This window comes from Nibribacter ruber (assembly GCF_009913235.1).
GTDB lineage: Bacteria > Bacteroidota > Bacteroidia > Cytophagales > Hymenobacteraceae > Nibribacter > Nibribacter ruber.
Map to the genome: position 1 here is coordinate 1441389 of NZ_CP047897.1, position 57671 is coordinate 1499059.

The 57671-nt window shown below is 50.5% G+C and carries 45 protein-coding genes (2 of these 45 cut by a window edge); 19 read left to right on the forward strand and 26 right to left on the reverse strand.

The features are described from left to right. Nucleotides 1-40 carry the 5' end (the start) of an HNH endonuclease gene (locus GU926_RS06115; protein WP_160690016.1) on the reverse strand. It extends 278 nt beyond the left edge of the window, so the window shows 40 of its 318 coding nt (coding positions 1-40); the start codon lies at nucleotides 38-40; its stop codon lies off the left edge, out of view. A gap of 175 nt (nucleotides 41-215) precedes the next feature. Here GU926_RS06115 and GU926_RS06120 point away from each other — a divergent pair, with 175 nt between their 5' ends. Both GU926_RS06120 and trxA read left to right on the forward strand, forming a co-directional pair. Next, nucleotides 216-1436 (forward strand): MFS transporter, encoded by a 1221-nt coding sequence (locus GU926_RS06120; RefSeq protein WP_160690018.1) that lies wholly within the window; start codon nucleotides 216-218, stop codon nucleotides 1434-1436. 118 nt (nucleotides 1437-1554) lie between these two features. Continuing rightward, a complete protein-coding gene (trxA, locus tag GU926_RS06125) occupies nucleotides 1555-1863 on the forward strand; it encodes a thioredoxin (RefSeq protein WP_160690020.1) in 309 nt (102 codons plus the stop codon). Between the two features lie 290 nt (nucleotides 1864-2153). Here the strand turns inward: trxA and GU926_RS06130 are convergent, their stop codons facing one another. Next, the gene (locus GU926_RS06130) at nucleotides 2154-3542 is read right to left on the reverse strand and encodes a sensor histidine kinase (RefSeq protein ID WP_160690022.1); all 1389 of its coding nucleotides are present in this window, start codon (nucleotides 3540-3542) and stop codon (nucleotides 2154-2156) included. Then, complete coding sequence (locus tag GU926_RS06135) at nucleotides 3532-4911, reverse strand: sigma-54-dependent transcriptional regulator (RefSeq protein WP_160690024.1); 1380 nt, start codon at nucleotides 4909-4911, stop codon at nucleotides 3532-3534. Before GU926_RS06135 ends, GU926_RS06130 begins: the two co-directional genes overlap by 11 nt. Before the next feature lie 252 nt (nucleotides 4912-5163). Here GU926_RS06135 and GU926_RS06140 point away from each other — a divergent pair, with 252 nt between their 5' ends. From GU926_RS06140 to GU926_RS06165, 6 genes are all read left to right on the forward strand, one after another. Then, nucleotides 5164-5391 carry a hypothetical protein gene (locus GU926_RS06140; RefSeq protein WP_160690026.1) on the forward strand — a complete coding sequence of 76 codons (228 nt, stop codon included), beginning with the start codon at nucleotides 5164-5166 and terminating at the stop codon, nucleotides 5389-5391. A 163-nt stretch (nucleotides 5392-5554) separates the two neighbouring features. Further along, nucleotides 5555-7978, forward strand: coding sequence for an ABC transporter permease (locus GU926_RS06145; RefSeq protein WP_160690028.1), 2424 nt, complete (start codon nucleotides 5555-5557; stop codon nucleotides 7976-7978). A gap of 140 nt (nucleotides 7979-8118) precedes the next feature. Beyond that, a complete protein-coding gene (locus tag GU926_RS06150) occupies nucleotides 8119-9984 on the forward strand; it encodes a M61 family metallopeptidase (protein WP_160690030.1) in 1866 nt (621 codons plus the stop codon). An 89-nt stretch (nucleotides 9985-10073) separates the two neighbouring features. After that, a complete protein-coding gene (locus tag GU926_RS06155; RefSeq protein WP_160690032.1) occupies nucleotides 10074-10388 on the forward strand; it encodes a hypothetical protein in 315 nt (104 codons plus the stop codon). Between the two features lie 62 nt (nucleotides 10389-10450). After that, on the forward strand, nucleotides 10451-12763 hold the full coding sequence (locus GU926_RS06160) for a TonB-dependent receptor (RefSeq protein ID WP_160690034.1): 2313 nt from the start codon (nucleotides 10451-10453) through the stop codon (nucleotides 12761-12763). Nucleotides 12764-12765: 2 nt separating this feature from the next. Continuing rightward, nucleotides 12766-13599, forward strand: coding sequence for a DUF4249 domain-containing protein (locus GU926_RS06165; RefSeq protein WP_160690036.1), 834 nt, complete (start codon nucleotides 12766-12768; stop codon nucleotides 13597-13599). A gap of 92 nt (nucleotides 13600-13691) precedes the next feature. Here GU926_RS06165 and GU926_RS06170 read toward each other — a convergent pair whose 3' ends face one another. Then, nucleotides 13692-14513, reverse strand: coding sequence for a purine-nucleoside phosphorylase (locus GU926_RS06170; protein WP_160690038.1), 822 nt, complete (start codon nucleotides 14511-14513; stop codon nucleotides 13692-13694). A 178-nt stretch (nucleotides 14514-14691) separates the two neighbouring features. Beyond that, on the reverse strand, nucleotides 14692-16458 hold the full coding sequence (gene sppA / locus GU926_RS06175; protein WP_160690040.1) for a signal peptide peptidase SppA: 1767 nt from the start codon (nucleotides 16456-16458) through the stop codon (nucleotides 14692-14694). Nucleotides 16459-16694: 236 nt separating this feature from the next. Between sppA and GU926_RS06180 the strand changes: the two genes are divergently transcribed. Continuing rightward, nucleotides 16695-17282: a hypothetical protein gene (locus tag GU926_RS06180; RefSeq protein ID WP_160690042.1), complete on the forward strand. Its 588-nt coding sequence runs from the start codon at nucleotides 16695-16697 to the stop codon at nucleotides 17280-17282. A 146-nt stretch (nucleotides 17283-17428) separates the two neighbouring features. Here GU926_RS06180 and GU926_RS06185 read toward each other — a convergent pair whose 3' ends face one another. The 4 genes from GU926_RS06185 to GU926_RS06200 all read right to left on the reverse strand — a co-directional run bounded on the left by GU926_RS06185 (nucleotide 17429) and on the right by GU926_RS06200 (nucleotide 21677). Next, complete coding sequence (locus GU926_RS06185) at nucleotides 17429-18709, reverse strand: replication-associated recombination protein A (RefSeq protein ID WP_160690044.1); 1281 nt, start codon at nucleotides 18707-18709, stop codon at nucleotides 17429-17431. A 186-nt stretch (nucleotides 18710-18895) separates the two neighbouring features. Continuing rightward, on the reverse strand, nucleotides 18896-19588 hold the full coding sequence (locus tag GU926_RS06190) for a hypothetical protein (protein ID WP_160690046.1): 693 nt from the start codon (nucleotides 19586-19588) through the stop codon (nucleotides 18896-18898). Nucleotides 19589-19942: 354 nt separating this feature from the next. Beyond that, nucleotides 19943-20569: a NuoI/complex I 23 kDa subunit family protein gene (locus tag GU926_RS06195; protein ID WP_160690048.1), complete on the reverse strand. Its 627-nt coding sequence runs from the start codon at nucleotides 20567-20569 to the stop codon at nucleotides 19943-19945. Nucleotides 20570-20573: 4 nt separating this feature from the next. Next, complete coding sequence (locus GU926_RS06200; protein WP_160690050.1) at nucleotides 20574-21677, reverse strand: complex I subunit 1/NuoH family protein; 1104 nt, start codon at nucleotides 21675-21677, stop codon at nucleotides 20574-20576. A gap of 213 nt (nucleotides 21678-21890) precedes the next feature. On the opposite strand from GU926_RS06200, the gene GU926_RS06205 reads away from it, so the two are divergent. Beyond that, nucleotides 21891-22628 carry an outer membrane lipoprotein-sorting protein gene (locus GU926_RS06205; RefSeq protein WP_160690052.1) on the forward strand — a complete coding sequence of 246 codons (738 nt, stop codon included), beginning with the start codon at nucleotides 21891-21893 and terminating at the stop codon, nucleotides 22626-22628. Between the two features lie 88 nt (nucleotides 22629-22716). Then, entirely contained in the window at nucleotides 22717-23322 is a 606-nt protein-coding gene (locus GU926_RS18455; RefSeq protein WP_160690054.1) for a DUF1801 domain-containing protein, read from the forward strand. 1 nt (nucleotide 23323) lies between these two features. Here the strand turns inward: GU926_RS18455 and GU926_RS06215 are convergent, their stop codons facing one another. The 5 genes from GU926_RS06215 to murI form a co-directional block, all read right to left on the reverse strand. Continuing rightward, on the reverse strand, nucleotides 23324-23845 hold the full coding sequence (locus GU926_RS06215) for a flavodoxin family protein (protein ID WP_160690056.1): 522 nt from the start codon (nucleotides 23843-23845) through the stop codon (nucleotides 23324-23326). Beyond that, nucleotides 23846-24307 (reverse strand): YcxB family protein, encoded by a 462-nt coding sequence (locus tag GU926_RS06220; protein ID WP_160690058.1) that lies wholly within the window; start codon nucleotides 24305-24307, stop codon nucleotides 23846-23848. Further along, nucleotides 24307-25482 carry a glutathionylspermidine synthase family protein gene (locus tag GU926_RS06225; RefSeq protein WP_160690061.1) on the reverse strand — a complete coding sequence of 392 codons (1176 nt, stop codon included), beginning with the start codon at nucleotides 25480-25482 and terminating at the stop codon, nucleotides 24307-24309. The genes GU926_RS06220 and GU926_RS06225 overlap by 1 nt, the downstream gene beginning before the upstream one ends. 164 nt (nucleotides 25483-25646) lie before the next feature. Then, on the reverse strand, nucleotides 25647-26294 hold the full coding sequence (locus tag GU926_RS06230; RefSeq protein ID WP_160690063.1) for a hypothetical protein: 648 nt from the start codon (nucleotides 26292-26294) through the stop codon (nucleotides 25647-25649). Nucleotides 26295-26370: 76 nt separating this feature from the next. Beyond that, nucleotides 26371-27186: a glutamate racemase gene (gene murI, locus GU926_RS06235; RefSeq protein ID WP_160690065.1), complete on the reverse strand. Its 816-nt coding sequence runs from the start codon at nucleotides 27184-27186 to the stop codon at nucleotides 26371-26373. Between the two features lie 147 nt (nucleotides 27187-27333). Here murI and GU926_RS06240 point away from each other — a divergent pair, with 147 nt between their 5' ends. Both GU926_RS06240 and GU926_RS06245 read left to right on the forward strand, forming a co-directional pair. After that, complete coding sequence (locus tag GU926_RS06240) at nucleotides 27334-27738, forward strand: SPW repeat domain-containing protein (RefSeq protein WP_160690067.1); 405 nt, start codon at nucleotides 27334-27336, stop codon at nucleotides 27736-27738. 129 nt (nucleotides 27739-27867) lie between these two features. After that, nucleotides 27868-29763 (forward strand): ABC-F family ATP-binding cassette domain-containing protein, encoded by a 1896-nt coding sequence (locus tag GU926_RS06245; RefSeq protein ID WP_160690069.1) that lies wholly within the window; start codon nucleotides 27868-27870, stop codon nucleotides 29761-29763. Nucleotides 29764-29871: 108 nt separating this feature from the next. Here the strand turns inward: GU926_RS06245 and GU926_RS06250 are convergent, their stop codons facing one another. The 6 genes from GU926_RS06250 to GU926_RS06275 all read right to left on the reverse strand — a co-directional run bounded on the left by GU926_RS06250 (nucleotide 29872) and on the right by GU926_RS06275 (nucleotide 43452). Further along, entirely contained in the window at nucleotides 29872-30555 is a 684-nt protein-coding gene (locus GU926_RS06250) for a hypothetical protein (protein WP_160690071.1), read from the reverse strand. Nucleotides 30556-30659: 104 nt separating this feature from the next. Further along, nucleotides 30660-31856: a CaiB/BaiF CoA transferase family protein gene (locus GU926_RS06255; protein WP_160690073.1), complete on the reverse strand. Its 1197-nt coding sequence runs from the start codon at nucleotides 31854-31856 to the stop codon at nucleotides 30660-30662. Between the two features lie 129 nt (nucleotides 31857-31985). After that, nucleotides 31986-32675 (reverse strand): T9SS type A sorting domain-containing protein, encoded by a 690-nt coding sequence (locus tag GU926_RS06260; protein WP_160690075.1) that lies wholly within the window; start codon nucleotides 32673-32675, stop codon nucleotides 31986-31988. 1307 nt (nucleotides 32676-33982) lie between these two features. Next, entirely contained in the window at nucleotides 33983-35287 is a 1305-nt protein-coding gene (locus tag GU926_RS06265) for a T9SS type A sorting domain-containing protein (RefSeq protein ID WP_160690077.1), read from the reverse strand. Nucleotides 35288-35926: 639 nt separating this feature from the next. Further along, complete coding sequence (locus GU926_RS06270) at nucleotides 35927-37243, reverse strand: T9SS type A sorting domain-containing protein (RefSeq protein WP_160690079.1); 1317 nt, start codon at nucleotides 37241-37243, stop codon at nucleotides 35927-35929. A gap of 848 nt (nucleotides 37244-38091) precedes the next feature. After that, a complete protein-coding gene (locus GU926_RS06275) occupies nucleotides 38092-43452 on the reverse strand; it encodes a YDG domain-containing protein (RefSeq protein WP_317165642.1) in 5361 nt (1786 codons plus the stop codon). 688 nt (nucleotides 43453-44140) lie between these two features. Between GU926_RS06275 and GU926_RS06280 the strand changes: the two genes are divergently transcribed. Beyond that, nucleotides 44141-45601 (forward strand): DEAD/DEAH box helicase, encoded by a 1461-nt coding sequence (locus GU926_RS06280; RefSeq protein ID WP_232058450.1) that lies wholly within the window; start codon nucleotides 44141-44143, stop codon nucleotides 45599-45601. Nucleotides 45602-46038: 437 nt separating this feature from the next. Here the strand turns inward: GU926_RS06280 and GU926_RS06285 are convergent, their stop codons facing one another. The 4 genes from GU926_RS06285 to GU926_RS06300 form a co-directional block, all read right to left on the reverse strand. Next, nucleotides 46039-46977 (reverse strand): 1,4-dihydroxy-2-naphthoate polyprenyltransferase, encoded by a 939-nt coding sequence (locus GU926_RS06285; protein WP_160690083.1) that lies wholly within the window; start codon nucleotides 46975-46977, stop codon nucleotides 46039-46041. 13 nt (nucleotides 46978-46990) lie between these two features. After that, nucleotides 46991-47581: a glutathione peroxidase gene (locus GU926_RS06290; RefSeq protein ID WP_160690085.1), complete on the reverse strand. Its 591-nt coding sequence runs from the start codon at nucleotides 47579-47581 to the stop codon at nucleotides 46991-46993. A 73-nt stretch (nucleotides 47582-47654) separates the two neighbouring features. After that, nucleotides 47655-49451 (reverse strand): arginine--tRNA ligase, encoded by a 1797-nt coding sequence (gene argS / locus GU926_RS06295; RefSeq protein ID WP_160690087.1) that lies wholly within the window; start codon nucleotides 49449-49451, stop codon nucleotides 47655-47657. Between the two features lie 24 nt (nucleotides 49452-49475). Then, nucleotides 49476-50438, reverse strand: coding sequence for an arginase (locus tag GU926_RS06300; RefSeq protein ID WP_160690089.1), 963 nt, complete (start codon nucleotides 50436-50438; stop codon nucleotides 49476-49478). Between the two features lie 86 nt (nucleotides 50439-50524). Between GU926_RS06300 and GU926_RS06305 the strand changes: the two genes are divergently transcribed. Together GU926_RS06305 and GU926_RS06310 are read left to right on the forward strand one after the other, a co-directional pair. Continuing rightward, nucleotides 50525-51925 carry a type III PLP-dependent enzyme domain-containing protein gene (locus GU926_RS06305; protein ID WP_160690091.1) on the forward strand — a complete coding sequence of 467 codons (1401 nt, stop codon included), beginning with the start codon at nucleotides 50525-50527 and terminating at the stop codon, nucleotides 51923-51925. An 89-nt stretch (nucleotides 51926-52014) separates the two neighbouring features. Then, nucleotides 52015-52176: a hypothetical protein gene (locus GU926_RS06310; protein ID WP_160690093.1), complete on the forward strand. Its 162-nt coding sequence runs from the start codon at nucleotides 52015-52017 to the stop codon at nucleotides 52174-52176. Between the two features lie 51 nt (nucleotides 52177-52227). Here the strand turns inward: GU926_RS06310 and GU926_RS06315 are convergent, their stop codons facing one another. Continuing rightward, nucleotides 52228-52746 carry a D-glycero-alpha-D-manno-heptose-1,7-bisphosphate 7-phosphatase gene (locus tag GU926_RS06315; protein ID WP_160690095.1) on the reverse strand — a complete coding sequence of 173 codons (519 nt, stop codon included), beginning with the start codon at nucleotides 52744-52746 and terminating at the stop codon, nucleotides 52228-52230. Nucleotides 52747-52899: 153 nt separating this feature from the next. On the opposite strand from GU926_RS06315, the gene hemG reads away from it, so the two are divergent. From hemG to GU926_RS06330, 3 genes are all read left to right on the forward strand, one after another. After that, the gene (hemG, locus tag GU926_RS06320) at nucleotides 52900-54237 is read left to right on the forward strand and encodes a protoporphyrinogen oxidase (RefSeq protein ID WP_160690097.1); all 1338 of its coding nucleotides are present in this window, start codon (nucleotides 52900-52902) and stop codon (nucleotides 54235-54237) included. A gap of 27 nt (nucleotides 54238-54264) precedes the next feature. Next, a complete protein-coding gene (locus GU926_RS06325) occupies nucleotides 54265-54996 on the forward strand; it encodes a polyprenol monophosphomannose synthase (protein ID WP_160690099.1) in 732 nt (243 codons plus the stop codon). 183 nt (nucleotides 54997-55179) lie between these two features. After that, nucleotides 55180-56139, forward strand: coding sequence for a TerC family protein (locus GU926_RS06330; protein WP_160690101.1), 960 nt, complete (start codon nucleotides 55180-55182; stop codon nucleotides 56137-56139). Nucleotides 56140-56375: 236 nt separating this feature from the next. On the opposite strand, the gene GU926_RS06335 is transcribed toward GU926_RS06330, so the two are convergent. Further along, nucleotides 56376-57671, reverse strand: partial view of a biosynthetic peptidoglycan transglycosylase gene (locus GU926_RS06335; RefSeq protein WP_160690103.1) — the 3' portion only. It continues 585 nt past the right edge of the window; 1296 of the gene's 1881 nt are visible here — the last part of the coding sequence; its start codon lies beyond the right edge, outside the window — the gene reads right to left on this strand; the stop codon is at nucleotides 56376-56378.

The following is a 57671-nucleotide window of genomic DNA, read 5'->3' on the forward strand; positions in this document are numbered from 1 at the left end:
GGTCTGCACTCTCCTGGATTTGTTTTTTACGTTTCGCCACGCCTGAACTTGTCTCCTGCTTTTACAACAATTGCCTACTCCCAGATCTTTGTTACTCCACCACTGGCCTAATGGCTTTTCTTTTACCTTCGTGGCCGGGGTTTCAATCTCTAACCAGACGCCTCTGATTGCGTACAGTAGTGCGGTTACCGGTGGTAACCATTTTTTATTTACCCATGTTACTGAATTCTTCTCCTTCTTCTGCTCCCGCGCTGCGTGAAAGCTGGCTGCTGTTCATTCTGGCGGCCATCCAGTTTACGCACATCATGGACTTTGTGATTATGATGCCGCTGGGGCCGCAACTCATGCGGGTCTTCCAGATAAGTCCGCGGGAGTTTGGTTTTCTGGTGTCTGCCTATACGTTCAGTGCCGCTCTTTCTGGGTTCCTGAGCGCCTTTTTCATTGACCGCTTTGACCGCAAGTACGCGCTTTTGGGACTCTACCTGGGGTTCACCCTGGGAACGCTGGCCTGCGCACTGGCGCCCAACTTTAGCTTTCTCCTGATTGCGCGGGTGCTGGCCGGCGCGTTTGGAGGGGTGCTGGGGGCGTTGGTACTGGCCATCATTGGTGACTCAGTGCCAGAGGAACGCCGCGGGGCTGCAACTGGTAAGGTCATGGCGGCTTTTTCCATCGCCTCCATTGGCGGAATTCCTATTGGTTTGTACCTGGCCAGCCACGCCAGCTGGCACGCGCCCTTTTACCTGCTCACCGGCTTATGCGTGCTGGTGCTCATATTGGCCTGGCGCATGCTGCCTCCTATGCGAGAACATTTGCTTCACCACCTTCCGCAGCATCCGGGCCAGGTCATGCTCACCATCTTTACCAGGGCCAACTGCCTGTGGGCTTTTACGCTTATGGTCACGCTTTCTTTGGCCGGCTTTACGGTGGTGCCCTTCCTGAGCCCGTACATGGTGGCCAACGTGGGTTTTGAAGAAGCCGAACTCAGCTACATCTACCTCTTTGGCGGGCTGGCTACGGTGGTCACCTCCCAATGGGCAGGCCGCCTCGCCGATAAATTCGGGAAGAAAAAGGTATTCATGGCCGCGGCGCTTTTCTCAGTGGTTCCCATTCTAATCGTGACTAATTTGCCGCAGGTGCCGCATTGGCAGGCGTTTGTGGTGACCACGCTGTTTTTCATCGTGTTCGGGGCCAGGTTTGTGCCGGCCATGTCCATGATCACCTCCAGCATTGAACCCAGGCTGCGCGGAAGCTTCATGAGTGTCAATTCTTCTGTTCAGCAGCTGGCCTCTGGGCTGGCAGCGTTTCTCTCAGGGCTCCTTATCACCAACGCTCCCGGCCAGGATGACCTGATAGGATTTGGCACGGTGGGTCTCATTGCCGCTTTCTTCACGCTGGTGTCAATGTGGGTAGTGACCAAGCTAAAGGCGGTGAGCTAGCCCGTTTTTAGCCTAAATTCTGGAAAATAGGCCAAAAACGGCACCGCAGAATCCTTTGAAAGGAGAAGCCAAACCTGCCCAAGAATCGTATAGAAAAAAGAAAAACTAAAGAAGAACCATGGCTAAGAAATCCTTCACTGATCTTATCAACAGCCCCGGCATGCCCGTGCTGGTAGACTTCTACGCCGACTGGTGCGGCCCCTGCAAAACCATGGCCCCCATTCTGCAACAAGTAGCCCAGCAATACCAGGGTAAACTCAAGGTGATTAAGATAGACGTGGATAAGAACCAGGCCATCGCGCAGCAGTACCGTGTACAAGGCATTCCCACCCTTATATTATTTCACCAAGGCAAATCCCTCTGGCGCCAATCCGGTGTAGTCCCTGCCCCGCAACTCAGCCAGATTGTGCAGCAGCATTTACCATAGAAAACCTGCGGTTTTCAGTAAGAGTTGAGAGGAAAGGTGATACCTGCCCGGCGGTAAAGGGTTATTTTCATCTATCATGCTAACACCTCCCTTCGTTCTGCCAGGGGAGAATCTGCGTGGCGAAAAGGCATCGCCCTGAGTAAGCTATTATAGACTAAGAACTCGCTTGTCATCCCCCTGCAAAGAGGGACTCAAAACCTCTTTTAAAATGAAACCAGTTTTTGGTCTGATTCCTGAAAAACTGCCCAAAAACGGAAGGACACCCATACCCTGCCCATAAAAAAAGGGTATTACTCCCTCCCTTTCTCCACCAACAACGGAAGCGTTAAAAAGAAAGTAGTCTGCGGATGCGGCAGAGACGTAAAATGCAGATTACCGCCATGCTGCCGCACCATCTGCCTGGACAAACTCAACCCGATGCCCGAGCCTTGCGGCTTGGTGGTATAGAAAGGAATGAACACATGGTCTTGCGCATCTGGGGCAATGCCAGCGCCGTTGTCCACTACCTCAATCCGGACCAGATGTTCGGCTTTGGGATCTTTGTGGGCACGCAGGAGAATGCGGCGTTCAGAAACCTGGCTGCAGGATTCCATGGCGTTTTTGAGCAGGTTCAGAAGGACCTGTTCCAGTTGCTCAGCATCGGCGTTCAGCCATAGAACTTCCTCCGGGAGCTGCATCAGGAAGGCAATGTGCTGGTCTTTCATCTGGGCTTCCACCAGCTTGCAGACATGGCTGCACAGGGCCTGGATGTTGAGCGGTGCCCGGCGCGGCGGCGGCACGCGGGTAAGGCGGCGGTAATTCTCCACGAAGTGCTGCATGCCGCGTGTGCGCTTTTCTATGGTACGCAGCCCCAACTGCAGATCTTCCATGGTGTCTTCTTCCAAGTGACCCGCCTCAGTGACCGGGGTTAACTCAGATGCCACTAAATCACTAATGGAAGAGGTAAGCGAGATGATGGGCGTGACAGAGTTCATGATCTCATGCGTCAGCACGCTGATTAGCTTTTTCCAGGCTTCCAGCTCCTGGGCCTCCATCTCAGAGCGTATGTTTTGGAAAGACATGATCCTGATTTCTTCCTGCTGAAGGCGTAGAATGGACACTTGCACGGTGAGTAAGACTTCCTCAGTGAGTTGCTTGAGCTTGATGAGCTTGCCTTCCTGCGTAGGCTCCCCGAAGGCGACTTCAGTAAGGTTGGGATACAGGCGGGTGGCGGCGTTCAGGTTCTGCAGAAAAGGCAAATCCAGGAGCCGGTGGGCGGCCTTGTTCATGAGCTGAATCTGCCCCGTCTTGTCAAAGGTGATAAGGCCAATGCGCAAATGCTCCACCACGCCCTGCAGGTACTGGTGGTGCACTTCCTTTTCGGCCTTCACCTGGGCAAAGGACTCCGTGATTTCATTGAAAAGGCGGTGCAATTCGCGGTACTGGGGCGGGGCTCCTTCCACGGCAAACCGCAGCGTGAAGTCTGAGTGCTTAATGGCCAGCAGAAACCGAAGCATGTCCTGGTGGGTGCGCTTTACGTAATGCACCAGCTCGGCCACCATGGCCACCGCAATGGCCAGCAGGCAACACATGGAGATGTACCACTCAAACCTGAACCCAATGTACAAGGCCAGCAACAGGGTAAGCCCCAGGCTGGCCACGCGCGCAATCACCCGCAGGTTAAAGGGACTAAAGGCCATACTTCTCAATTCTTCGGTACAAGGCCGTACGGGTAATGCCTAGTTCTTTGGAAGCATGGGTGATGTTGCCGTTGTTTTTGAGCAGGGCCTGCTGCACCAGTGTTTTCTCTACGTTGCCCAGGGTCTGGTCTTTGGCCAGGGTGAGTTCCTCCATGTCTACGGTGTCCTCAGCCAGGTAAATGTCTGAAGGATGCAGATGACCAGACTCACACATGATCATGGCCCGTTCCATGGTATGCTCCAACTCCCGTATGTTACCCGGCCAGCTATAGGATTGTAGTTTCTGCAGCACCGCCTTTGACAGTTGCACCGGTGGTTTTTGGTACTTTTTGGCGAAAGTAGCCAAAAAACGCTCGGCCAGCGGTTGTATGTCTTCTTTGCGCTCGCGCAGGGGCGGCAACTGAACCTCAACCGTGTTGATACGGTACAGCAAATCCTGCCTGAACCTGCCTTGCTTCACCATGTCATACAAGGGCATGTTGGTGGCGCAGATCAATCGGATGTCCACCAGCTTTCCTCTGTTGGAACCCACGGGGGTCACCACCCGGCTTTGCAAAGCAGTCAACAACTTAGCCTGCAGCGGCAGCGACACGTTCCCGATCTCATCCAGGAAAAGCGTACCACCTGAGGCTACCTCAAAGCGCCCGATGCGGTCTTCTTTGGCGTCTGTGAACGCGCCTTTCATGTGCCCGAACAGTTCACTCTCAAAAAGCGTCTCGGTCACGGCCCCCAAGTCTACGGGAATGAACACTTCTTTGGCTCTTTTGGAAAGACGGTGCAGAAGGCGGGCCGCTACTTCCTTGCCGGTGCCGTTTTCGCCCAAGATTAAGACGTTGGCGTCTGTGGATGCTACTTTCTCCAGGGTCTGGTACACCTTCTGCATGGCCGGTGAGGTGCCCACCAGCTCCACGCCCACTTGGTTGAGGGCTTCATTGAGGTGCTGCTGCTTGTTTCTAAGGTGCAACACTTCTGAGGTAGACTGGCTGAGTTTGCTAGCGGCCGTGATGGTGGCCAGCAGCTTTTCATTGTGCCAAGGCTTGACTACAAAATCTGAGGCCCCCAGCTTAAGCGCCTGCACGGCCAGGTCAATGTCACCGTAGGCGGTCATCATGACAACCACGGCCTGCGGGTCTATTTGCAGGATCTTCTGGAGAAGGTCCAGTCCTTCGCGGCTGGAGGTGGCGCCGGCCGTGTAGTTCATGTCCAGCAAGATGACGTCATAGGGTTCTTTGAGCAGCAGGTCTGTCAGGCGCTCGGGCCGTATTTCTGTGCGCACCAGGGAGAAATGCTGCTTTAAAAAGATGCGCCCGGCGGTGAGAATGTCTTCCTGGTCATCTACAATTAATATACGGCAGTTGGTTTTGCTCATACAGTAAAGGAAAAAGGGTTCTGGCAGAGGAATAAACACGCACAAAGAAAGTGCCACACCAAACGCTGGCCCAGACCAATGGGTGAGAAGCTGTAGGTCAACTAGTTACAAAACCACTTAACAAATATCGCTCTTTTCTATGTACGGTTCCAGACGAATAAATGTACGTTTCCGGACACTAGATTGCAACCTAGCGCATATCTAAACTGACATTCCGCTTGAAATCAGGGGTTTATAAAACTGGCATCTAGTTTGGATGAGAATTTCCACAACCCCACCACTATGCAATACTCTGCCCCGCTCCCAGACCAGACGGCCTTGTCCCTGGCAAAGCCCAAACACCCACGTACGCCAGCCTTGCTAATACCCATGCCAAGGACCGGGCTACCTGAACTGGAAGAGCTTCGCGCCCAATTTGACCAAAGGACTTCTTCCACCACAGTAGAAGCCACAATTCAATGGATCCACGGTGCCACCTGAACCTTGTTTTTGGCTTGTTTTCCAGGAAATAGCCCAAAAACAGAAGCCTGGCGCGGCAAAGCCTGGAAATGCCTGGCGCCATTGAGCCGCCAAATGAATTAAACGTATTTTTGAGGAACCTGCCTGCTGTAAAATCTGCCTATGGCCCTTGTCTACCAAACACATGCTGAAGAATTACTTTAAGATAGCCTGGCGCAACCTGCTCCGGAACCCGGCCTACTCTGCCATTAACATTGTGGGGTTGGCTACGGGCATTTCGGCGTGTCTGCTCATTTTTCTGTTTGTGCAGCATGAACTCACCTATGACCATGAGATACCGGGCTCTGAGAACATTTACCGCATCAACAGCAACATCAACTTTCAGGGCAAGAATGACCACTTTGGCCTTTCTCCCCGCCCCTTGGCGCAGGCCATCAAGGAGGTCATCCCAGAGGTGAAGCAAAGCACCCGCCTTTCTACCATAGACAAGCAGACCCTCTGGGTTGACCAGAAACCCTTTTTGGAGGACCATCTGGTTTTCGCGGACAGCACGTTCTTTGAGGTGATTCCTTACACGTTTCTGGCCGGTGACCCCGCTACCGCCCTGGATGCTCCTAAAACCATTGTCCTCACTGAGGAACTGGCCACCAAACTCTTTGGCGGCGCACAGCAAGCCATGGGGCAGTTTATTTCCTTCACCCGAAACACGCACCAGGTGACGGGCGTGGTCAAGGGATACAAGCACTCCCACTTGCCCATCAGCGCGTTCCTGTCCCAGACCACCCGCGAAGAGGCCCTTAGGCTGGGCAAAGACTCTACGGCCGCCGTTTTTGAGGAAAGCCACTGGCTGGCCATCGGGTACTACACATATTTCACGCTGTACACGCCTGAGAGCATGCCGGTTTTTGAGCAGAAGCTGGCCCAGCTGGTCAAGAGCACCATTGAACCCTGGATCAGGGAGCAGAAACTGAGTGCCACCATGCGGTTTGAGGTGCAGCCCATCCGGGAGATTCATTTGGGCGGCCAGTTTGAACATGAGCTCTCCCCGCCCGGTAACAAGGCGTACGTGTACATTTTCAGTCTGGTGGCCGTCTTTCTGCTCTTGATTGCCTGCATCAATTACATGAACCTGGCCACGGCCCGGTCTGCCAAGCGCGCCCGCGAGGTGGGCCTGCGCAAAGTAGTGGGCGCCGACCGCTACCAGATCATCAAGCAGTTTCTAGGCGAATCCATCCTGCTCACCTTGCTATCGCTGATTCTGGCCCTGGCCATGACCGAGATTTCCATCCCCCTTTTCAACCAGCTCACCGACAAGGAATTCACGCTGTCTTCTTTTCTCAGCCGTAACTTTATTCTCACGTTGTTGGGCATTCTGCTGTTTGTGGGTTTGGCGGCGGGCAGCTATCCGGCGTTCTTCTTGTCCAGTTTCAGGCCGGTGGAGGTGCTCAAGTCTGACAAGAGCCCCAGAAGCGGCAGTTCCTGGCTGCGGCGCACGCTGGTGGTGTTGCAGTTTACCATTTCTTTGGTGCTCATCATTGGCACGGCCGTGGTGTACAGCCAGCTGCAGTTTCTGAAAAACAAGAACCTGGGCTTTGACAAGGAGCATGTACTGGCCATTAACCTGCCCGCCGGAGACACCACCGTGGCCCGGCATCTCAACGTGGTCATGGACCAACTCAGGCAGCACCCCAACATCACCTCCGTGGCCCGCACCGGCAACATTCCCGGCGAGGACCTGGGCCGCCTACTGGTGTTGGTAGAGGATGAGAAGGGCCAGCAACCGGTAGACAAGACCATGAACGTGATGTTTGTGGAGGAAGGCTACCTGGAACTGCTGGGCATTCAACTGAAGGAAGGGCGCTATTTTGACCAGGACCTTGCCTCAGATGAGAAAGGCGCGGTCATTTTGAACGAAGCCGCCGCCCAATGGCTGGGCTATGCGCAACCGCTGGGCAAGAAGATTCAATTGATTGACTATGACGCCCGGGTGATTGGCGTGACCAAGGACTTTCACTACGCCTCGTTGCACAGCTCCATTGAACCGCTCATTCTGGTGCCCATCAAAAACTCCAACGGGTACCTGCTCACCAAGATGAAGGCCGCAGACATGGCCCAGACCGTGGCGTTTGTAGAGCAGAAATGGAAGGCGTTTGCGCCCCGCTACCCCATGGAGTCTTTTTTCCTGGATGATTACTTTGCCCAGCAGTACCGCGCCGAAGAAAAGATGTTGGCCATCTTCGGGTATTTTGCGGCGCTCACCATTCTCATTGCCTGCCTGGGCTTGTTTGGTTTGGCGTCTTTCACGGCAGAGCAGCGCACCAAGGAGATAGGCATTAGAAAAGTGTTGGGCTCTACCGTTTGGGAGATTGTGCTGCTGCTGTCCAAGGATTTTGCCCTGCTGGTGATGGTGGCCATTGGTCTGGCACTGCCCCTGGCCTGGCTGGGCATGCGGTACTGGTTGCAGGACTTCGCCTATAGAGTTCCCATGAGTGCCTGGCTGTTTGTGTCTGCCGCGTTGGTGGCCCTGTGCATTGCCCTTATGACGGTGGGCGTACAGGCGGCCAGAGCGGCCTGGCTCAATCCCATCAAAGCCCTGCGGAGCGAGTAAAAATCGTTTTTGGGCAGTTTTCTGAGAAATAGCCTAAAAACGATGGAAGGCGCTGGCAGAAAGGGCAAGGAATTTGCAAGGTTCTATATCTAAATTCCCTATTATTTCGTTGTTCTCTTACTCCCTTCTCATAAAGCTGTATGGTTAGATCATTTATAGCGGCCCTTGGCCTTGCCGTGTTGGTGCAGTTGCCTGCGTTGGCACAGAACCCAAAGAACCCAACCTACCGGTTCTCCATTGACCTGAAACAGGTAAGCAATGACAAACTGCCGGTGACCCTGCTGGTAGATGACCTGGACCAGCACGAGGTGCTCTACAAGCTGCCCAAGATGGTGCCGGGCACGTACGCCGTCTATGACTTCGGGAAGTTCATCTCAGACTTCAAGGCGCTGGACAAGAAAGGGAGAAAGCTGCCCGTAGAAAAGGTAGACGTGAACACCTGGCGCATCAAGGACGCCAAAAAACTCACCAAGATCACCTACCTGGTAGATGACACCTGGGACACGCCCAAGCGCGAAGACATCGTGTTTGAGCCTGCCGCCACAGACATTGAGGCCGGAAAGGTGTTCCTGATCAACACGCACGGGTTCTTCGGGTATTTTGAGGGCATGACCAAGGAGCCGTACCAGGTGGTGGTGAACAAGCCCCAGGATTTCTACGGAGCCACGCCGCTGAGAGCCTCGGCCACTACGCCCACCGCAGACACCTACCTGCTGCACAACTACAATGACCTGGTAGACGCGCCCATGCTGTACAGCAAGCCAGACACCGCCATGCTCAAAGTAGGCAACGCAGACGTCTTGATTGCCACCTACGCCGGTGGCGGCGGACAACGCTCCAAGAACCTGGCCAGCAACATCAAAACCATCTTGGACGCGCAAAGAATCTACCTGGGCGGCACCCTGCCGGTAGACAAATACGCCTTCCTGATCTATATTGACAACAAGCAGAACCGCACCGGGGCCTATGGCGCGCTGGAGCACTCGTATTCCTCCATGTATTATTTCCCCGAGATGCCCCCGGCCATGCTGGCAGAGCAGGTGCGCAGCATCTCGGCGCATGAGTTCTTCCACATTGTCACGCCCTTGAACATTCATTCAGAGGAGATCGGCAATTTCAACTTCTCTCAGCCCAAGATGTCCAAGCACCTGTGGCTCTATGAAGGCGTGACCGAGTACTTTGCCCACCACGTGCAAGTAAACCAGAAGTTGATTGAGGTAGACGCCTTTATGGAAGAGATGCGAAGCAAGATCATCGCCTCTAAGGAAGAATACAATGACAGCCTGCCCTTCACTGAACTGAGCCTGGGTGCCCTGGACAAGTATGAGAAACAGTACGGCAACGTTTACCAGAAAGGCGCCCTCATTGGCATGGCCCTGGACATTAGGCTGCGTGAACTTTCTGGCGGAAAATACGGCGTACGCAACCTCATGAAAGACCTGAGCCAGACCTATGGCAAGGACAAATCCTTTAAGGACGAGGAGCTGTTTGACAAGATCACGGCCCTCACCTTCCCAGAAATCAGGGATTTTTTCAGACGCTATGTAGAAGGCGCCGAGCCATTACCGTACACAGAGCTGTTCAAGAAAGTGGGCGTCATTTATAAACCGGCCGGCGTGGAGAAGCGTCTTTCTCTGGGTAGACCCACCTTGGGCTATGACCAGGCTTCTGGTAGAATCATTGTGGCCAGCGTAGAAACCCTCACCCCTTTTGGCAAGCAATTGGGCTATAAGGCAGAAGACCAGCTGCTGGCCATTAACGGCGAAGACCTTACCCTGCAAAACGCCACAGACTTGTTCCGGAAACACATTGCCAACGGCAAGGAAGGCAGCATGCTCACCATCACGGTGGGTCGCAAGGACGCCAGCGGCAAGGTGAAGCCCGTAGAGCTCAAAGCCAAACTGGTACCCACAGAGGAAATGGTGGCGCACTCGCTTGCTCCAGACCCTACCGCGACAGACGCCCAGCTGGCCCTGCGCACCGCCTGGCTGTTTTCCAGTCTGTAACCTTACCAAGGAAAGCCACTCCCGTTTTTGGGCTGTTTTCATGAAAACAGCCCAAAAACGGGAGTGGCTTTTTTAGATATATTTACACCATGAACCCAGAGTCCCGCCAAAAGCTGCTAGCCTTCATAGACACGGCCCACACCGCCGTAGAAGTGTCTTACCCTACCGCCCCGGTGTACATAGGCACCCCAGAATACCTGGAGAAAAGACGCCTGTTGCTGGCAGATTTGTCGTTGCATCTGGCCCAGGACGCCCTGCACGGGGAGAGCCTCCAACCCGAAAAAGCACGTCAGCGCCTGTTTGCCATTACCAGATTGTACGCAGAGCTTTATCCAGAACATGGGTTCTCAGCGGCGGCCCAGGCGCTTTCTCCCGAGGTCATTGAAAACATCTCGGCTGGGTAGGCGTTATGCTTTCGGGAAATTAGAGTAATATCATCGTACCCATCTGGTCACCGTCACTGCCTATGTCTCTTGCCTTGCGCCTTCTGCTCTCTTTTACACTCCTGCTTTGCCTGAGCTTCTCTGCCGCTGCCCAGGACAAAGCCACGTTGAGCGGCATTCTGAGAGACGCTAAAACGGGGGAACCCTTAATTGGGGCGAACGTGGGCCTGCTGGGCACCACCGCCGGCGTGACCACCAACACCAATGGCTTCTACAGCCTCACCACTGCCCCTGGCACCTACCGCGTGCAGTTTTCTTACCTGGGCTACCAGACCCAAGTGCAGGAAATAGCTTTAAACAATGACCAACGCCTGAATCTGGAGCTGGCCCTGCTCAACACTGAGCTCAAAGAAGTAGTAGTGGAAGGCGAGCGCAACACCTTTCAAGACCGCCTCACCACTCCCCAGATGAGCATGGAAACCCTCTCCAGCCGGGAGGCCAAACTGCTGCCCGCTCTTTTTGGCGAAGTAGACATCATCAAAACCCTGCAATTGAAACCGGGCATCCAGTCTGGGGGCGAGGGAACCAGCGGCCTGTTTGTACGCGGCGGAAGCAATGACCAGAACCTGGTGTTATTGGAAGACGCGCTAGTGTACAACCCCAGCCACTTGTTCGGGTTTTTCTCAGTGTTCAACCCAGACGCGGTGCGCAACGTGGAGCTGTACAAAGGTGGCTTTCCGGCGCAGTTTGGCGGCCGGCTCTCCAGTGTGCTGGACGTGAAAATGCGTGACGGTAATAGAAAGGAATATGACGTATCAGGGGGATTGGGTTTGATTGCCTCTAGGTTGACTGTGGAGGGTCCCATACAAAAAGAAAAATCTTCGTTTCTGGTGTCTGGCCGGAGAACCTACGTGGACGTGTTCACGCGCATGATCAACAAAGCCAAAGAAGACGACCCAGACTGGAGCCCCATCCCCGACTATTACTTTTATGACTTCAACGCGAAGGCCACTTTTGAGCTAGGGCCCAATGACCGGCTGTTTGTGAACGGCTACTACGGGCGCGACTTCTTTACCTTCAATGATGAGAACTTCAACTTCAATTTCAACTGGGGAAACCGCGTGGCCAGTGCCCGGTGGGCGCATCAGTTCTCGCCCCGGTTCTTTGTCAACACCACCTTCTCCACCTCCAACTATGAATATGAGATAGCCAACCAACTGGACATCTTCAGCTTCAACCTTACCTCCAGCATTACGGACTACACCCTGAAAACTGACTTTGAGTACCTGCCCAATGAGCGGCACCATGTTCGGTTTGGCGGTTCAGCCACGGAGCACCAATTCACGGTGGGCCGCCTGCAGGCCAGCAGCCAGGACGGTTCTGTGAACGTGCAGGCCGGCAATGATTACCAGGGACAAGAGTTTGGCGTCTATGCCTCAGATGACTGGAGTTTCTCCCCGCTCCTCACGGTAAGCTACGGGCTGCGCCTGTCGGGTTTTAGAAACGACAAGACGTTTGTAGGGTTGGAGCCGCGTCTGTCGGCTAACTATCGGTTCACGGAAACCCTTTCCTTGAAGGCCAATTACACGCGCATGTACCAGTATGTGCATTTGGTGTCCAACTCAGGTGCCTCCCTGCCCACGGATATCTGGTACCCGTCCAGCCCGGGCGTGAAGCCGCAGCGTTCAAACCAGTTGGCAATTGGGTTGACCAAACTATACAAAGACACCTACCTGTTCAGCACAGAGGCCTACTACAAAGACATGCAACGCCAGCTGGATTTGCGGGACGGCGCCCAGATCTTCGGGAATGCAGAGCTGGAAAAGGAGTTTGTCTTTGGCACCGGTGAAAGCTACGGACAGGAGTTTTACGTGGAGAAGAAAGAAGGCAAAACCACCGGATGGATAGGCTACACCCTTTCCTGGACCAACCGTACCTTCCCAGACATCAACAACGGCAAGACCTTTCCTACCCGCTTTGACCGCCGCCATGACCTTTCTGTGGTGGCCATCCATGAGTTCAGCGAGCGCATGAGCGCCACGGCCACATTTGTGTACGGGACCGGAAACGCCTATTCCCTTCCGGTGCAGCGGTTTATTTTCCAGGATGTGAACGGCGAGGACTATACGGTGATCCCCGTGTACACTGAGCGCAACTCGTTCAGGCTGGCGGCTTACCATAGGCTGGACCTGGGGCTGGTGTACAAACTCAAACCCAAGCGCGGCACCTCAGACCTCACCTTCAGCGTGTACAACGTCTATAACCGCCGCAACCCGTACTTCGTGTATTTTGAAACCCTTAAGGATGAGGAAACCGAGCAAATCACGGGCTTTGTGGCCAAGCAAGTGTCTTTGTTCCCGGTTATCCCTTCCATTACTTATAATTTCAAGTTTTAAGCATGGCACGTATTCAATCAATTGGCTGGTTCTGGGTTCTGCTGTTGCTGGTGGGCTTTTCGGCCTGTGACATGGAGCAGGAAATTGAAGTGCAGCTGCCGGTCCTGCCTCCTGAGTTGGTGGTGGAATGTTACCTGGAAGAAGGCAAACCCATCAGGCTGGCCCTGTCTGAGACCTCGGGCTATTTTGAAGGCGCCCAGCCGGTGGTGGTGAACAATGCCACCGTCACCATCACCAAGAACAACTCATTGGTAATTCCTTTGCGGTTTAGCGTAGAGGTAGACAACAAGAACGAGAAAGTCACCAACTACCAAAGCCGGCACGTCATCAACAGCCAACCCGGCGATGTGTACACCCTCACCATCACAGACCCCAAAGGCCGAAAGCTTACAGGTTTTACCACCGTGCTGCCGCCTGCGCCGCTAGACAGCGTGGGCTACAAGTTCAATGACAAACCCACTGAAAGCCAGGAAGCGTACCTGTTCATACGGTGGCAGGATGACCCCACCCGCGAAAACTACTACCGTCTGCTGGCGCATAAAAATGACAGTACCGGCGTGGAAAGCGAAATGGACGCCGAGATCAACGACCGCCTGCGCAACGGCGAGAAGATCACCTACACCACCACTTACCGCTTTGAACGGGGAGACACGCTCAACATCAAGCTTTTTCACATTGACAAGGCCTATTATGAGTTCATCAGTAGCGTAGAAGATGCCCGCCGCTCCAACGGCAACCCGTTTGCCCAACCGGTGTCCATCAAGCCCACCGTCACGGGCGGCTTTGGCGTTTTCACTCACCTGAACTATGCCAGCAAAGAGCTCATCATAAAGTAAAACCCAATAGCCTAAAAACGAGAAGCCCTGCAGCACAACGCTGCAGGGCTTCTCGTTTTTAGGCTATTTTCTGGGAAACAGGCCAAAAACGCCTATTCCTGAAGCTTGATGAGTTCTTTGATGAGCAGGGTCATGTTGGGTTCTGCCTGGGCGGCGGCCTCCAGAATGTCTTGCAGCTTCACTTTCTTAATCTTGCCTGGCACACACAGGTCTGTGATTACAGATACGGCAAAGCAAGGCAGGTTCATGTGCACGGCGGCAATGACCTCTGGCACGGTGCTCATGCCCACGGCATCTGCTCCAATGGCGGCCAGGTACTTGTATTCTGCCTTGGTTTCCAGCATGGGCCCCGGCACACTCACGTACACACCGCTTTTCACGTTCAATTTAAAATGATCAGACAAATCCAGGGCCTGCTGGATCATGCGGTCTTCATACGGTTCGCTCATGTCTGGGAAGCGCGGTCCCAGCTCGTCTATGTTCTTCCCAATCAATGGGTTGGTTGGCTGCAGGTTGATGTGGTCTGTGATCACCATCAGGTCTGAGGTGTTGAACTCAGGGTTGAGGCCACCGGCGGCGTTGCTCACAAACAGGCGCTTTACGCCCAGCAGTTTCATGACCCGCACCGGAAACACCACCTGCTCCATGGTATAGCCTTCATAGTAATGGAACCGACCCTGCATCACCACCACGCGGCGCCCGCCCAGATCCCCGAAGATGAGTTTACCGGAATGGCTTTCTACCGTAGACACCGGAAAATGAGGAATGTCTGAATAGTTGAGGCTGTGCCGAATCTCCAGATCTTTGACCAGTGCGCCCAACCCCGTACCCAGAATTATTCCGAACTCAGGCTCATATTGATGGTTGATCTGTTCTTTTATGTAAGCGGTGGCTTCCTGTAAGGCTTGTATCATGATGGTAGAGTAAAAGGTCGTTTTTGGCTTGTTTTCTGGGAAACAGGCCAAAAACGGGTTTGTTTACCGCTGCAAGGTCTTAATTTTTTATGAAACTGTAAGACCCGGCCTGTTTCTTTCCCCACAAAAAAGGCCGCCAATGGCAGCCTTTTTTGTGGGGAAAGCTCTATGTTTAACTTTATTGAATGGCAATGTCATATGGCAGACGCGCCTGCACTCCCTGCATTCTTTCCAATTGCTGGTACTGTTGGTAGTACGGCAGCATGGTGCCCAGTTCTTTCTGCAGGCTGTAGGTACGCACCTGCGCCTCTGCGTCATCAAAGAAGTTGGTCAGGAAAGATTTCTGCTCTGGGTAAGAACGCAGACGGTACTCGTCTTTCTTGAGGCCCGCTTTTTTGGCAGCAATGGCAACGGCATCATCCAGTCCGCCAAACACGTCTATCAGACCTCGCTGCTTGGCCTCTGTACCAGACCAAACGCGGCCAGAAGCCACCTTTCTCAAGGCTTCTACAGACATGTTCCTTGACTTGGCGGCCTTGGTGGTGAAGTCTGCGTAAATGCGCTCCACCTCGCGCTGAATGTGCATCTTCTCGTATTCGGTCATTTCACGGGTCACAGAAGGAACGTCAGAGAACTTGCCGGTCTTCACGCGGTCTACGGTTACGCCCAGCTTGTTTTTCAGGAAGTTCTCGGCGTTGAACAGCATGCCAAACACGCCAATGCTGCCGGTAATGGTGTTGGGGTGCGCCACAATGGTGTCACAGGCCATGGCAATGTAATAGCCGCCAGAGGCAGCCACGTCAGACATGGAGGCGATGACCGGTTTCACTTTCTTGGTGAGCATGACTTCGCGCCAGATCACGTCTGAGGCCAGGGAACTGCCGCCCGGCGAGTTGATGCGCAAGACCACGGCTTTCACGTTCTTGTCCAGTCGCGCCTTTCTGATTGCCTCTGACATGCCTTCGCCACCTATGGTGTTCTCGTCACCTTTGCCGCCTACGATCTCTCCAGAGGCGTAGATGATGGCAATCTTGTTTTTAGACGAACCAGACTTCTTGTTGACATCTGCCACCTTGCGGTACTTGCCCAGGTTCACCACGTTGAGTTCTTCTTTCTTCTGGGTGCCGGTCTTGGTCTTCATGTAGTCCATGGCCTCGTCATAATAGCCCAGGTGCGTCACCAGGCCATATTTAAGAGCGTCCTGGGCGTTGTGCACCAGCATGGAGTCAGAGATGTTCTTCACCTCGGCAAAGGACTTGTTGCGTGCCTTGGCCAGGTTCTGCAGCATGAAATCATTCAGGGAATTCAGGAAGGAGGTCGTCTGGGCCCGGCTGGGCTCGCTCATTTTGTCTAAGATGAACGGCTCCACAGCGCTCTTGTATTCGCCCACCTTAAAGATATACGGCTGAATGTCCAGCTTCTCCAGGGTGCCTTTGAAGAACATAACCTCAGAACTAAGTCCGTTCAACTCCAGCGTTCCTGATGGGTTCAGGTAGATGCGGTCTGCCACCGAGGACAGGTAATAGGCTTTTTCTGTAGCCACCTCACTGTAGGCCACCACAAACTTCTTAGACTTCTTGAAATCCACCAGCTCGTTTCTAATCTCTTCCAGCGACGCCATGCCCACTTGCATGAACTCCAGGTTCAAGAGGATGCCTTTGATGTTGTCATCTGTCTTGGCTTTCCTGATGGAGGCTTTGATTTCATCCAGGCCAATGCCCGTCTCCCCTAACACGTCTGACAACCCCAACTCAGCGAACGGGCTGCGGGGGCTGCGCTCTAGGATAGGCTCATTCAGCTTGAGTTCCAGCACAGACTTTTCTTCAATCTTCACGGTGTCATCTGTAGACGCCGCCGCTATGCCTGCCAGAATAATAAAGCCCAGCACCATGAACAGGAGCAGGCCCACAATTGTGGCCAATACGTATTTCAAAAATTGTAACATGTCTTATAATTCTACAGCAAAGAGTGTCCCTGCACCAATGTTTCTACATTAGTCGAATATAAGCCTTAAGACTTACAACCTTTTCTGAATATTGGAATTTTTCTTGTCCGGGGGTGAGTAAAAACCCAGCCAGCCAGCCCATACATCTGTCTATATACATGAGTATCAGCCGCTTTTAAAACACCTGTTTTAATCTAGGCAAAGCAAAAATCAGTATTAGCCGTATACCTGCACACATGCGCACCTGGACTCTACTCCTGCTCTTGTTCCTGATTGCCCTGCCGGGACAGGCCCAACTGCGCCGCAACGTAAGCCTCAAGTATTTTGGATTAACCCTGCACCCCAAAGGAGACGACAACGCCGACCTGATGCCCCTCAACCCAGACGGCAAAGGATATTTTGTGGTGAATTTAGGCGGAAGCGTAAGCTATGAGCAGTTTCTAAAGGGAGACAAGTTTTCTATAAAAGCTATTCAGGCCCTCTACGCAGACTGTGCGCTGCAACTGGCCGGCTTCACGCATTTAGGCGTACGCGCCGTCATTTTTGAGCTGGGCCGTCATTCCTTAAACGGGGGACTTGGTCCCACCCTGGTCTACCGCCGAAACTGGTCTACTCTGGACGGTTACAACATGTCTACTTCTTTCTTTGCAGGTGACCCCAACGATGCCTGGCAGTACAAGATGATTTGGTACGCCGGCGAACTGGAATACAACTACCGCCTCTCTGACCGCACAGACCTGTCCACCTCCTTCGTGCCCGGCTACCCCAACATCATGAGTTTGTCTTTTGGCGTGCGGGTGTGGTTGGGTTCAATGAGTGAATGAGTGGTTGAGTGAATGGATGAATGACATTGAAAGGTGTGAAAATTGGTAATAAGGGCTAGATGATTGCATTTTCCAATCTCCACATTTTCAAATTCTCACATTTAAAACCATTCACTCATTCATTCAATCTCTCATTCAATCATTAGTTAATACCCATACCACTCGCCCCACTGGTTGCGTAGGTTCTTGCGCATCTCGTTTTCGCGGGCATTGTTGCCGGGATTAAAGAAGACGGTGCCCTTGAGTTCTTCGGGGAGGAAGTTCTGGGCCACGAAGTTGCCTTCATAGTCATGCGAGTACTTGTATTCATTGCCGTAGCCAATCTCCTTCATGAGTTTGGTGGGCGCGTTGCGTAAATTCAGCGGCACGGGCGGGCTCCCTTGTTCGCGTACCATGGCCCGGGCCGTTCTGATGGCTTTGTACGCTGCGTTGCTTTTAGGCGAGGTGGCCAGGTAAATAGCGCACTGCGACAGGATGATGTCACACTCTGGGTAGCCAATCACATTCACCGCCTGAAAACACTCATTGGCCATGATGATGGCCGTTGGGTTGGCGTTCCCTATGTCCTCAGAAGCCATGATGAGCATGCGACGGGCAATAAATTTAGGGTCTTCGCCGCCTTCAATCATGCGGGCCAGCCAGTACACCGTGGCGTTAGGGTCTGAGCCGCGCATGGACTTGATGAACGCCGAGATGATGTCATAGTGGGCCTCGCCGCCCTTGTCATACAGGGCTAGGTTCTGCTGGGCAATCTGCTTGACTAGCTCATTGGTGATGACCAATTTCTCCAGCGGATTAGAGGTGCTTCCGTCAATGACAATCTCCAGGAGGTTGAGCAGTTTGCGCGCATCGCCTCCTGAGATGGTCAACAATGCCTCGTACTCCTGCACATCAATCTCGCGCTTCTTCAGAATCTCATCCTCAGTCAAAGCCTTCTGCACCAGGTCAATAAGCTCCTTCTTTTCCAGCGACTTGAGAATGTACACCTGGCAGCGCGACAGTAACGCGGGAATCACCTCAAATGATGGGTTTTCTGTGGTGGCGCCAATGAGCGTGACAATGCCTTTCTCCACGGCGCCCAATAGAGCGTCTTGCTGTGATTTGTTGAAGCGGTGAATCTCGTCTATGAAGAGCACGGTGCCCTGTCGTTTCTTGGCCTGGTCTATCACCTCCCTGATGTCTTTTACGCCCGCGTTGATGGCGCTCATGGCCACGAACGGCACCTTTAATTGACCGGCAATGATGTTGGCCAACGTAGTCTTGCCCACGCCCGGCGGTCCCCAGAAAATCATGGACGGCACCATGCCCGCCTCAATGTAGCGGCGCAGGACGCCTTTGGGCCCTACCAGATGTTGCTGGCCGGCGTATTGGTCTAAATTAGCGGGGCGCATGCGCTCCGGCAAAGGCGCTTTGGAGGTTGGAAACATGGCAAGCTCTCTCTGGGAAAACAATGGTGCTATATACGCACCAGAAACCAAAAGCGAAGGTACTTCTTTCTCTTCCGTTTTTGGGCTGTTTTCTGGAAACCACGCCAAAAATGGAAGACACCCTCCACCTCAACTAACTTGTGAAGCGCCTAGAAAGAATCTCTCGTTTAGCTAAAAGGGAAAATTTTAATCAAAAGGAGCTACAGAGACAATCTTGAAGCCGGTGCCCTCTTTCACTATCTGCACGGTTATGCCCGAGGCCGCGTACACGTCTTTCCATTGCACAAAGCCCTGCACTTTCTTGTCAAACGTATGCACTTTGGCCCAGACAGGGTCCTCGTGGTCACCGTCTTCGGCAATCTCCAGGAGCGGGTACGCCAGCACGGCCGCTTTGGGGGCCTTCAAGGAGGGCTTTGCGTATACCGGCAGCAATGGTTTTAACCCGATGACCGTGGCATATAAATCTACGTCAAAGTTGTCTAGCTGCGGGCTATAGAATCTCTGCGATTGCACATACGGGAACTGGTACACCTCTCTGCCTTCTTCCTTCTCAATGGTGCCGCCCAACGCAAGCGCTTCTTTCAGGCTAGTGAATCCCTCCATCTTTTTAAGGAAATCCTCTAAAAAGTCTGCTTTGCCGTAAGACCCGCCCCCATGCGAAACGGCCACGCTGTCGCCTACCGCATTCATTAAGAAGACCGTGTCTTTTTGCGCACAGGCCGTAATGACTTGCTGGACAAATGCGGCTAATTCTGGCACAGCCTTGGTTTCATTGACAGGTTTACAGGAAAAGGTAGCATGCGTCACTTTCTGCTGGGCAAACCCAGTAGAAACAGATAAGAAAAGCAGAAGACCGAAAAAGGAAAGTACGCGCGCCATGCAACAATTTACCAAAATTTAAGAACGAAAGGAAGCCTTGGAAAGTGTTTTGCCTAAGAAAGATTCAACCTCGTTTTTGGCCTACTTTCTAGAAAACAGGCCAAAACTCGCTCGCCTCTGGCGAGTGTGAGGAACGTACGGCGTCCCGCCGCTACTAAATTGATGACGGTTACGTCGCGAAGCGGCCCAAAGGCCACAGAATGCCCACACTCGCCAGAGGCGAGCGAGAGAATTTTCATGTCTTTATAAGAAGTACAACTGGGCTCATAGAAAAGAAGAGTGCTTCTGAAGTTTAAAGCCATAAAGTGCCAACTTCGTTTTTAGCTTCTTTTCCAGAAAACAGACCAAAAACGCTTATTCCCCCTTCTGCTGTTGACGGGCTTTCATGGCTTCGGCTTTGGCCACAGCAATGGCTTCCTGCTGGTCGGCCCAGAGTTTTTTCTTTTCCTCGGCTTGTTCTGGCGTGAGGTCTGTGAAATGGTAAATCATGTTTTTGATGTCCACTTCCGCGAAGTCATAGACCTTGGTCATGGTGAGGCAGTCGGTGGGGCACACGGTGGTGCAGAGGCCGCAGTAACAGCACTTGGCCAGGTCAATGTCGAAGACGGGTGCGTAGAGACGCTTCTTGGTACCGTCAGAGGTTTCGCCTATTTCTTCTGTGGCTTTCACAGACTCAATGGTGATGCAGTCCACGGGGCAGATTTTGGCGCAGAGGTCGCAGACTATGCAGTCATCAATTTCATTGTGCAGACGGTAGCGCCCATTCTCGGGCACCGGCAAGGATTCATAAGGATAGGTAAGTGTCACCACGCCCGTGTCTTGCTGGAAGTAGTTGGGGTCTGCGATGTGCAGGGGCGAACGTCGCTCCCGTGCCTGGAACAGGTGTCTCCAGGTGAGGCCCAGGCCCTGCCACAAGGATTGGAGGTCCCGCCAAAAGCCGCGGCGCTGCAAACTGCCTATTTTCTCCTGAGGGTTCTCCATGAGTTTAAATCATCAACAAGCGCCAGACGGCGGCTATTAAAACCAACACTAAGGCGGCCGGCGTGAGTATTTTCCAGCACAGGTGCATGAGTTGGTCTACGCGCATACGCGGGAACGTCCAACGCAACCACACCTGCACCACCATCAACACCAAGGCCTTATTCACCAGCCAGAAAAAAGCCCATAAATTCCCGGACCAGGCACCTAGCGTTCCGGTGGTCCAATCGGCTAGTCTCACAGGCCCCATGTTGGGGAAAGGCGTATTCCAGCTACCTAAAAACAGAATGACGGCCACCAGACTCACCAACAGCATCATGGCGTACTCGGCTAGGAACAGCGTGGCAAACCTAAATCCACTGTATTCTACGTGAAAACCGGCCACCAACTCAGACTCGGCCTCCGGAATGTCAAAGGGCGCGCGGTTACACTCGGCTAAAGACGCTATAAAGTAGATGATGAACCCGAGGCTCAGCAAAGGCACACGAACAATGTTCCAGCTTAGGATTCCGCCCACGTGGGTCACGTCTATGCCCAGCTCCTTCAACCCGAACAGGTAATTCACCTCCTGCGCATACCCCGGAAACTGTTGCAGATGCACGCCCTGCTGAAAACTGATTTCCTGCAAGTCCAGGCTCTGACCGATGATGACCACGCTCAAAATAGCCAGTCCCGCCGGAATCTCATAGGACACAATCTGCGCCACCGACCGCATAGCGCCCAGCAAAGCATATTTGTTATTAGAACCCCAACCGGCCATGAGCAAGCCAATGACATCAAGTGACACAATGGCCAGCAGAAAAAACAAACCAATGGGCGTGCCAGATGGGACCAAATCAGGTGTTAAAGGAATGACCGCGAAGCCCGCCAGCACCGAGGCAAAGATGACCAGCGGCGCATATTTGAACAGCATTTTGTCTGCCGCAGCGGGCACAATATCTTCTTTCTGGAGGAGCTTGAGTAAATCAGCGGCGAATTGCAAGGTGCCGTAAGGACCGGCTTCCATGGGCCCTAAGCGGTCTTGCATGAAGGCAGAGAGCTTCCGTTCGGCGTAGAAGATGATGACCACCACGCCCAAAATGAGAAGAAGTACCAACGGCAGTGCCCACATGCGCTCAAGGAGTTGACTAGTTCAAAGGTACATTTATTCAGGGTTGATTGGCAACAGGATTTAGGTCCATTTTATGAATTGCGTTTTTAGCCTGAAATTCAGAAATCAGCCTAAAAACGATTCTGCCGCTTTGGGCTATCATTCACTTCTCTAAGGCTTTTTAAGAATCAGATAATCTCTCTATTTTAGACTCCTACAAATGACGCTTTCTGTATGTTTTTGAATCTGTTGTTGCCTTTGTTCTTGTCTTGGTCTACCCTTTTCGCTTCTGAACCTGCTCAATTAACGGGCCAGGAGGTGCTGGAGAAGATGCATAAAAAATATGCGGGCAAGTTTGACCCGTATTTCACGTTTGACCAGACGGCCATTCTGTATAAATCTCCCACAGATTCCAGCAAACAGGTGTGGCATGAGGCCATCGCGTTTCCGGGGAAGCTAGTTATCAAGTTTGAAGACTTCGCGGCGGGCAATGGGGCCATCTATGCGCAGGACAGCCAGTTTGTGTTTAAGGACAATGTGCTGCAGAACAGACGCCGCCGGGTGCATGAGCTGTTGGTGCTGGCGTTTGACGTGTACCACCAGCCGGTGTCTAGAAGCGTGGCGCAGTTGCAGGAAGCGGGCATAGATTTGACCAAGGCCTTTGCCACCACTTGGCAGGGCAAAAAAGTATATGTGGTGGGTGTGACGTCTCTAAACCAGAATGCCAGCCATTTCATCATAGACCAGAAAAACCTGTGGCTGCTGAAAACTGTTCGGCAAGTCGGCCAGAACCAGAGCGTGGTAGATGTGAAAGGTTACCAGCACGTGCAAGGCAACTGGATTGCCACGGATCTTACCTTCACCAACAACGGCCAACCGGTCATGCATGAACTCTACTACAATATGAAATTCCCGAAGTCATTGCCTCAGGTGATGTTCATGGTAGAGGGTTTCAAAACCGCTCGCTGGTAAGCCCGTTTTTAGCCTCTTTCCCAGAAAACAGCTCAAAATCGAATTCCAAACAACAATCAACAATTAGCAATCAACAAATAACGAATTCATGGCTACTTCGGTAAAATTGACGCCCGCTCAACAGGAAGAAAAGATTAATGCGTTTTTCACCAATGCGCCGGCGTTTGCGCAGCCTATCTGTGAGAAACTGCGCGAAGCCATTGCCGCGGCAGACCCAGAACTGCAGCCGTCCTGGAAGTGGGGCACGCCGGTGTATGAAAAGAAAGGCCACACCATGGTGTGTGCCATCAGTGCGCACAAACAACATGTGAACATGACCTTCTTTCAGGGTGCTTTGATACCAGACACCTATGCCCTTTTCACAACCGGACTAGACGCCAAAAACATGCGCACCATCAAGTATACAGATGCGTCTCAGGTGAATGAAGAGCAGGTGATGGAATACGTGAAAGCCGCCGCGCAAATAAAGACAGCACCAGCTTCCAAATCAACGGAACGCGCCGTTATTGAGATCCCCCAAGATTTAAAGCAAGCGCTTTCTGAGGCACGGCAGTTAGAAGCTTTTGAGAAGATGGCCTATACGCACCGCAAAGAGTACGTGCGCTGGGTATCAGAAGCCAAACGTCCAGAAACCCGCAACAACCGCATTGCCAAGACCGTGGAGCGCATCTCTGAGGGCAAGAAATTCAGCTAGGCTATTGGAGGGCATCCTGAATTTCACGCAGGAATTCGCGGTGGTTGCCTAAGTGGTAAATGTCGGTTTCCAGTTCTTGGGTGGAGGCGTAGAGACTGCTGCCGTACTGCATGTGCAGGTATTTGGCAGTGAGCTTGAAGGGAACTTCAAAGCCGTCGGGCAAGGCATCATCGGCACCTACGGCCATCAGAAACACATATTTGCCTTCCAATTGTCGGCCTAAGGATTTCTGAACGGTCACCAAATCCGTCAGGCGGTCGAAGAAGGTTTTGAGGCCACCGCTCATGGCATACCAATACACAGGCGTGGCCAGGACAATCACTTGGTGCTGTAAGAGCTGGTCTATCAGCTTCAGGAATTCATCCTCAATGGGGTAATCATTCTCATACCGGTACGGCCCTACGTGGTAATCTAGCAAATCCAGCAGCGTGTGCGGCGTGTCTTGAAACACCTTCTGCACAAAGGCCGCCGTATCGCTTTCCTTTCGGGCGCTGGCTAAGAGGATGAGAGGCTGGTTTGCCATTTAGCTTGCAACTACACTTCTTCTTCTAAATTCCTGCATTTGCGCTTCGGTTAGAATGCGTTTGGGGATCCTGATGCGCTGCGTAGAGGAAATGATGAAAAGAAAGTAAAAAGTCTGTTCTTTTATCTCTTGAAAGGTATTCCAGACAATCTTGCTTTCGTTGTTAAGACTGTCCTGAACAATAAGCGCTTCTTCTGTCACAGTCACGGCAATTTCCTCCGTTTTATATTGCGAGAGCCTAAACAGAAACCACAAGAAGGGCTTAAGGATGTAATAAATTGCGTACAAGATGACGGCCCACTTGATTTTGGAGGCATCATCCATCACCAATCCACCCAGGAGCATGATGGGGCCGGCAAAAATCCTCATGGCGGTCACGTACTTTCCATACCCTACATAATAGTCATGGATAAACGCGAGAATCTTCTCTTTTCTGGATATAACCTGCAGTTGCTCTACCATTATTCTACCAAGTGGGCCACAAACTGAGATAAATTGGTAATGATGCCGCGCTCGCGCCGGAACCCAATGGCACAGCCTTCGCCGGCCCAGAAAACGCCGGCCTGGTAATAGAAGCCTCGGGGATCTTGCGGCAGGTCTGCCCATTCCTGGTAAATATGTGCTTGGTTGCCGTACTGCCCAGTGGTGGAGCTTACGTCTGTGTTCTCGCGTAATTGTATGTTCTGCCCTTCGCGCCCGAAGATGGGTTTCTGCACCGTCTTGCCAGAAAACGACTTGAACTCAGTGCGCAACAACAGCGGATGGTACGGAAACTGCTGCCACAACACCGCCAGCATGGCTTTACTCTGGAAGATGAGTGAGTAGGCCGGGTTGGCAATCATGACGTTTCTGGAGGATTGCAAGGCTACCAGGTCCTCGCACAAGTCTGGTTCCTGCTGGGCCAGCATCTCCCAGGGCACTAGCTTAAACAAGAAGGAGAATTTCTGCCATTGTTCTGCTCCGGTCTGGGCCCAGATGCCGCGCTCTACGCCCACCAGAGATACTTCCATCTCATGCACCGGGCAGACATGGGCCATGAAACCAGCTTCTCGGGCGGCTTCAGCCAGCACCTCGCAGTTGGTACGGTCCTCGCTGCTTTCGCCCAGATAGACCAGCAACAAAGCCGGGTCTACGTCTGAGTTCAAGCCTTTCCAGGTCTGAAACTGCTCTACCAAAGCCTCATACAAACCGTTGGCCTGCTGCGCGTCTTGTTTGCCGGCGGCCGCCAGGCTGGCCCACTGCACCACAGAAGTTTCTGGAATAGAGGTGGCCGTGTCTGCGTTGAATTCCAGGAGCTTGATGCCGTCTGGGGTCTGCGCCAGGTCAAAGCGGCCGTACAGGTGCCAGTGGCGGTCATCATTCCAGGAATGGCGCACGGCCCGCCACAACTTCTCCGGAATACCCACCTTGCGCAGGAAATCATCTGGTAACTCATCAGGCACCGCCTCTACCATCATCTGGTAAATGGTGGTGGCCGCATCCAACAAATCATCTGCGCTGGCTTGGGGCAGGACTACCGCCTCACCACTTAAGTACGTCTGACATTCCTCCTCCACTACCCACTGCCATCCCATCTGGTTCACCATGGAAGTCACATCGCCGTGGTGCGGCATCAATTTTACAGGAAGTGAAGGCATAGATTTTATTAAAAATTAGAAATGGGCGATGACCAGTAACGAAAGTGGGAATACGTCTTGGTTTTATAAGCCAATGAAAGGAAAGCCGTTTTTGGCCTGTTTCCTGGAAAACTGGCCAAAAACGATTTCAAACCTCTCGAACAACGAACAACCAATAATGAATTTTAACCGCCAAAACCACCTGAGCGGCCAGAGGAGCGTCCGCCGAACCAACCGGAGCGGCTGGAGCTGGGGCGCGTGGACCGGGTGGTAGTTGTGGAAGGCCGGGTGCTATACGGGCCCGATGTACTTTTGAAGGCCTGGGCCCCTCTGGAGCGCTCTTGGGTAGTTTGCTGGCGCCAGGCATCGTTGCGTTGAATGGTGTTTGGATTGGCGTAGTAGCGCGGGTTAGGCGACAGCATACGGCCGGCCATGTAGCCAATGCTGCTCCACATGAGCACGTTCATCATGCTAAAGCCAGAACCGTTCTGGGGGTTCACCTGCGCGTATTCTTTCATTCTGGTTTCCAGCTCAGGTCCTTGCAGGGTGTCTATTTTCCCATCTTGGTGCTTGAGAATGGCCATTACCTGTCCGGCGGCGGCAGGCTGCTCATCTGTGATCTTCCAGTTGTCAGGGCCTACCTCGGTCAATTCTGTGACCACGCCCTGGCTGTAGGCGGGTACGGCTTCTTCGCCGGCGTTCCATTCTGTGGAGGTTTCTTGGGCAGAGCGATTGTCTGAGCAGGAGACGGTGGTTAGTCCCAGGCAGGCGGCGGCGCTCACCAGCAACATGTTGCGGGAGAAATCACCAACTTTAAAATATCTCTTCTTCATGGCAGACCGGCGTTTTTGGCTTGTTTTTATAAAAATAGGCCAAAAACGACAAGGCCGCAAACCAAACAGCAGCTATTTACTCCCAGAGCGGGTAATGCTCCAGCCGCACCGCCCGCTGAAAGAAGATTCTGGTAGAAGCCTCAAACGATGCCGTGTAGTCAGAAACGTAGAAGTGGGCCTCGCCCTGAAGGGTGGTTGCCGCCAGGTTCAGTCGTTGCAGTTCCTCGCCCACGTGCCGGGCTACCAGTTCAGAAGAATCCAGCACGGCCACGCGGCCCTGGTAGAAGCGTTCAATCTGTTCTTTGATTAAGGGATAATGCGTACAGCCCAGGATCAAGGCCTCAATGTCTTGCAAGCTGGGGTCTGAGAGGTAGGTTTGGATGACGCTCTCAGAGATGGTGTTGTTAAAAAAGCCTTCCTCTACCATAGGCGCCAGCAAAGGCGTGGCCAGAGAATGCAGCACTATGCCCTGGTCCAAGTTGTCAATCTTCTTTTTGTAGACGTTGGAGTTGACGGTTTGCTTGGTGCCAATGAGCCCAATGGTTCTATGCGCGTACGCCTGCCCCACAAACTGCACCACCGGGTCAATCACGTTGAGCACATGCGCCTTGCTGCCCACGTATTCTCTCACCAGTTCATACGCCGCCGCCGATGCCGAATTACACGCAATCAGAATTATTTTACATTGCTGGCGCAACAACAAATCACAGATTTTTACTGCGTAGGCCTGGATGGCCGCCGTACTTTTATCACCATACGGCAGGTGCGCCGTGTCCCCGAAATAGATGAGCTGTTCTTGCGGTAAAAGGGCTTTGATGGCTTTGGCAACGGTTAAGCCGCCAATGCCACTGTCAAAAATACCTATGGGCCGGTCTCTTGGTTCTGTCTGCATGCGGCTGCAATTTACAAAATACTCTCCGTGTTTCCCGCACGCCCCTCATCTTAGCAAAATACAAAACAGAATTGCACCATTTTGAAACAAGAGGCCGCAAAAAGCGTAAAAAGCCATATAACACAAACCTAAAATAGGAGAAACATTATGAAATTACTTTCAACCCGTACCCACGGGATAATGGATTATCTAGTGGGTGCTCTACTGATTGCGGCTCCGTTCATTTTGGATTTTGACCGCGGAGGCGCAGAAACCTGGGTGCCTATGATTGTAGGTGCCGTGATTATACTACAAGCCTTGATGACCAATTTTGAAGTGGGTATGTTTAGAGTAATGTCTATGAACATGCACTTGAACATGGACTACCTGATTGGTATCTTCCTGGCAGCATCACCATGGATCTTCAATTTTGACGAATATGTTTACCTGCCTCACCTGATTGTAGGTATCATGATTGTCTTGGAAGCCATGATGACCAGAGTGTCTCCAGAACATGGAGCCGCTACGCACAACCCGCTGAGAGGCGGCATGCACCACGGCCATACCCATTAAGGGGCAGCCTGGTAGAATTAAGTTAAAGAAAAAGCAGAGAAAGGCCGGGCCACGCATCCCGGCCTTTTTTATGTCTATACATTACCAACGGTTGTGGTTTCCCCTGCCTTGTTTGCGTACCTTTGCACCATGAATTACCTATCAGCAGATTCTATCTCTAAAAGCTTTGGAGACCGGTGGCTTTTCCAGAACCTCACCTTCGGCTTAAACCGCGGCCAGCGCATTGCCTTGATTGGGGCCAACGGAGCCGGTAAAACCACGCTTCTTAAAATATTAGCCGGCAGCATTCCGCCAGACAACGGTTCTGTGAGCGTGCGCAAAGGCATTAAAGTAGGCTACCTGTGGCAACAGCCCGAGTTTCCGGCGGGCGCCAGCGTACAGGAGGCCATTTTCTCTGGTCAGACCGAAGTACTGGACGCCATCAGGGACTATGAGGCCTGCTTGGAAGACCCCAACACCTCAGATGACCGCATGCAGAAAGTGATGGAGCGCATGGAAACCCTCCACGCCTGGGAATACGAGGTGCGCACCAAGCAGATTCTGGGCAGACTGGGCATTCAGAACCTGGACGTACTGGTAGACCATCTCTCCGGAGGTCAGAAAAAGCGTGTGGCTATGGCCCGCGTCTTAATTGAAGAGCCAGACTTATTGATTCTGGACGAGCCTACCAACCACTTGGACCTGGAGACCATTGAATGGTTTGAGAACCTGCTCACCACTGAGCAAACCACTTTGTTGATGGTCACCCACGACCGTTACTTCCTGGACCAGGTGGCCAATGAGATTGCAGAGTTAGACCGAGGCCAGGTATACAGCTACAAAGGCAATTACAGCTATTACGTAGAGAAAAAGGCCGAACAAGAAGAAGCCAACTCCGCGGAAATGGGCAAGGCCAAGCAACTCCTCAAGAAAGAACTGGACTGGATGCGCAAGCAGCCCCGCGCCCGCGGCACCAAGTCCAAGTCCAGGGTAGACGCGTTTTATGATTTAAAGGACAAGACCTCCCAGAAAGACACCCGCACCGCCTTGGAGCTGTCCGTGAAGACTTCGCGCCAGGGCAACCAGATTCTGGAGATTGACCATTTAAGCAAGCGCTTCGGAGAGAAAGTGGTGTTGGATGACTTCAGCTATGTGTTTAGAAAGAAGGACCGCGTGGGCATTGTAGGCCCCAACGGCGCCGGCAAAACCACATTCCTGAACATGCTCACGGGCAAGATGGCCCCAGACAGCGGCGAGATCATTGCCGGACAGACCACGGTTTTTGGTTATTACACCCAGACAGAGCTCACGTTCAATGAAAACCAACGCGTAATTGACGTGGTGAAGGAAGTAGCCGAGGTAGTGGAAACCGGCAATGGTGAGGTCATCACGGCCAGCCAGTTCCTGCAGCACTTCCAGTTTCCGCCGGCCCAGCAATATACGTTTGTGAGCAAGCTCAGCGGTGGCGAGAAACGCAGACTACAACTCTTGCGCGTACTCATCAAGAACCCCAACTTCTTGATCCTGGATGAGCCTACCAATGACCTGGACATTCAGACGCTCAACATTCTGGAAGACTTCCTGCTGCAGTTTGGTGGTTCCTTATTGATTGTGTCGCATGATAGATACTTCATGGACCGTCTGGTGGAGCACTTGTTTGTGTTTGAAGAGAACGGCCACCTCCGCGACTTCCCGGGCAACTACACAGACTACCGTGAGTGGGCCAAAGAACGCGAGTCTTTGAAAGCACAGGAAGAGGCCAAACAAGCCGCCAAACCGGCCCCCGTTGAAAAGCCTGCCGCCGCTGCGCCTGTTGTAGAAGCAGCGCCAAAACGCAAAGCCTCGTTCAAAGAGAAACAAGAATACGAACGCCTGGAAAAGGAAATTGAACAGCTGGAGGAAGAAAAAGAAACCGTTCTGGCTGAAATGAACAGTGGCGCAGCAGACCATAAACGCCTGGCAGAGATTGCCCAGCGGGTACAGGAAATCACGCACCTGGTAGAAACCAAGACGGAGCGCTGGCTTGAACTCGCTGACTTCGTGTAGATTTATGATTTGACCGTTTTTGGCTTGTTTTCCAGAAAAGAAGCCAAAAACGAAAAGAGGCACCCCGGGAACGAGGTGCCTCTTTCTATTAGTAGGGTCTTCATGTGCCTAGTACATGGGCGCTTTCTTCTGCTGGAAACTAAATGAGAAACCCACCTTCTGCGGAGTGCTCACCATCTGTTCTTCCAGTTTCTGTTTCACGGTGATTTTTCTTATTTCGTCTACGTCTGGGGCCACCAGGTCATTGTTGACAGAGGCAATCATGGCGCTCTCAGTGAACAGCCGCAGGGTCTCCTCCGTGATCAGGTTTTTAGACATGTCAGAGTAATTGAGGTCCAGCTGCTTCACGCCTTCCAGGTAGAAATGATTGTCTATGTTGATGAGCACGCGGCCCAACAGGTATCCTGGATCATTCAGACGGTTGTACTTAATGGAGTCTGCCATGAAGTTATAGGCCATGATGTGCCCAAAGAACCGCCGCCTGAAGTCTTCTTCCACGTATCGGCTGCGCATGAGTTCATGTTCGTCTGGGAGGGTGATTACGTTGGAGTGCATCACAAAGATGAGCAGGTCGCCGGAGAACTTGATGTGAAACTCAAAATCGTTGATGCTTCTATATTCAATGACCACAGTGGTGTCTATGGTGGCCAGGCGTTCCGTTAATTTGCCCACCAGTTCAATAGAAACCGCCCGAAGCCGGTCAAATGCATCTTGGGTGTTCCGGAAAATGGCCTGCTTGGAGGACGACTTCTGCTGAAGGCCCTCAAATATGGATTCCAATCTATCTTCCATAGTGTGTAGTTTAGTATGGGGAGTTCCCTGCCAAATGAGCGTGAGAACATCTGTTATAGTACCTTTTACGGAGCAAATTAGTTATCCTTTTCGTGAAACGCCGGTTAGAGGACTACTCCTTCCTGAGTTAACTTCTGCACTTTGGCCGCGCTAAGACCTGCCCATTCCTGCAAGATTTGTTGAGTATGCTGGCCCAAACCAGGAGGCGGAAGAAGGTTGAGCTGCTCTTGTTCTAAGTCCTTAAAAGCCACCTGCCGCAATCCGCGCAGACCGGTAGCAGCGTCCTGCACCAACTGTTCCTGGGCTTGGGGCATGGCCAAGGCTTCTGGGATGGTATGCACCGCCCCGGCGGGCACCTGCTGTTCTTGCAGTGCCGTTAGAAACAAGTTACGGTTTTGCAGTGCTATCTGGTTTCTGAGCAAGGTATTGAGCGCCCCTCTGTTTTGAACGCGCGCTTTGTTGGTAGCAAACTGTGGATCTAAGGCTATCTCGGGTTTACCCAGCACCTTGCAAAGGTTGGTGAACTGCCGGTCATCGCCTACCGCCAACACCACCTCCTTCTGGTCTGCCGTTGTAAACACCGTTCCATAGGGTGCAATGTTGGGATGCTCTGACCCCATGCGTTGAGGCTCCTCTCCTGCCACCAAATAATTGGTAGCCTGGTTGGCCAATGAGGCAATGGCCGCCCGAACCAGGGAAACCTCCACGTACTGCCCTTTGTTGGTCTTCTCTCTGTTCCATAAAGCTGCTAACAAACCTTCCTTTAACTGATGGGCCGCCAGCAGGTCTATCAGGGCCACCGGCATCTTGACGGGAGGGCCGCCTGGTTCTCCATTTAGGTACATAAAGCCTGCCTCTGCCTGTAGAACCGCGTCATACCCGGCGCGGGATACCTGACTGCCGTACCCGGTAATGGCCCCATACAACAAGCGATGGTTTCTGGCAGAAAGCGTGGCAAAATCCATGCGCAGCTTCTCAGCATCGCCGGGTTTAAAACTGGTAAGCGCCACGTCTGCCTTGTCCAGTAACGCATAGGCTATTTCTTTTCCCTCTGGCAGAGAAAGGTCCACAGCTATAGATTTTTTGCCCCAGTTGGCAGAGGCGAAGTACGCTGATACGTCCTGGAAGGCGGCTTCAGAGGGAAGTTTCCAGCGACGGGTAACATCTCCCTTGGTTTTAAGATTCTCTACTTTAATCACGGTGGCTCCCAACTCTGCAAAAAACTGTCCTACACTGGGGCCTGCCAGTACGCTTGCCAGTTCAACTACCAATAAACCGGTCCCTATGCCTTCTTGTGCCATGTCGTTTTTGGGCTGTTTCCGGTAAAATAGCCCAAAAACGGCTGGTTTAAAAACTGGCCTAACAGAAGCCATAAAAAAAGGCAACGACTTATGCCGTTGCCTTCCTTTCGTGGGTTTCTATTACTGTGCTTATTGAATGAGGATTCTTTGCACCTGGGCGTTTCCTGCTGAGGTAACAGTTGCCAAGTACATTCCCTTCTTCACCTGGTTTGGATTGAATTCAACCCGTATCTCTTGCCCAGTTGGGTCCAGTTGTTTCTTGAATACCACCTTCCCGCTCAAATCTGTGAGGGAAAGCTCTACGGCGCCTTTGTCACTTGAATAATTCTTTAACCTGATAGAAAGGAGATTTTCAACCACCGGGTTAGGAGACAGTACCGCCTCAAAATTGGTACCGGCCTGAGCAGTTTTCACCGCTATTACTTTTGAGTACTCATATTGCAGGTCATAGTCCACTTGTTTAAGCCGGTAGTACGTGGTACCAGACAAAGGGCTGCTGTCCAGGAACTGATAATGCAGTAACACGCTGCTGTTTCCTGCTCCTGTTACCGTGCCTATCTTCAGGAAGTCACGGCCATTGGCGCTGCGCTCTACCTCATACCGGTCATTGTTTTTCTCAGAAGCCGTGCTCCAAGACAACTCCACTGCCCCGCTTTTGGCTACTCCTGCAAATTTCACTAGTTCTACCGGCAGTGGGTTAGGGAATGGTGAAACAGCCAGTGTCCTGATGATGCTGTTCCCTGTTTTTTGACCTTGTGCGTTTAGTTCCTCTAACCTTACCCACAAAGTCCCTGCCTGCGCACCCACCTTCGCAGACATTGGATTGATAATATTATTATTAATTGTCCAATCAGTTCCTGGAGCAAACCAAGTATAGGCTGAAGGGGAGCTAGTTACTGAGTAAATAGAAGTGCTTCCGGACATAGGGCTTTCCAGACCGTCAATTCCAGAAGCTGTTATAGAGGCAAAGCTAGGAGTAGCTGGCTGACAATACAATGGTTGGCCTGCGGTATCCCTCAGGTTAAAGGTTATTTTAATAGGTTGTGTGATTCTAGCATGCTTTGCTGTAACGGTAAGGGTGTTCATCTGCGAGAACTCGTAAGCACTCATTTCATATGTGAAATCATCATAGCCCAGGCTCTTAAAAATACCATGAGCAGAAGTCATACTATATTTGATAGAATACTCTGGTAATCTGGCAGGGTTTTCTACTGAGTAAGTAATATTTGTTGATGTCTTTGATGTTACACTTTGAGTTGCCAAGCCAGGAGTTATAGCAGCATTTTTACCTGGAAGCTGAAAGGCCACATACTCAAAGTTGCCGTTCTTGTTGCCGTTGACCACTCTAAAAGTAAGCTTCGCTTTCCCATCAGAAAACGAAACACTCTTAAAAGTTATGTCCATTTCTCCGCTTGAAATGGTAGTTGGTGTAGTAGAACAAGTCTGTGCCTGAGTATGGAAGCTAAAAAGAGCTAGACATACAAATGAAAACCAGTAATTACGTAAAAGTCTTTTCATATTCATTTTCTATGATAAAATAGGATGTCTTTTTCTTTAGCGTGTAGCAGGTAGTGTTAGACAGCGGAAGGAACCGAGGCTTCTAAAAGATTGGATGTAATGAATTCTATTAGAACCCATTGAAGCTCAATCAACTACTGTAAACAGAATACTTGCTGGTAAAAATGAATTGCTAAACCTCACCTGCCAGGGGGCATACAGGCTGGCGGAGTCTCAAAAAGGGAGTTTTAAGATGATGCTTTAGGTGAACGTAGGCTCAATGCCAACAGCACCTAAGCAAAACAAAAAACTTTGTTAGAACCTTCCTAAAATTCCATAGTGTAATACTAACTATCTAAAGTGACAAAGGCAATAGCTAATGCATATAAAATTAATATTTTTATTCGCAAAACACCAAAACCAGTATTTATACATACGAATACCTATAAATAATATAGATTTTCATAGAACAAGCGATTAATACTTACACTTTCCTTCCTCAATCAATAAATCGTGAAACTTCCATGACAAGGGGATTTCTAAGTTTTTACCTGATTTTACTCCTAGAATAAAAAAAGCAGCGGCCACTGGCCACTGCTTCTCCCGTTATCCATACTTGGTATTAATCGTTATTGAATAATGATTCTATGCATTTGAGACTCGTTTTCTGCGGTAAGAGATACCAGGTATAACCCTTTTCGTAAGCCCAAGTCCTTCAGGGACAAAGAGGCTTCTTGCGTATTAGAAGCCAAGGTAGTAGCGTACATCACTTTTCCGCTCATATCCCGAAGCTGTACTTGTACTGGCGCATTATTGATGGGTAGCCGTTCCATTTTAAGCGTGAGTATGCCGTCTGCTATGGGATTAGGATATAGTTTTACTGACATCCCCTGGTTGCCTGCCCGGGCATGCTGTACGGCTATTACTTTTGAGTACTCATGACTGCCGTCAAAGTCTATCTGGTTAAGACGATAATAGACAGTGCCTTCGCTGGCCTCCATGTCTGAAAAGGAATACGTCTGTAGCGTATTACTGGTACCTGCCCCATGCACGGTACCAATGACACTAAATTCTTTGCCGTCCATGCTTCGCTCCACTTCAAACCTGTCATTGTTTATTTCGGTGGCCGTTGTCCATTTCAATTCAACCCTATTGCCTCTGGAGATGCCTTCAAACAAGGCAAGTTCTACTGGTAGAGGATCACCTCCTGGTCCACTGGATTCGCCGGGTTCACAATTCTGGTCACGCAGGGTAACGTTTAAGGTACTTATGCTTGAGTTACAGCCGTTAGAGGTCACCAAGGTGATGGTCTGGATGGAGTCCACTTCTTCGGGAATAAAGAAAGAAACCGCGCTCACAGAATCTTCTCCTCTGCTCAACTCTATAAAGCCTTCAGGGAGCATGATGTCATAGGTGAGACCCTCCTCAGGATTCTCCACTTTGAATACGTAGGGGGCTTCTACGACTTCATAAATATAACACACTACCTCTGGGCCAGTGAGAGTGCCAGATGGTGCGGAACAGGTACCACTACAACCATTCTTAGGAGTTACCGGGATGGTCTGCACGCCTTTACCACACCGTTTGTGCTCAACTGCAAGCTTGATGGTACCGGCCTTTTCGCCAGCTCGCACTTTAATGCTGTTGGTTCCCTGGCCAGAGATAATCATCCAGTCAGAACTCATATTGCCTGTATTGGAGCGGGGCATTTCCCATTCATAAGAGGTAAAATCTGGATTAGCGTCTACAGAATACGTTAAGACTACTCCTGGGCATGGGTCTGAGACAGAACTTCTTATTTCTGAGGGCTTGCTATCTTTGCAACCATCCAGCATTTCCGGAGGAGCCAATGAAACTTCAGGTTTTAGCACCAAGGCCTGATCTTGTTCCAGATTGTTAGTATTAAGGTGCAGTTCCTCTTTGTCTGGAGACATATACTCCAAAGAAGACGTTTTATAAAAAGTTTCCCGGGCACCAGTGCTTTGCGCCTGCGGACTGACAGGGATGTTGAAAAACAAAAGGTATAGGGCCGCGACCCATATTAGTATGAGATTTTTCATGATTACCGTAGGATAGCAAGGGATAAAGAGCAGCTAGGAAGTGCCTACCCTGATTGGACACAGACACTTACTTTGGGACGGGTGTTTGCCAGTTAAACTGACACGTAGGGTAGAAGTGAGAACAAAGAATTGATTTACTGATTAGTACACGTCTCCAGAAGGAAGCACCAACCCTTAAAGGCTGATGAGAAAGGGGGCAACCCTGCTGGCGTTGAATAGGATGAACTCCCTGCAACAGCCACTACAGTACTAAGTTCAGCTAGCCTTACAGAGGGTAGACTAGTTCTTTATGATTTGTTTAACGCCCTGGCTGCTAAGGTGTTTCGGTTTTATGGCTCTTCACCTCAAGAGTGCAATGAGGTTCTGTAAATCTTTATAAGGAAGTAGGGTTTATGACGGCGCGGTTACTTTTCTGTCTATTCTTATATCAGCGTCATTTGAACTGGTAACGGGGCACAAAAAAGCAGCGGCTAAGAGCCGCTGCCTTTCCCATAGCATCCTATTGCTAACTCTTTACTGTATTAAGAAGCGTAGCCTTTGCACATGGCTGCCCGTAGCAAGGTTAACTAGGTATAAGCCTTTCCTCAGGCCTAGCTGTCCAACTTCTAAGTTAACTTCACCGGCGGTATTATCTACTACTCTGGAGTACACCACCCGCCCGTTTAAATCCACTAGTTGCAAGGTACTTTGGCTGATGGAAGCGTTTGAAGGATATTTAATGGTCACCGTCCCTTGCGTAATAGGGTTAGGAAATATGCTTAGTGCGCCATGTGAAATAGCCTTGGCCGTTTTCACGGAGATCACTTTAGAATACTCCTGATCCTGGTCAAAATCAATCTGGTTGAGTCTATAGTAATAAATACCCGCCGGTGCCTGACCGTCTTTGAAGAAATAGGTTTGCAAGGTGTTGCTGTTGCCGGTGCCTTTTACTTCGCCAATTTTCACGAAGTTCTTACCGTCTATGCTGCGCTCTACCTCAAAGCGATCATTGTCTATTTCTGTGGCGGTAGACCAACGTAGGTGCACCCCGTCAGGTTGAGCCACGCCCTCAAACTGGACTAATTCTACAGGCAATGGATTAGGAACTACGGTGACCGGCATGGTGCGGACGTTTGTTCTGGCACCTAAAGGCAAGGAAGGATCTGTCACTTCTACACGCATGGAGCCACTACCATTCCCTACTTTCACGGTTACTGTATTTGTGCCCTGCCCTCCCAAAATCTGCCAACCAGGTGAAGTGCCTAACGCATCATTAACATCTGGCACCCCCCAATTATAAGTTAACTGAGGCCGGTCAGAATCTTGGGGAATAGTATACTGCACAATGTCTCCAGCCATGGGCGTACTTAAACCAGAAGCCAAGGCAATCTTTTTGGGTGTAAAGGCTGCCAATTTTGCACTAAACCCGCTTTTACAGCTTGAAACATCAATTAGAACCGGAAAAAACTTCTCATTTCCCCCGCCACCGCCATCGCCGCCTGCCCGTACTGCCAGCTTAAGAGAGTTAAGCAAACTAAACTCATATAGGCTCATGTCAATAGTGTAGATGTTATTATTAGGCAGGGCGGCTCCAGATTTGAATTGGCTTTTTTCATCTATTGATACCAGTTTGACGCCATAAAAAAGGTTCTGATTCTTATTAGTGACATTGGTCCCATTTTGAATCTCAAAAATGAGCGAGGATGGAGATTTAAACGATACTCCGGAGGATACAACTCCTGCCCCATCGGGCATTTGACAGCCTAGATAATCCATACCAGCGTTTTGGTAGTAATTCACTACTTTAAAGGTGAGTCTGATGTAGTATTCATTCAACACAGACGCACTCAAATAGTAAACATCAAAACCTGAACTATTCTTACCAGTAGGGGGCACAGTCCCCGCGTATGATCTAAAAATAGTAGTTGAGCTGGGACATTGTGCAAAGGATGGGTGAGCAAACAGGAATACGAATAGGGTAATTACCCAAGAAAGTAATAATTTTCTCATGATGTAAGCGGGTAAGCAGAAAGTAGGAAGGATACTAAGGCATAAAGTACTGCTGAGGAAGCAGGTAAGCGGAGCGGCATTTCTTACGCAAGAGATGGTAAGAGGAAAGCGTAATTTTACAACATGTCTAGCACCTGCCGGGCAGATACAAGGGAGCGCAATGAACGAATAACACGTTTTTTCTGGACTACATTGCAAACATCTGCCGGAGGGGGAGTATGGCAGTAAGGAGAGGTTTATCTAGCCTGATTAGTTATACAGGCGCTATTGGAATCACTAGAAGATTACTTTCTAATTTCTCCCAAATAAATCATATACATTCCTTAACGTATTACTATTAAAGCAGTTACATATATTTAGATTCCTTTTTAAAATAGGCTTCTAAGAAATTAAGCACTTTTATCATTATAGGAAAGGAACTCATCTTAATGGCTTGTTTGCCAATTATCCTCCCTCCTCCATTCTATGCTGCAGGCTAAATTTAAAATTTAGATATACCAGGAAATTATATAATGCTTCTTATAAATGTTTTATCCCAATAAGCCCCAAATATTCCATGAAGGGCTGGTTTGGTATGCTTCTACTCTTGACGGACGTCTAGTATCTATAAAATAAAAGCAGCGGCCAATGGCCGCTGCCTTTCCCTATAGCATCCTACTGCTAGTATTAAAAAGTACTTAGGTCATAGTTTATCTTTTCACCACTCTCAGGAAGGTATTCACCTCTTTGCCGGTAAGTTTCAAGAGGTAAGTACCGTTGGCCAAAGCGGTCAGGTCCAGGGTGTGAATGTGTCCGCCAGGCACTTCTTGGGTTTGAACAACATGGCCGTCCAGAGACAACACCTGTATCAGTACCAAAGCATTGCTTAGGTGGGCAAAATCCAGTTGGACTTTGTCTGTGGTTGGGTTGGGATAGGCTTTCACGGTAATGGAAGTAGGAGCGGTTCCTTTCACCTGCACAGAAATCACTTTGCTGTACTCAAACTTGCCGTCATAATCCACTTGTTTCAAGCGGTAGTACCCAATGGCGTCTAGTGGGCTGGCATCCTGGAAGGTATAATTCATAACCATGCTGCTGTTGCCAGAGCCTTTCACCTTGCCTATGACATTGAAGTTCTTGCCGTCTGCACTTCTCTCTACCTGAAAATACTCATTGTTGATTTCAGTGGCAGTGGTCCAGTTTAAGATTACCTGATTTTTCTGAGCCTTGCCAGTGAAGCTTACCAGAGTGACTGGCAGCGGATTGATGATGTCTGCCGCGGCATTTGCAATGGAAGTCAATACATAGTTAGCTCTTTGCAAGCCAGAGAGTTGCGCGCTCGTAAAGTCAAAGACTACGGGCTTATCTTCTCCCATGTCTGCGTCTATAAAGTTTGCTTTTCCTGAAAAGCTCACATCATCCGCTCCCACGCGTCCGTTTATCGTCACTGAGGTAACTCTGGCAATGGTGGTGCCGTCCCAGAGCTTATCTTCTGCCGTGAAGGAACCTGTCACTGCTTTAGGATTAATGCGCATAGCCATATTCACCGGGAGCGTAAAGGTATAATTACCAGCGTCCGTTCCTCCGTGCGTTAATCCGGCAAGAGTGACTACTCTGCTGCCAGCGTCTTTGCTGTCACAAATACCACTTGCTGTACCCACTAAATTCAAGTTGTCTCCAGCCACCATGTTCACAAAGGCGGCCGTACCAGTAAAGCCTAAAACATTTGCTATACCATCATACTCCTTATCATTGGCAGTTAGGCCATTAATAGTCAAAGGTCTCTTAGTAATGGTGCCCGTAGCTGATACCGGAGTGGTAGGCAATACGTAATTGGCTGCTTTTGTGCCACTGATAGCTAAACCTGCAATAGAAATGGGTTTGTTGGTTCCTGCATTCTTATTATCAAATTTGGCAGACGCATAGGTGATGGTAATATCATCTCCGGCAATCCGGTTGTCAGAGAAACTAACAGAAGCCACATCATCACCATCATACACCTTATTTGCTCCACTGGCAGACACGGCCAAAGATCTGGCAGTAACCCTAATATTGGCGTAAGCCGTGTTGGGTGAGAGATCATAGTTGTTCTTATCTGTAGAACCTATGGACAAGGACAATGGAATTGCCTGGTATTCGCCTACATTCACGTTTATTAGGCTGAAATTGATGTAAAGGCTTACAAAGTCTGGTGAAATTACGCCTGTCAAGCCTCGGGTGGAAATGGTTACGTCTGGCGTGCCACCATACTCAATAGTGTAATATGCTTCTACTATGGGTGTAAGCACTTTAGGAAGAATTTTGGCGCTCAGGCCGCTAGGTGAAGTCAAGTTGAGGGAATAATTTCCTGCGTGTATACCACCCAGGCTTCCGTTGTTATAGGCTACCGGAATTGGATCTACCGGGTCATTTTGGTTTTGTCTGTTTACCCTGGCAGAAGCAAAGGTTCCTGTTCCATCCCATACTACTACGTCACCTGCTAAAACGCCAGTCAAATCTCCCTTAATGACCGCCGCGGTGGTTCTGTCATAGATTTTATCTTGAGCTTTCACGTTGGCAATGGTAAGGCCTCTTGGCGTAATGTTAGCCTTTAATCCAGTAGGAATATTCAAAGTATAATTACCTGACTTGGCTCCAGTCAAGCCACCTGTGAAGGTGACCTCTATACCTGTTCCAACATTAACAGATGCAAAGGTGCCTGTTGGGGTATAGGAGACTACGTCACTGCCCGCCAAGCCTGTTAAATTTCCGGTGATGGTAGCGGCATTCGTTTTATCGTAAGTCTTAGATTGCGCCACCGGGCTAGTGATAGAAAGGGCCTTTCTAAGGATGTCTGCTTTTATGCCTGTGGGCTGCGTAAGGACATAGTTTCCGGCATCTCCTCCAGCCAAGGTGCTGGTAGAGTTTACCGTGATGCCAGTGCCTGCATCTGGCGAGACGAAGTTGGCTACCTTACTCAGGGTTACGGCATCTCCAGAGATCACTCCACTCATAGAGCCATTCAATGTGGCACTTGTGGTTGCATCATACACTTTGTTATTGACACTCGCAGAAAGAATAGTGACTGGTTTGGCCGTTATGGTGGCGGTAAGGCCGGTTAACTGGCTAAAAGTATAATTACCGGCATCTGTTCCAGTAAGGGCGTTTCCGGAGACACTTACAGGTTTATTCACTCCCACTGTCTTGTCTGTAAAGCTGGCGGTAAGCAGGTTAGGGTTAAAGGCCACATTATCTCCACTGATTACCCCCGTGAGTACTGGAGTTCCTTGTAGCTTAGCGATAGTGGTTCTATCATACTCTCTACTAATAGCTGTCACTCCAGAAACAGTTAAGCCTTTTGGAGTAATATTAGCGGCCAAGCCTGTAACCTCTGCTAAATCATAATTGATGGCTCTAGAACCGGCTAGGGTACCTGTAACCGTAATTGGTTTACCTGTTCCTACATTTTTATTGTTGAACGCACCCACCAGGCTAAGGCTTACGGCCCCAATATCCTCTGACTCTACTCCGGTTAGTGCCCCATTTACCGCGGCGTCAACTGTACCATCATACTCTTTGCTTTGGGCCGTAGGACTAGATACACTAATTGGCTTAGGAGTAATAGTGGCAAACAAACCACCAGGCTGCGTGAGTAGAACATAATTCCCAGCATTGGCTCCGCTGATGGTAATGTTAGGCGTCACTGAGCGGTACCCTACCGTAGATGATTGAAAAGTACCTTTCCCAACCAAAGTCACCACATCTGGTGCTATCACCCCATCCAAGGTTGCGGTAATGGTAGTGGCTCTATTGGCATTATAAACCTTGTCTTGAGCAATTGCATTTACCACTGTAAGTTCTTTGGGCGTGATGTTGGCCTTTAAACCCGCGGGTTGGGCAATGCTATAATTGCCAGCGTCAGCACCGGAAAGGGTACTCGTTACACTCACCGGGATGTCAATTCCTACATTCACGGAGTTAAAAGCACCTGCATGGGCTACAGCCACTTCATCCTCTGAGATTACTCCCACCAGGTCACCTGAAATTATTGCTGCATTGGTCCGGTCATACACTTTGTCATTGGCCGAGGCATTTGCCAGCGTTAGCGCTTTTTTGCTAATAGTGGCCGTGCCTGAGGCCTCGGCTCCGGTGGGAATCTCATAATTATCCCGATCTGTGCCTACAAACGTGATGCCTGAAACTGTGACGGCATGGGTACCCACATTTTTGCTGGCGAAGGTAGCATCACCATATTCAACTCCCAGGTTGTCACCCGCCAGGATATTGGTTGAAATAGTTGCGGACGCATTGGTGGTGCCATCATAATCCCGGTTTTGAGCGTGCACGGTGAGCACAACTGCTCTAGGAGCAATATCTGCCGTGGTAGTGGCTGTTGCGTTTACGGTGTAGTTTCCAGCATCTGCTCCTGATAAGCCAAGGCCTGTCACCGTTACCATCTTGCCAGTGCCTACATTCTCATCTTCAAAAGAAGCAGTGCCACCTACCAAGGAAACAACGTCATTCCCAATCTTTCCCTCTAGGCTCTTAGAAGAGATAGACCCCGTAGTAGTTTTATCATACACTTTGTTACCCACGGTCACCACACCTGTAATGGCAAGCGGCGTTATTGCACCTTTTACATTGGTAGTGAGCGTATAATTTATCTTGTCATTGCCGGTGAGCGCCGCAGTTGGGTTAGTAATTAAAATTGCTTTGTTAACTCCTACTGTCTTGGTGTCAAAAGCGGCAGCCATTGAAGAAATGTCCACCGAAATATCATCTGTACTTATGGCATCAGGCAAAGAAGGCGAACCTACCAGGGCAGCCATGGTTGAACCATCATATACCTTAGTTTCAGCAGAAACGCCACTAAGGCTTAACGCTTTTCTAGTGATGGATGCCACCGCCGTGGTTGAGGTGTTGAACAAAGTATAGTTAGTGGCTCCGGCTCCGGACATTGAAATTCCAGTAATTGAGACGGTTTTACCTGTTCCAGCGTTTTTATCTGAAAATTCGGCGGCACCATAGGATAGAGAAATAATATCTTCCCCAATTTTGTCTGACGCAAGAATGGCTGTGGTGGCAGTGGTGCCATCATATGTTTTACCCGAGGCGGTGGCAGTTACTTTAAGTGGTCTTGCCGTGATGGAGGCAGAACCTGTAGCAGAAGTAGTAGAAAGGGTATAATTACTCCCCTGCCCTCCTGCTGCTATGGAAATACCAGCAACAGTTACCACCTTATTAGGCCCAACGTTCTTATCAGCAAAAGTGGCACCCGTAGAGGCAAGATTTACCACGTCACTCCCTAATGCATTATGAGACAGGGAAGCATTAGCGGAGGTTGTGCCGTCATAAACTTTATCCTGGGCTGTAACAGTAACGGTTAAGGCTTTTTTATTGATGGTTAGTCTTACAGCGGTTCTAGAGGGGCTCACAAATCCACAGCTGTTCCTGGCCTCCGCGTAATAGGTATACGTAGAACCGGCAGCCGTTACGGTGGGCATGTAGGACGTGGTATTGGATATCAGCGGCGTACCCCCTGTTGCAGAAGCATACCAGGTAATGCTTTGCCCAGTGGCAGCAGAAGCCGTTAAAGCCGGATTAGCAGTGCCGTAAGTTATTGTTTTATCTCCACCACTGATGGGTGCGCTTGGTGCTCCGGTTACACTAAAGGAGGTAGAAAAAGTGGAATTATTGCCATTTGTAACTCTAATATACCTTCCACTGCCAATAGACTCATTCGTTAAATTAAATGAGGCAGAACCTCTACCAGGGTTAGAACTACCGTTTCCGGTTGTTATAGTAGCAGTAACAGACTGAACTACTCCAGCACCTGCAGCATTTCCATCAGTTACGGCTATGGCATAAGTGTTATTATTCCCCCCGCCCGTGATGGTCACTGTCATGCTATTGCCTACACAGAAAGGCCCGGCAGGTGAAAAGGTCACCGTCTGTGCTTGCACAAACGAAGCAGACAATAGAAAGAAAAACAGAAGAAATAGGGCTTTGCCGTAGCGGAGAAATGAATTTTGGGTAATGTAAAAAAGAGATGGCAGACGGGTGCCTACCCATGAAAGTAGAAGTTTTTCCATGACTGTACTTAAAAAAAGAGAAAGCGTGTAGGAAGCAGTAAAGCAGACACCTGTACACAGGCGGAGGAGGCGCAATAGGAATCTTACTATGTAGTCTGAGTAGCCAAAAGGCTATGCCAAACCAAGAGAATTATGGAACGGAGGATTCAGGAGAGAACCTTTAAAACTTGCTAACCTGGTGGGGAGTCAGGCTATAGGCAGCAATCCATCAACACGTGTGCAAACTTCACAACGACCAAGGCTCTGAAAGAAGAAATAAGCTAAACGGCACTCAAAATAAAGGAGAATAATACCAACTAAGACACTGGCTGGCACATCTTATAAATCCCTAACGGCAATCTTGCAACACAGTTACAATCATCTTAATTTTTCTTTATTAAATACAAATAATAAAGATTTTATCTCTCTTTAAGTGCAAATAATAATAAATATCACTAGAAAAACCCTATAACCCGTTTATTCAAAATTCTACTTGGCTATTTCCTTGGCTTTATAAGATTTCGACCACCTTCTACCCCGAAGCCATCCTTTGAACTACGCTATTCCAAGAAAAGAAACAGCAAAACCACCTATCATCCCATGGTAAGAGCCTAGTTCTTGCACTATAGTGTGGCAAGAAAACCTTATCTTTACTAAACTTAGCCCCGTGGCAACGGCCACCGGAAGAAGTAACTAGATAAAAAGATAAATGAGCGTTACATTCGATGATTTCAACCTGCAGACCGATTTGCTGGACGGCATACGGTCTATGGGTTACAAACAAGCCACTCCCATTCAGGCACAGGCCATTCCGCATATACTAGAATCAAAAGACCTGATTGCCTGCGCCCAGACCGGTACCGGCAAAACGGCCGCGTTCCTGGTGCCTACCCTCAGTAAGATCGCCGAGGCCAAATTTGATTTCACCAGCACCTTAATTTTAGTACCTACCCGTGAACTGGCCAAACAGATAGATGACCAGGTAGAAGGCTTAAGCTACTTTACCGGTGCCACCTCCATTGCCATTTACGGCGGTAACAACGCCCAGAACTGGGACCAACAGAAACACGCCCTCACCAGCGGCGCAGACATCATCATCGCCACGCCCGGCCGTCTCATCGCGCACATGCAGATGGGGTACGTGAAGCTAGACCAACTCAAGTATCTCATTCTGGACGAAGCCGATAAAATGCTGGACATGGGTTTCATGGATGACCTCATGAAGATCATCAACCAGCTGCCCAAAGAGCGCCAGACCCTGCTTTTCTCGGCTACTATGCCACCTAAAATCAGAGAGTTTGCCCGTAAGATCCTGCAGCAGCCAGAAGAAATAAGTCTTTCTATTTCTAAACCCGCCGCCAACATTGACCAGCAGATTTACCTGGTGTATGACCAGCAGAAACTAAAACTGTTGCAGCATATCTTAAAGGACGCCGAAGTACAGACCATGATTTTGTTCACTTCGCGCAAGTCTGCCGTGAACGAGATTGTGCGCGCCCTGCAGAAAATGGGCTTTGAGGCCGAGGGCATCAGTTCAGACCGCACCCAGGACGAGCGCGAGGCCACCTTGCAGAAGTTCAGAAACAAGCAGCTACAGGTACTGGTAGCCACCGACGTAATGTCCAGAGGCATTGACGTAGACAACATCAGCCACGTAGTCAATTTTGACGTGCCGCAGGACGCCGAGGACTATGTTCACCGCATTGGTCGTACGGCCCGCGCCGGTACCAAAGGCATGGCCATCACCTTCGTGAATGAGCGCGACCAGGAACGCCTGGTAAAAATTGAGAAATTGATTGAGCGCGAACTGCCCAAGCTTACCTTGCCAGAAGCCGTTGGCGAGAGCCCAGCCTATGACCCCGTTGGAAACCGCAGCAAGTTCAGCCGTGACAAAGGCGGCCGAGGCGGAAGCCGTAGCGGAGGCGGGCCCAGAAGAGAAGGTAGCACCGGAGGTAGCGGGGACCGTAACCGAAGCCAAAAGCCAAGAGGCGAACGTCCAGCCGCAGCTGCTCCGGCAGGTGAACGCCCCTCGCAAGCAAACCAGGCCACCGGAACCCCAACGTCGGCTACCGGTGAGGTAAAGAAAAAGAAACGCCGTAAAAAGCCATTCAGACCAAAGAACACTGAAGGCGGAACTTCCTCTGCACCTGCCACCCCGGCAGCAGAATAGAACAGGTTTCATCTAAATAATAGAAGTGGTCGTTTTTGGCCTGTTTTCTAGGAAACAGGCCAAAAACGACCACTTCTACTTTAGCTCAAATGTTAGGCGAAGAGACCTTCCCTCAGAAACTGTCCAACCAGAAAGGAAACCAAAGAAAGAGGTTGATGAAGGCGATGCGTCAGGATTGGCCAAGAAAACTTTGGTGCTAGCCATAACCTGATCAGCGTTTCATCCTAAAAGCCCTGGGCCCGTTTTTGGCTTGTTTTCCGGAAAACAAGCCAAAAACGGGCCCAGGGCTTCAATACAAAATTTGCCGTAGAATGAAAAATCCATCAAAGACGCTTCTAAAACCAGCAAAAGACTGGCAACTGGAAACTGTCGTTTTTAGGCTGTTTTCCAGGGAATAGCCCAAAAACGCGTGGAGCACTGGTCTTAAGGGTATAGAATTATCTGCTTAATAGAAGCCCTACCCCAAACAGCAACACAAAGATCAGGGTAGACATAGCCATTTGCTTGAGCAAGGGGTCTAACTCTACGGCAGCCTGCCGGCGCTGCACTTCACGGCCGTTATAGAGTACAAGAGGAAGAGCGGCGACAAACAACCACTTCCAGAGAGACAATTCTTCGCGCTGCAGAACAAACAACACCGCGCACAGAATACCGCCCACCAACAAAAACCAATGGTAGCGCCTAGCCCTGGTTGGCCCCAGCCGCACAGGTAGGGAACGCTTGCCGGCCAGTTCATCTGAGGCAATGTCCCGTATGTTGTTCACGTTCAAGACCGCCGCCGAAAAGAAACCCAGCGTAGAAGCGGGCAGCAGCATCTCAGAGAAAAAGCGTTGGGTTTGCAGAAAGTACGTGCCCATCACCCCCACCCAGCCAAAGAAGAAGAACACCGATATATCACCCAGACCGGCGTAGCCATAAGGTTTCTTGCCGTTGGTGTAACTAATGGCTGCCCAGATGGAAGCTAACCCTAGCAGTAAGAAGAAGAGGAACAGGTAAATGCCTTCGGTGCCCAGGGCTATCCAGAGCAAGGCAATGCCAGATACCAAAGACAGCAAACTGAACACGCCAATGGCGGCTTTCATCTGAGAGGCCGAAATATGACCTGCCTGTACGGCGCGTTTCGGTCCCTGGCGGTCTACGCTGTCGGCGCCGTGCTGGCTGTCTCCGTAGTCATTGGCCAGGTTGGATAAAATTTGCAGGAACAAGGTGGTGAGCACGCATAACAACAAAACAGGCCACCTGGAAAGATGGTCTGCCGCCGCTAAAAATCCGCCCATGCCTATGCAGGAAAGAGACAGGGGCAGCGTCCGTAATCTGAACGCCGACACCCATGTACCCACCGCAGGCCGTTTTTGGCCTGTTTTTTCAGAATTCACTCAAAAACGAGAATTAGCCGTTGATGTCTCTGAGCAACTCTTCGCTCAACGGAGACACTTTAGAAGGATAGAATTTCACTAAATGGCCTTTCTCGTCAATCAAGTACTTGCAGAAGTTCCAGCTAGGCGCCTGGTCATTAGTACCGTTCACGCTTTTGTCAGTCAACCACTTGTAGAGCGGTTGCATGTCATCGCCTTTCACAGAGGCTTTAGAGAACATTGGGAACGTCACCCCGAAGTTCTTCTGACAGAACTGGGCAATTTCTTCGTTAGTCCCTTTTTCCTGACCGCCAAAGTTATTGGCCGGGAAACCCAATACCACTACTTTGTCACCGTGCAGTTTGTGTAGCTTCTCCAGGTCTGCGTATTGCGGCGTGTACCCGCACTCAGAGGCCACGTTCACAATCAGGAGCTTTTTGCCTTTGAACTTATCCAGAGAGGTAGGCTTACCGTCAATGGTGGTCAAGGGAATGTCATAAATGGATTTGGCAGCGGCTTGTTCCATAGTCGTTTTTTCAGTGGTGGACGTCCCGGACACCGGTGCGCTTGGCGTGGCGCAGGCCCCCAGAAACAAAAAGGATAATATGTACAATAGGTTGAACATGGCAGTGGTTTTTTCTTGTGTAACCTGTAATCTAGTATTTTGTTTCAAACTAAAGACTGTCGTTTTGGACGGCCTACATTCTGTCTGGCACCGCTATTCCCAGCAGAGCCATGGTCTGCTTCAAGGTCTTGGCCACCTGGCGGGAGAAGGCAATTCTAAAGCTTAACACCTGGGCATTGCTCTCCTGGAAAATGGGCACCTCTGTATAGAATCTGTTATACGCTTTTGCCAAATCAAAGGCGTATTGAGCCACTATGGAAGGGGCATAGTTGCGAGCCGCATCTTCCACCACCTGGCCAGCCGTATTCAACAAGATCAAGGCGTCGCGCTCGGTTTCATGCAACACTTCTATTGCAGCAAAATCCTGAGTCTCAGAAGAAATGCCCAGTTCGCTTGCTTTGCGCAGAATGGCGGCAATACGGGCGTGCGTGTACTGAATGAACGGACCCGTGTGGCCTTTAAAGTCAATGGACTCCTCTGGATTGAAGAGCATGCGTTTCTTAGGATCTACTTTTAGCAGGAAGTACTTTAATGCGCCCATGGCCAGGGTGTGGTACAACTGCTCTGCCTCTTCTTTGGAGAAGCCGTCAATCTTGCCCAACTCATTGGTCTTCTGACGAGCGGTTTCAATCATTTCGGCCACCAACTCATCTGCGTCCACTACCGTTCCTTCTCTGGACTTCATCTTGCCGCTTGGTAAATCCACCATGCCGTAAGACAAGTGGAAGATGCCGTCTGCGTAAGGTTTGCCCAGTTTCTTGAGCGTAGCTTTCAATACCTGGAAATGGTAGTTCTGCTCATCTGCCACCACGTAGATAGACTGATCATAATGAAAGTCCTCATATTTAAGCTCAGCGGTGCCCAGGTCTTGGGTGATGTACACCGAGGTGCCGTCAGCTCTCAATAAGAGTTTTTCGTCTAAGCCTTGATCCGTCAGGTCTACCCAGACAGAACCATCCTCTTTCTTAAAGAACACGCCCTTGGCCAAGCCTTCCTCCACGCGGTCTTTGCCCAGCATGTACGTGCCCGACTCATAGTAGAACTTGTCAAAGTCTACTCCAATGGTGCGGTAGGTACTGTCAAAGCCGTCATATACCCAGCCGTTCATCAGCTTCCAGAGGGCAATGGTCTCTGCATCGCCTTGCTCCCATTTCTGAAGCATCTCCTGGGCCTGCAGCATCAAAGGCGCCTGCTTTTTAGCTTGCTCCTTGTCCATGCCCTGGGCTACAAGGTCATCTATCTGTTTCTTGTATTCCTGGTCAAACTTGACGTAGTACTTGCCCACCAGGTGATCGCCTTTCATGCTGGCAGTTTCTGGGGTCTCGCCGTTGCCAAACATCTCATAGGCAATCATGGACTTGCAGATATGAATGCCGCGGTCGTTGACCAGGTTGGCTTTTACTACCTCATGGCCTGCGCCTTTCATGATTTCGGCCACAGAGTACCCCAAAAAGTTGTTCCGCAAGTGGCCCAGGTGCAAAGGCTTGTTGGTATTAGGCGAAGAATACTCCACCACCACTTTCTGTTTTTGGCCTGATTCCCCAAAAACACCAGAAATTCCAGCTACCTGCGCCGCAAACATCTCTAGCCAGACCGCGTCATGAATTTCCAGGTTCAGGAAGCCTTTGACCACGTTGTAGCCAGCCACCTGCGGGGCATGTTCTTGCAGGTAATCGCCCAGGGCCTGCCCTATCTGTTCAGGGCCTTTGCCCAGGGCTTTGGTCAACGGGAAGGTGACAAACGTAAAAGTGCCGGCAAACTCCTTACGGGTAGGCTGCAAAGCAATCTGCTCTGCCGGTAAAGTGTGAGAAAAGGTATGTTCCAACGCCTGGCTCAAGGCCTGGGCTATCTGTGATTCAAGGTTTTTCATACTATATATAAAGCGGTACAGAGGCTAGGCTTCTTTGGAAAGACGCTCTAAAAGACCTTCTGTGGTATGTTCTAAGATTTCAAACGCATTGTTGGCCATGGTGTTCTCTGCATCCAGAGTAGGGTTGATCTCCACCATCTCAAAGCATACTACGCGCGGGTCGCTAACCAGGGCTCTGCAAAGCTCCTTGGCCTGCTTTACGTTCAAGCCCACCTCTACCGGAGTTCCCGTGCCTTTAGAGAATTTGGAGTCCAGGCTGTCCACGTCAAAAGACACATAGATAATGTCACAGTCTTTGAGGCGGTGCAGGGCTTCCTGGGCTACCTGCTCTATGCCTTTGGCCAGCACCTCGGGGTAGGTGAAGTTCTTGATGTTGTGCTTGTCAAACAGGTATACCTCGGGCTTTTCATAGCTGCGGGTCACAATGTACACCACATGCTCATGTTTCATTTTGGGCCGCTCGGTGCCAACCTTCTTCAAAGACTCCCAGAAGAAGATGGTCTCTGGTTCTGGGTCGTTCACTTTGCAGTCCATGTTGTCTTCATGCAGGGCGGCGGCCAGGGGCATGCCGTGCATGTTGCCAGAAGGCGTAGTGTAGGGCGAGTGGATGTCGGCGTGGGCGTCTACCCAGATCACGCCCAGCGTCTTGTCTGGATACGTAGCCTTGATGCCCGCAATGGTGCCACCGGCGTTGGAATGGTCGCCGGCCAGTACCAACGGGAACATGCCCAGTTCAAACGTCTGTTCTACCGTGGCACTTATTCTTTTATACGTCTGTAAGATGCTGTCAATGTACTTGGCATGCGGAAACAGGTTCTTTTCAAAGAGAACGTCGTTGAGGTTGGGAACCTCTACCGTGGTAAACCGTTGAAAATAATCTGACTTTTGATTGAGGCAGGCAATTTTGAGCGCGTCTACTCCTAAACTGGCCCCACGGGTGCCCGCCCCCAGCTCTGATTTCACCTCAATTAGTCGTATTTTTTTCATAGCAAAAAGAAACCTGGTTTTTGCAAAGATGGTAATAAAGACCCAATTTCGCACAATTTCCCAGCTGGGGAAGCAACAACTAAATAATGGATAAATACACCGACCTCATACACCAAACCTTCGATTTCCCGACCGAGGAATTTACGGTACACAACAACGAGCTGTCCTTCAACGGCATTCCCATGATGGAACTGGTGAAGCAGTACGGCACCCCACTCAGACTTACCTATCTCCCCAAAATCAGCTCCCAGATTCAGAAGGCCAAAGTGCTCTTCAAGGAGTCTATGGAGAAGCTGAATTACCAGGGTACTTATACCTACTGCTACTGCACCAAATCCAGCCATTTCTCCTTCGTGCTGCAAGAAGCGCTAAAGAACGACATCCACATTGAGACGTCTTCTTCCTTTGACATGCCAATCATCAGGGCTTTGTATGAGCAGGGCAAAGTGAGCAAAGACATTTTTGTGGTTTGCAACGGCTACAAACGTGATCTGTACCGCAACTACATCACGGGAATGATCAATGACGGTTTCAAGAACGTGACACCGGTGCTGGATGACTTGAATGAGATTGACCATTACCAGGAAAAGGTAGAAGGCACCTGCCAGGTGGGCATTAGACTGGCCTCTGACGAGGAGCCTAAGTTCCAGTTCTACACCTCGCGGTTGGGCATCAACTACAATGACGTGGTGGGTTTGTATGAGAGCAAGATTAAGGATAATCCTAAGTTCAAGCTCAAGATGCTCCATTACTTCATCAACACGGGCATCAAAGACACGTCTTATTACTGGTCTGAGCTGAGCCGTTTTGTGCACAAGTACTGCGAGATGAAGAAGATCTGCCCAGACTTGGACACCATTGACATTGGCGGCGGCTTCCCTATCAAGACCTCCATCCAGTTTGACTACAACTACCGCTACATGATTGAGGAGATCCTCAGAACCATCCAGCGTATTTGTAAGGAAGAAGGCGTAGCGGAGCCCAACATTTTCACCGAGTTTGGCATTTACACCGTGGGCGAAAGCGGTGCGCACATTTATTCCATCCTGGACACCAAGCTGCAGAACGACAAGGAGCTCTGGTACATGATTGACGGCTCTTTCATCACCAATCTGCCAGACACCTGGGCCTTGAACCAGCGCTACATCTTAATGGCGCTTAACAACTGGGACAAAGACTACCAGCGCCTGAACCTGGGCGGCTTGACCTGCGACAGCCAGGATTACTACAACTCAGAGATGCACTCGTTCCAGGTGTTCCTTCCTAAGGTGCAAAAAGATCAGCCTGAGCCGCAGTACATAGGTTTCTTCCACACGGGTGCGTACCAGGAGAGTCTGAGTGGGTACGGCGGCATCAAACACTGCCTCATTCCCAGCCCTAAACACGTGTTGATCAACAGGGAAGAAGACGGCACTTTAAAATCATGGGTGTTTGCCGAAGAGCAGAATGAAGAGTCTATGCTGAAGATACTTGGCTACAAGTCTTAAAAATAAATTCATATTTTCTGCTCAAAACCTGACACAAAAAGAGTAGCTTTGAAGTAGAATACCCAAGACTTTGTTTTTTAACGCATTTTATGAAGAAGTTATTCCTGTTAGCCGCCTTTGGAATGTTTGCTTTTGCTTCTTGCAAATCTACTTGCCCTGCGTACGCCGTAAAAACCGACCGTGCCGCAGACCAGAAGGTATTGGTAAAATCTAACCACCAAGAAGCCGCTGCCGCCCAAATCAACGGCTAGTCAATTTACTTGACGCAAAGAATTCAAAGGACTGAGAGACATCTCAGTCCTTTATTTTTGTCCCTGTGCCAAGATGAGATGGGCGGCTTCTGCCAAATCTTTCACCTGCATGGCGTATGTATCTAGGGCATGTTGTTCCCCTACCAGTATCCCCTTCACGCCCACTTTCTGAGCGGCCTGCATGTCTCTGAGCTGGTCTCCCACCATCCAGCACTGGGCAGGATCCAGATTGAATTTTGCCATGGCTTTTTCCAGGAGCAGGCTGTTTGGTTTCCGGGCCAGGGAGGCAGACACGGCGTCATGGGCCGGCGCCATGTACAAGGCATCTAACAGACCACCACTGGCTTTCTGCAGTTTCTCATGGCAGGCCACCACGTCTTCTTTGGTGTAAAGTCCTTTGGCTATGCCGCCTTGGTTGGTGATGACAATCAGGTAGTAGCCGTGTTCCTTTAACAGAGTCAGGGCCCTTGGCACGCCGGCGCATATCTCAAAGTCCTCCACTTTAAACGTATACGCTCCTCTTTCCACGTTCAGGACTCCGTCTCTGTCTAAAAATACCGCTTTGGCCATTACTGCGTGCGTTGCTTGTACAAGCCAAAAATAAAGATTTTGTACAAGTCCACGCGCCCCAAAACCGTTTTTGGCTTATTTTCTCTAAAATAGCTCCAAAACGGCAGGGCCATTCTCCCGTAAGAAAGCACACTTATTCATTCTTTCCCCCGCATGAGAGTAGCTATTATTGGAGCAGGCATATCTGGGTTGGCATTGGCTTATTACTTACAAAAGCTGGGGGTGCGCTATGACCTGTTTGAAGCGGGGGAACAGGTGGGCGGCATGCTCAAGAGTTGCCAGCAGGGTCCTTACAAATTTGAACTGGGGCCTTCTTCCTTACATCTCACGCCAGAGCTGGAAGAACTGTTGCAAGAGCTAAAACTGCAGGAAGAGAAAGTAACACCTCCCGCCTTAGAGGCACACCGCTACATCTTAAAGAATGGTAAATACCAGAAATTGCCTATTTCTCCACTGGGTATGCTGTTCCATCCTTTTTTTGACTGGCGCACCAAACTCAGGATTGCCCGTGAGACCCAGTGTGAGAAAAAGGAAGTGAAAGAAGAAACCCTCTCTCATTTCTTTTCCAGACGTTTTGGCCAGGAGGTGGTGGATTACCTGGTGAAGCCCATGGTGGCAGGCTTTTACGCCGGCGACCCAGACCAGCTGCTGCTGGAGAAAACCTTTCCCTTTCTTCAGAAGCTGGAGCAGGAACACGGCTCGGTCTTGAAAGGCTTGGTGCAGGCCCCTGAAATGAAACGCAGGCCCGTCTTCACGCTCAAATCTGGGCTGGCGTCTTTGTCTGAGGCCATTGCCTCTAAACTGATCTCCCTGCACCTGGGCCAGAAAATAGAGATGGTGCACAAACTTCACGGCAAGTACCTGCTCAGCATCCAGAACGATGTGGAGGGCCTAAGCGATGAAGAATTTGACGCCGTGGTCATTGCCTTGCCCGCCCATCCCGCCGCCGACTTGCTCAACTACGTAGCTCCCGGCCTGTCTGCTTCCTTGTTCAATGTGACCTACGCGCCCATGGCAGTGGTGCACACGGCCTATCGGCGGGCAGATGTGAAGTTTCCCTTGAACGGGTTTGGGGCGCTGCATCCTAAACGAGAGAACACGTTCACGTGTGGCTCTGTCTGGACCAGTTCCCTGTTTCCGCATGCTGTGCCAGACAAAGAAGTGTTGTTTACTACGTTTGTGGGCGGTATGCAATGGAAAGAGCACCTAAACCTGCCCAGGCAGGAGATCATGGAGAAGGTACACGCAGAGCTTGCGGCATTGTACGGCATCTCTGCTAAGGAACCCGTTTTCCAGCACTACCACCGTTGGGCCAAGGCACTTCCGCAGCCAGACATTTTCATCCAGGACGTGCATACTTTGGCAGAAGCATTGGAAGAAGACCAGTTGTACTGCTGCGCCAACTGGGTGGCCGGCCCCAGCGTGTCTGACTGTATCTCGTTCGCTAAAAACATGGCCCATAAAATTAAATCGCAGCGCCCCTCCTTCTAATATATTCGCATCGGCTATATTTGAAGGATGAAAGAGTCTGTGGTAGTCATTCCTACCTACAATGAGATAGAGAATATTGTGGCCATCGTCCGGAAGGTATTTTCCCTGCCCCACCCTTTCCATGTCTTGATTGTAGACGATGGCTCTCCAGACGGTACCGCCGAAGCTGTGATGCACCTGCAGGCCGAGTACCCGGACAGGCTTTTTCTGGAGCAGCGCAAAGGCAAGCTGGGCTTGGGCACCGCCTACATTCATGGCTTTAAATACGCCCTCAAAGCCGGCTACCAGTACATCTTTGAGATGGACGCCGACTTTTCCCATAACCCCGATGATTTGATTGCCCTGCATGACGCCTGCGCTGTGGATGGGTTTGACATGGCCATCGGGAGCCGGTACAGCAGCGGCGTAAACGTGGTCAACTGGCCCATGAGCCGCGTGCTGCTTTCCTATTTTGCCAGCCGGTACGTGCGCCTGGTTACGGGCATGCCCATTCATGATGCCACCGCCGGGTTCAAGTGTTATTCCAGAAAGGTGCTGGAGACCATCAACCTGGACCGTATTCGGTTCATTGGCTATGCCTTCCAGATTGAGATGAAGTTCCTGACCTATAAGTTTGGATTTAAGATAAAGGAAGTGCCCATCATTTTCACAGACCGCGCCAAAGGCCAGTCCAAGATGAGCAAAGGCATTATCAAGGAGGCGTTCCTGGGCGTAATTCAAATGAAACTAGACAGTTACTTCAGGCATTTCACGCGCTAACACCTTTGGCCGTTTTTGGCCTGTTTTCTGGAAATAAGGCCAAAAACGGCCACCTGGCTCTAGGCTGGCTCTGGGTTTTCAGAACTTTACCGCTTATCTTCACCCATTGCAAACAACTGTTAGCATTGCCCAAAGGCTTCATGGCTTGTGTTGGTGGCTGCTGTACAGCAATTCTTTACATGAATGATAAAAACTGATATTCTTTTTTGGGTAGGATTTAACATCTTTGTTTTGATCTTGCTCGCGCTGGACCTGTTTGTGTTTCACCGCAAGACCCATGTGGTGAAGATGAAGGAGGCCCTGGGCTGGAGTTTGTTCTGGGTAGCCTTGTCTTTGGCGTTCAACGTTTTAATCTACTACTGGAAAGGCCCCGGCCCCGCGCTTGAGTTCCTGACCGCCTACCTGATTGAGAAGTCCCTGAGCGTTGATAACTTGTTTGTGTTCATCCTCATCTTCGGGTATTTTAAGGTAGAGCAGCAGTATCAGCACAAAATCCTCTTCTGGGGCGTTCTGGGTGCTTTGTTCTTTAGAGCCATCTTTATCTTGGTGGGTGTGGCCCTGCTCAACAAGTTTCACTTCATTGTCTATATTCTGGGCGCTTTCTTGATGTACACCGGCTTTAAAATGGGTACTTCGGGAGACCAGGATGACATTGACCCAGAGGCTAACCCCGTGGTGAAGTTTGTGAGCCGGTACATGCCCGTGACCAACCGCCATTTTGGTTCTAAGTTCTTCGTGAAGATAGACAAGACCGTTTTTGCCACGCCGCTGTTTCTGGTCTTGATTATGGTGGAAACCACAGACATTGTCTTCGCGGCAGACTCCATTCCGGCTATTCTGGCTATCTCCAAAGACCCGTTCATCGTATACACCTCTAACGTGTTTGCATTGCTGGGTCTGCGGGCCTTGTATTTTGCGCTGGCGGGTATCATGCAGCTGTTCCATTACCTGCACTACGGCCTTTCCCTCATCCTGATTTTCATTGGCGCCAAGCTGATTCTCTCCAACTGGTTCCATATCAATATGGTCATTGCCTTGGGTGTAGTAGCCTTCATTTTGGTAGGTTCCGTAGTGCTTTCGCTCCTATTCCCTAAAAAGGACAAACAACTCCCAGAAATACCTCAGCAAGAAGACCAAGCTTAGTTCTTACCATATCTTTTGAAACCACCGAGGGCGCTTCTGTCATGACAGAAGCGCCCTCGGTGGTTAATGCCTATAAGTGTCCGATTGGTGTACGCTGTGCTAGATTTCTGAACTTGGCGTGTGTGTGCACTGAACCAATCCAACGCCGAAGGATGAAACGAGACCGCCGTTTTTGGGCTGTTTCCTGGAAAACAAGCCAAAAACGGCGGGTTATGCTTCTAACTACAGCCGGTGGTTTAGTCTAGCAGGTCAATAGGGGCCAGCTGGAGCGTGTCCATGATCATGGTTGTATCTGGCTTAATCTTGATGATGAAGTCAGCCGCACGTCCTTTCAGGTTCACGTGGGTAGACATACCGTTGTAGTCATTGGCAGAAATCAATCCTTTCTTGAGCATGTTACCGGCTATTAGCTTAAAGAAGTAACGCGGGTAAGACCGCAGGTTGCCATAAGGATCAAAGTACGTTCTGTACATCTTAGGCTTGGGCACAATGCTGGCCAGGAACATGCCTTCCTCCAGGGTCAGCTGGCTAGGCAACTTCTGAAAATAGAACTGAGCTGCTTCTTTGGCGCCGTAAATGCCGGGTCCCCATTCAATGATGTTCAGGTACACCTCATACATCCGTTGCTTGTCACTGAGTTTCAGGTTCTCTATCAGCCAGACAATGAGCGCCTCCTCCACCTTGCGCGTGATAGTCTTCTTCCGGGTCAGGAATACGTTCTTCACTAACTGCATGGAAATGGTGCTACCACCCCGCACAAACGACTTTTCCTTGATGTTGGTGATCAAAGAATGACGGAAGGCACCCTCATGAAAGCCCTTGTGGGTAAAGAACCGGGGGTCTTCGGCGGTTATGATGGAGTTCTTTAAATAAGGCGAGATCTGGGCATACGGCGTGTACTTGGCATAAGACGGCCCCACCGGGAACGTGCGCAACACTTTCCCATTCTCATACACCGTATGAACGAACTCCTGGTTGATCTTTCTGAAGTCCTGCGCCCCGAAGTTGGTGATACTCAGGTTTTGCGCGTCCAGATCTGAGTTAAAGGTAAGGCTGTCCACCTGGGCCATGTCCACGAAAAAATCCATGTGGTATTTAAAACTACCAGTGGCCTGCATGCCCTGGAACGTGTCAAACAACCCAGGAGGCATTGACTGGAACAGATCATTGGCCGGTATATTGGGCGAATCAATCTTTATCCCAATCTTTCTATTAGGCCTTGTTTCATACGTGATCTGCGGATAAAAAACGGCCTTGTTGATCCTTACCTCAGAGAGGGTGTCCAGGGAATAATAGTGATCTCCCAAGGTGATGACGTACTTGAGGGCGCCATCCTTTACAAACACGTCCTCGTCGGCAATCTTGGGGTGGTTGAGCACCAGGCTGTAGCCACTAGACTCGCCTCTAACGGTGAGGTTGCCATTCTTAAACTCCTTGCCAGTGATACTCACGCTCAACGTGTCAAACTTAAGCGTGGCTCCCCATTTACGTTCAATATAGGGCACCTCAATTCCACCGGGTGCATCGCCATA

Excerpts from the sequence above, each read along its gene's own strand:
- GU926_RS06190 (WP_160690046.1), bottom strand. The coding sequence starts at position 19,588 with ATGGCGCGCGTACTTTCCTTTTTCGGTCTTCTGCTTTTCTTATCTGTT.
- GU926_RS06255 (WP_160690073.1), bottom strand. The coding sequence starts at position 31,856 with ATGGCACAAGAAGGCATAGGGACCGGTTTATTGGTAGTTGAACTGGCA.
- GU926_RS06155 (WP_160690032.1), top strand. The coding sequence starts at position 10,074 with ATGAACCCAGAGTCCCGCCAAAAGCTGCTAGCCTTCATAGACACGGCC.
- GU926_RS06205 (WP_160690052.1), top strand. The coding sequence starts at position 21,891 with ATGTTTTTGAATCTGTTGTTGCCTTTGTTCTTGTCTTGGTCTACCCTT.
- GU926_RS06165 (WP_160690036.1), top strand. The coding sequence starts at position 12,766 with ATGGCACGTATTCAATCAATTGGCTGGTTCTGGGTTCTGCTGTTGCTG.
- GU926_RS06260 (WP_160690075.1), bottom strand. The coding sequence starts at position 32,675 with ATGTCTGCGAAGGTGGGTGCGCAGGCAGGGACTTTGTGGGTAAGGTTA.
- GU926_RS06250 (WP_160690071.1), bottom strand. The coding sequence starts at position 30,555 with ATGGAAGATAGATTGGAATCCATATTTGAGGGCCTTCAGCAGAAGTCG.
- argS (WP_160690087.1), bottom strand. The coding sequence starts at position 49,451 with ATGAAAAACCTTGAATCACAGATAGCCCAGGCCTTGAGCCAGGCGTTG.
- GU926_RS06130 (WP_160690022.1), bottom strand. The coding sequence starts at position 3,542 with ATGGCCTTTAGTCCCTTTAACCTGCGGGTGATTGCGCGCGTGGCCAGC.
- GU926_RS06240 (WP_160690067.1), top strand. The coding sequence starts at position 27,334 with ATGAAATTACTTTCAACCCGTACCCACGGGATAATGGATTATCTAGTG.
- GU926_RS06200 (WP_160690050.1), bottom strand. The coding sequence starts at position 21,677 with ATGTGGGCACTGCCGTTGGTACTTCTTCTCATTTTGGGCGTGGTGGTC.
- GU926_RS06275 (WP_317165642.1), bottom strand. The coding sequence starts at position 43,452 with ATGGAAAAACTTCTACTTTCATGGGTAGGCACCCGTCTGCCATCTCTT.
- GU926_RS06310 (WP_160690093.1), top strand. The coding sequence starts at position 52,015 with ATGAAGAAGTTATTCCTGTTAGCCGCCTTTGGAATGTTTGCTTTTGCT.
- GU926_RS06245 (WP_160690069.1), top strand. The coding sequence starts at position 27,868 with ATGAATTACCTATCAGCAGATTCTATCTCTAAAAGCTTTGGAGACCGG.
- GU926_RS06225 (WP_160690061.1), bottom strand. The coding sequence starts at position 25,482 with ATGCCTTCACTTCCTGTAAAATTGATGCCGCACCACGGCGATGTGACT.
- GU926_RS06195 (WP_160690048.1), bottom strand. The coding sequence starts at position 20,569 with ATGGAGAACCCTCAGGAGAAAATAGGCAGTTTGCAGCGCCGCGGCTTT.
- trxA (WP_160690020.1), top strand. The coding sequence starts at position 1,555 with ATGGCTAAGAAATCCTTCACTGATCTTATCAACAGCCCCGGCATGCCC.
- GU926_RS06120 (WP_160690018.1), top strand. The coding sequence starts at position 216 with ATGTTACTGAATTCTTCTCCTTCTTCTGCTCCCGCGCTGCGTGAAAGC.
- GU926_RS06315 (WP_160690095.1), bottom strand. The coding sequence starts at position 52,746 with ATGGCCAAAGCGGTATTTTTAGACAGAGACGGAGTCCTGAACGTGGAA.
- GU926_RS18455 (WP_160690054.1), top strand. The coding sequence starts at position 22,717 with ATGGCTACTTCGGTAAAATTGACGCCCGCTCAACAGGAAGAAAAGATT.
- GU926_RS06230 (WP_160690063.1), bottom strand. The coding sequence starts at position 26,294 with ATGAAGAAGAGATATTTTAAAGTTGGTGATTTCTCCCGCAACATGTTG.
- GU926_RS06135 (WP_160690024.1), bottom strand. The coding sequence starts at position 4,911 with ATGAGCAAAACCAACTGCCGTATATTAATTGTAGATGACCAGGAAGAC.
- GU926_RS06290 (WP_160690085.1), bottom strand. The coding sequence starts at position 47,581 with ATGTTCAACCTATTGTACATATTATCCTTTTTGTTTCTGGGGGCCTGC.
- GU926_RS06325 (WP_160690099.1), top strand. The coding sequence starts at position 54,265 with ATGAAAGAGTCTGTGGTAGTCATTCCTACCTACAATGAGATAGAGAAT.
- GU926_RS06180 (WP_160690042.1), top strand. The coding sequence starts at position 16,695 with ATGCGCACCTGGACTCTACTCCTGCTCTTGTTCCTGATTGCCCTGCCG.
- GU926_RS06280 (WP_232058450.1), top strand. The coding sequence starts at position 44,141 with ATGAGCGTTACATTCGATGATTTCAACCTGCAGACCGATTTGCTGGAC.
- GU926_RS06185 (WP_160690044.1), bottom strand. The coding sequence starts at position 18,709 with ATGTTTCCAACCTCCAAAGCGCCTTTGCCGGAGCGCATGCGCCCCGCT.
- GU926_RS06265 (WP_160690077.1), bottom strand. The coding sequence starts at position 35,287 with ATGTCTCCAGACAAAGAGGAACTGCACCTTAATACTAACAATCTGGAA.
- GU926_RS06160 (WP_160690034.1), top strand. The coding sequence starts at position 10,451 with ATGTCTCTTGCCTTGCGCCTTCTGCTCTCTTTTACACTCCTGCTTTGC.
- GU926_RS06145 (WP_160690028.1), top strand. The coding sequence starts at position 5,555 with ATGCTGAAGAATTACTTTAAGATAGCCTGGCGCAACCTGCTCCGGAAC.
- GU926_RS06215 (WP_160690056.1), bottom strand. The coding sequence starts at position 23,845 with ATGGCAAACCAGCCTCTCATCCTCTTAGCCAGCGCCCGAAAGGAAAGC.
- hemG (WP_160690097.1), top strand. The coding sequence starts at position 52,900 with ATGAGAGTAGCTATTATTGGAGCAGGCATATCTGGGTTGGCATTGGCT.
- GU926_RS06150 (WP_160690030.1), top strand. The coding sequence starts at position 8,119 with ATGGTTAGATCATTTATAGCGGCCCTTGGCCTTGCCGTGTTGGTGCAG.
- GU926_RS06330 (WP_160690101.1), top strand. The coding sequence starts at position 55,180 with ATGATAAAAACTGATATTCTTTTTTGGGTAGGATTTAACATCTTTGTT.
- GU926_RS06305 (WP_160690091.1), top strand. The coding sequence starts at position 50,525 with ATGGATAAATACACCGACCTCATACACCAAACCTTCGATTTCCCGACC.
- murI (WP_160690065.1), bottom strand. The coding sequence starts at position 27,186 with ATGCAGACAGAACCAAGAGACCGGCCCATAGGTATTTTTGACAGTGGC.
- GU926_RS06300 (WP_160690089.1), bottom strand. The coding sequence starts at position 50,438 with ATGAAAAAAATACGACTAATTGAGGTGAAATCAGAGCTGGGGGCGGGC.
- sppA (WP_160690040.1), bottom strand. The coding sequence starts at position 16,458 with ATGTTACAATTTTTGAAATACGTATTGGCCACAATTGTGGGCCTGCTC.
- GU926_RS06170 (WP_160690038.1), bottom strand. The coding sequence starts at position 14,513 with ATGATACAAGCCTTACAGGAAGCCACCGCTTACATAAAAGAACAGATC.
- GU926_RS06220 (WP_160690058.1), bottom strand. The coding sequence starts at position 24,307 with ATGGTAGAGCAACTGCAGGTTATATCCAGAAAAGAGAAGATTCTCGCG.